Origin of the sequence: Salinivibrio sp. ML198 (assembly GCF_001996015.1) — a bacterium.
In the GTDB taxonomy this organism is placed as follows: domain Bacteria; phylum Pseudomonadota; class Gammaproteobacteria; order Enterobacterales; family Vibrionaceae; genus Salinivibrio; species Salinivibrio siamensis.
The window spans coordinates 57,672-115,342 of the sequence record NZ_MUEZ01000011.1; the positions used below are offsets into that span (position 1 = coordinate 57,672).

The following is a 57,671-nucleotide window of genomic DNA, read 5'->3' on the forward strand; positions in this document are numbered from 1 at the left end:
ATACGGTTCTAACCCTAAGCTTGCGGAAGGCGTCTAGTAAGGTGGTGTGATTTGTTTGCATGGGAACTGCTGGTACGATAATCAACTAACTTGAGTCAATGTGTCGCTCATGCCGACTCACTCGTGTTTACCAGCATTCCTTTTTACCTTAGGTGCCACATGATCACACTCGAGCCCTACCAATTAGTTGACGCCAGTTTCTCTCCTTGGCGTCCTATTTATTTAGACGTTGCCCAAGCCTTGTCTGACCATATCTCGACACCTAGTATTGAGGTACTGCATTTTGGTTCAACATCAGCCAAAGTCGGTGGCAAAGGGATCATTGATTTATCTATTCTTTATTTCTCAGGAGAGCGAGAAAACGCAATTACCCATCTTTACGCGCTAGGCTTTCAAGATCAGCACAGTAAGCAGCCGTTTCCCGAACACCGCCCTCGTAAAGACGCCTCCGTAACCTATCAAGGTGAACGGTTTTTGATTCATGCTCACGTGATTGAAAAAGACAGTGATGAACATCATCGTCAAATTGCATACAAACAGTATTTGCTCGATAACCCTGATGTGCGCGCCGAGTACGAAGAAAAAAAGCGCAACATTTTAAAAGCAGGCGTTCACGAACAAGACAGCTACGTAAAACATAAAGCACCGTTCGTGAAAGCGGTTCTCAACGACATCGGCGAGTGAATATACGCTCAACGTCCTTCTCTTACCCTTTTTCACACGTCACTAGACTTTAGTCGTATAGATCGATTGTCACTCAAGTGCACCCGTTATGGTTGGTCTATAGTACTAAAGTAGGCACGAGGTGGTAAACCTTGAGGCGTTTGCTTTTCTAAAGGGCGAAGAGGGGCCGTGAGTGAGTGACTTCCAACAGGGAATATTAGTTGTTGATGATCAGCAAGTGGTTCGGCACACACTGGCGCTATGTCTTCAAAACCTTGGTTTCACGAGAATTTATCAGGCCGAAAATGGTCGGGAAGCGAGAAAGATCCTGAGCTCACATTCGATCCGGTGCGTGTTCTGCGATCTCAATATGCCGGTCGAAGATGGGTTTGAGGTACTCAAGTTTTTGGATGCGCAAGCCTACCCAGGCGCCATAATATTAATGAGTGGCGAGGAGGAGGAAGTGCTGGCCTCAACCGCCAATTTGGCGCGTCTTTATCAACTGAATATCATCGAATGTGTGGCCAAACCGCTTTCATTTGCAACAGTGAAACGACTGCTGAGCGCCAGTGAGCGTGAACTAGACATAGAGGCTAACCACGCGCCGCACTCACTACCGCCGCTCACTGCCAAGTTACTCAAAGGATACATAGATAAAGGAGGGCTAAGCGCGTTTTTCCAGCCGCAAATTTCCTTGTCCTCTGGTCGCCTCAAGGGGTTTGAGGTCTTGGCTCGCCTATTTAAACCTGATGATAGCATGGTTTTTCCCGACCAGTTTATCCCCACCGCAGAAAAACATCTTGAGAGCATCACTGACCTCACCAAACGCATCATTGAATGTGCTTACAGCGATATCAATCAGTATGGAAAAGGTATCGGCAATTTATCATTTGCCTTCAATATATCCGCCAAAGTGTTGGAGTCGGCAAACTTTCCACAGTGGTTACAAGCAACAACCGCCAAGTATCAATTGCGTCCAGAACAAGTGATCTGCGAGCTAACAGAGACGGCTTTTACCACTGATCAGGCGACCATTGATACCCAAATGCTGCGCTTAAAAATGATGAAGTTTAAATTGTCTATCGATGATTTTGGCACGGGTTACTCGTCCATTGCCCAACTGCATTCGATTCCTTTTGATGAGCTCAAAGTTGACAAGCGCTTTGTGCTTGATTGTTTATCGAATACAAAATCTGCGGCTGTGGTTGAACAAAGTATTCAACTCGCAAAAGCAATCGGGGTAAACGTGGTGGCGGAGGGGATCGAGAATCAAGAGGTGTGTGACTTTGTTAAAGCACTGGGATGTGACATTGGGCAAGGCTACTTTTACGCCAAGCCAGAGCCACTGAGTGTATTTGATTGGCGTGCAGCCAGTATTCAGCGTGGGAATCGTGAATGAAGTTTTCTGTGAAGCTACCTATTATTTTGCTGATGCTGGGCGGTTTAATGCTGGCATCCGTTACTGTGGTCTCTTGGAAAGGCCGCGAACTGCTTCAAGAAAGCACATTAACTAACATAGAGCGAGAAGCCGCACTACTGATTCGATTGATTGAAAGGAATCTTTTTGAAAGGTATCACGATGCACGCGCGTTTCCTTTGTCTCTAGGGAGTATTGAATCAGATAGTCTGAGTAACCGCCAAGTAAATGACAATACGGTAAGAAACCTTAACGAGTTAATCGCTAATTACAAAGTCTACCGTCGCATTGCGATAGTAAGTATGGAGGGCGAATTACTGGCGATAAATAATCAAAATAAGCATGGCAAATCGCTCGCGCCTCTTGACCTTTCCAAGTCACAAATTATGAACAGTGTTTGGTTTAATGAGATCCTTAACGGCCAAACCCTCGCCCCCGAACAACCGAACAGTACGTATGTCACCGGGCCAGAGCGTTTTATTTTCGGATCCAATGCTTCCTCTTACGACATGATTTTTGCGTCTGTGATCCGTAATACCGCGAATCGGCCTGTCGGTATATGGGTCAATGTGGTCGATTTTTCTACGGTCGAATCCATTGTGGCCGAAAGTTACGACTTACTCGCCAAACGCGGGCTCGTCAGTGCGGAATTAACCCTCTTAGACCGCCAGGGCCGTATTATCGTTGATTATGATCCTGTAGGACAAAATGAATCAACGTATCAAAGGGACTTTCAAGTTCTGGGTAAATTAAACTTGGCGACGAATGGTGTCGAAGGGGCGAGATTAGCCGTTGCTGGATTAACGGGGTCAAACATCTCAACACACTATCGAAAACAAGTGGATCAGGTCACGGGGTTTGCCCACACCGAAGGGGCGTATGATTACCCAGGATTGGGTTGGTCAGCGATGATACGCGTCGAAGTTGGAGAGGCGCTGCTTGCGCCCAATACCCTGTATAAAAATTCTTTTATCATGACTGCCACGCTGCTGTCGTTGATTGTACTGCTGGCCTTTTATGTATCACGGCAAGTTTTCAAACCTTTAGGGCAGCTGAGTACCGCTGTGCGAAAATTGGCGCGGGGCGAGCATAACTTTTCCCTACCGCAGCGAGACCGAGGCGATGAAGTTGGGGTCATGGCCAGTGAGCTGCTCAAACTGCGTGATATGGTGAGCGAGCGAGAAAGCTTAATCAGAGAAACGGAAGAGCAGCGCTTCCAGTTGGATATTCAAAGTCGCGCTATCGAAGCGACGGCAACAGGCATCATTGTCTCTGATGTTAGGCTTGCAGATTATCCCATTATTTATGCCAATAAAGCGTTTGAGACCTTAACCGGGTATAGCTCGAAAGAAGTGGTGGGCAAAAACTGTCGTTTTTTGCAGGCCGATGATCGTGATCAGCCAGAGTTTGATCGCCTCCGCTATGCCCTTAAAAATGCCTTATCTTGCTCCGTCGTCGTGCGCAATTATAAAAAAGACGGCACGCTTTTTTATAATAATCTACGCCTCGATCCCATCTTTGATGAAGTGGGCTCGTTAACCCATTATATTGGGATGCAGTCGGACATTACCGACCTCAAACAGGCAGAAGATGAGGCGAAACTTAAACTCGAACAAGAAATACAGCGCCGAACGCAAGACTTACAAGAATCCGAAGGGCGTTTGAGGACGGTGTTTGACACTGCACTTGATGGCATGGTGGTGATCGATACGCGAGGTAATATCCTTGAAGTTAACCGCTCATTGGAGCTTATATTTGGACGAATCCGTGAAGAGCTGGTGGGAGAAAATGTCTCTATTTTGATGCCAGATAAGTATAAAGCTGACCATGATGGATTTATAAGTCAGTATCAGTTAACAGGGAGTAAAAAGCTGATTGGCACACCACGAAAACTACAGGGTTTGCATAAATCCGGGCGTGAATTCCCCATAGAGGTATCCGTTGGCGAAACTTGGTTTGGCGATACCCAGGGGTTTGTCGGTGTGATTAAAGATATCACCGTAGAGGAGGACGTTAAGCAGCGAGAACAACGTCTTCAAGATGCGCTAAAAGAAAGAGAAGTCATCTATAGAACTGCTTTTGATCAGGCGGCAGTGGGTATATGTCGTGTTGACCTAGAGGGAAACTTTATTGAGGTCAATGACAGAATGAGTGAATTGCTCGGATATAACCAAGAAGCGCTGTTGCAATTAAGCTATCAAGACATCACTCATCCAGACCACTTATCAGCAAGTATCAAACACGTCACTCAACTTTCCTCGGGTGAGAGCCGATCGTTTTCGATGGATAAACAATATATTAAGCAAGATGGAGAGGCGCGGTGGGCCACGGTATCGGTTGCGACAGTGCTCGATGAAAATGGTGCGACCAAGTACTTCATTGCTGCGCTGGAAGATATTAGTCAGCGCAAAGCGATAGAAGGCGAGCTGCTCTCAGCAAAAAGGGCGCGAGATGAGTTGCTTCGCGGCATGCAGCTAGCATCTGATGCAGGCGGGATTTGTAATTGGTCAATGGATGTAACCACGGGGGAGCTTAAGTGGGACGCTAACATGTATCGCCTATATGGGATTGCACCTGAAGCGCCAGTGAATTACGAGGTCTGGCAGACATGCCTTCACCCCGATGACCGTCAACATGCGATCAAAGAAGTCGAAACAGCACTAAACGACAGCAATGTCTTTAATGCTGAGTTTCGCGTGATCCACCCTCAGACTCAGAGGGTCAGTTGGATTAAAGCCGCGGGCAATGTGGTGAAAGATGAGCAGTCGGGACGAGAAATGCTCTTTGGCATCAATTTAGACATTACACATGAGCGACAGACACAAGCCAAGCTAGAGAAAGAATCGGTCATGGCGAGAAAAGCCAACGAGGCAAAATCTCGCTTTTTAGCCACTATGAGCCATGAAATTAGAACGCCCATGAATGGTGTGATTGGCATGGTGGACTTATTAAAAGAAACGCCTCTGGAGCCAGAGCAAGCCAAAATGGTGTCGACGATTCGAGATTCTTCGTTCTCTTTACTTGAAATAATCAACGATATTCTCGACTTTTCCAAAATCGAATCAGGACAGATGGAGCTCGATCCGACCGATGTTAACGTGCTCGACTTAATTGAGAAAACCTTAGACGCACTATGGATTAGTGCTGACCAAAAGGGCGTCGAACTCTTTTTCTCACATGACTACGCTACCCCTGACTTTATCTTGGTTGACCCGGTGCGAGTACGCCAAATTCTTCTTAACTTACTGGGGAACGCCATTAAGTTCACCAGCAAAGAAAAAGAGGGAGGCCATGTCTTTGTCAAAACAGCATATTGTCATGACAGTCAGATGCTTACATTGAGCATCCAAGATACTGGCGTCGGCATGACGCACGAGCAGATGGATAAACTGTTCAAACCCTTTACACAAGCGGATAGTTCCACCACTCGGCGATACGGCGGAACGGGCCTAGGATTGAGTATTTCCAAGTCATTTGTCGATATGATGGGTGGCGATATTGCGGTTGAGAGTGAGTTTGGTAAAGGCAGTGAGTTTATAGTGCGAGTACCTGCGCCTAGCAGCGTCAAAACTCATGAAACCAACCGGCGTTATCCGTTTTCCGCGTTTTCCTTCGTTGTATTTATCGACCATGAGCCGCTCAAAAATACCTGTTTAGCATTACTTGAAAGCTTATGTCCTGGCGAGATTTTGGATGCAAAGGCGACGGTGCCGGCTAACTGGAATCCGGATACTATGATTGCGGTGACCACAGATGCAAGTATTTTGGAAAGACATCAAGGTATGCGGTGCCTGTTGTTGGGGAATGATTTTGGTGGAAACGATGCTTATCGGCATCCAGGGCCGTATCGGTTAAACCGGTCCCCCCTTAAACCCAGTGAGTTTGTGCTCGGCGCTGCAGTGATGTGCGGGCTTGAAAGCCCGGATGTTGATTGGAATGAAGCGGTACATAGCAATGCCTTTGCCTATGGCAGTCAGTTAGATGCACAAGTGTGTGGCACCATTTTATGTGCAGAAGATCAGCCAACTAACCAGCTTGTCCTCGCTAAGCAGCTAAAACAGCTTGGTTATTCATTTGAAATGACATCAGACGGCAAAGAAGCACTTGAGAAATGGCATCAAGGGGAGTACGCGATGCTCTTAACAGACTGTCATATGCCTGAAATGGATGGGTTTGAATTAGCGGCTGAGATAAGGCGGCTAGAGGCAGAAGAAAATCGCGAGCGTACCTTAATCATTGCCATCACCGCGAATGCACTTTTGGGAGAAGCGGATCACTGCCTGCAAGCGGGGATGGATGATTATATTTCCAAACCTGTTGAGCTTGAGACACTCAAGCGCGTGTTGGCATTACGTCTTAGAGGAAGAGCGTTAAGAGAGGGCGAGCCCACGCTGACTCAGACCAGCGAAGAAGTCTCTCATACCGAAGCACTCATCGATGACCGTCAGCTCGAGAAAGTCATTGGCAGCTCAGACCAAGAAATGAAGCGCGCTATACTGTCTATGTTTTGGGACGGCCTATCGGCGGATGTCAATGCGCTCGAGCAGGCCATTGTCGGCGCCGACGATGAAAAAATAAGAGCCATTGCACATGGGGCAAAAGGTGCATCTGCATCAAGTGGGGCGATGCGTTTGAGCGAGTTATTCCGAGTTATCGAAAAAAGCAGTCACGATCTCGAACAAGTAAAAGCCGTGTTTACCGAAATAAGTGCAATGATGACCGCAATCGAAACCGATCTGCGGGAAGAAAAAATCATTCAATGAATGTAAGAGGCACGATGTGATACATATCAACACGCAAGACCAAATTCCTTTTGAGCATTTTGAAAAAGCAAGTCGCGATACACTCAAGTATTTGAATAAAAAGTTTGGCTACGGTACGTGGATGATGACCCGTAAGCATGAAGATCAATGGGTCATCTTACAGGTAGAAGGGAGCAAATACGGTATTGATGAATTGACCACACTCACGTGGAGCGATTCAATGTGCAGTCGTATGGTGCAGGGTGAAGGACCGCGCTGGGCGCCTGACGTTGACAGTGTCCCCGCGTATGTGAACGCGCCAATTTATCAAGCGGAGAATATTAAGTCGTATATTGGGATCCCTGTTTGCTATTCGGATGGTAACTTATTTGGCACCTTGTGCGCGATAGACACCGAACCGGTCGATCGCATTCCGCCTGACGGGTTGGAAACCATCGAGCTTGTCTCTAAATTACTCTCAACGCTATTACAGCTTGAGCTGCAAAACATCGACTTATCGCGAAAACAAATGAGTTTTTTACCCTCACAATTAAAAGATCATGAAACCGGTTTTCTTAATCGATTAGGTTGGTCTTTATATTTAGAAAAAGAAGAAAGCAATATCCGTTCGGTGGGTACGCCCGTGTATGTGGTGGCTATTGATGTTTCTCAGAGCAACCAGTCAACGCATTTGAAAGATACCGCAATGACCACTCTGTTTGTGTCCATTCTCAATGGTGTTTTACATGACGATGGCTATATCGCTCGATTAGGGGAAGATATCTACACCATGCTCTGTGCCAATAAAACCGAAGAGCAAATGGCGGTGATGGTTGAACGTCTTGCGAAAGAATTGAGTGAGGCTCAGATCCCTGTCGCCATTGGCTTCAAAAAACACGACTACGGTGATAACTTAGACGCAACAGTGATTGCTGCCATCAAAAGTGTCAGGCGATCATTAACATAGTGTGTTCATGCCAGTGACGTTGGTCGAGCAGGAACACCCACTAGCACAGGAAACGTCATGTCACGTAAGCTAACACGCACTAAGCCTCGACCCTCCAAGCCTTGTATGGTGTGCCAATTTGTCAAAAGTGATATGAGCCGAGCAGTGCAGAGAGTGAAGCGGACCATTACGCGTACTGCCGTGCCATATGTTTCACCGGCGCATTATACTGTCCCCGATAGCCAAGCCTGTCAGCAGGCGTTAGCACTGGTTAAACAATTTAGTCCTGAATTTTTAGTCAACCACTCCTTACGTAGCTACGCGTTTGGTCTGGCGATGAACCACAAAATAAAACAAGGTGTTGATAAAGAAGTCTTTTTTGTTGGCGCAATCTTACATGATATTGGCTTGACCGACTATGTTGCCCAACAAGACACCTTCGAAGTCGAAGGCGCCATTGCTGCACAAGCGTTTGCATTGGAACAAGGATTGTCGGCGGAGCAGGCCGATCTGATTCATGAAATGGTCGCATTGCATAATTCGGTAGGTGTAGCGCATCAATGCGATCCAGAAATCGCATTGCTGCATTTCGGTGCGGGGGCCGATGTGGCTGGGCTTTGGATTGAAGATATTCATAAAAAGACGCTGCATGAGGTGCTTGAGAGCTATCACGATCAAGGGTGTCAGGCCGGAATGATTCAGCTGATTCAAGATCAAGTCACGCGCAAGCCGCATAGCTACATGTCGACCATGGTGGACTTAGGGTTCCTCAAAAAGGTGGCGAAACACCAATTTTCCCATAACCCACCATAAGCTGTTATATGCGACGTCAGGTTGTTGAGTCTGTCTGCTTTTCAACCATCTGAATCAAAAAGAATAAAAGGGCTATTGACCTCGGGTTAAATTTCATTAAAGTACACCCACGTTCGCAGCGCAGTCTGTGGACTATGGTGCTACCACGCATAACTGCGTTGCCCTGGTGGTGGAATTGGTAGACACAAGGGATTTAAAATCCCTCGGCGTTCGCGCTGTGCCGGTTCAAGTCCGGCCCGGGGCACCATAGCACTCTCGTTATCCCTATCTATCTTCTATCACAAGTAAACGATTCTTATTCTGTCTAGCCTCAAGCACAGAGAGCCTAGCGTCTTCTGATATGCAATAAGTCGCTAATAATAATGCATGATCGCTGATAGTCCAAGGGCGCTGACAAGCGGTAATAGCGCTTTGTGTCTTTGCCGCGCTCCGGTAGGATAGCGTGAGGAGGGCGGCATGAATCTAACCCAAATTGATGCGTTTTGTGCAGTCGCAGAGACTGGCTCGGTGTCTGAAGCTGCACGTCAGCTGGATGTGAATCGTTCACGGTTGAGCATGGCGATTAAAGCGCTAGAACAATCACTCAACGCCGAATTGTTCGATCGCACCGGTAACCGTCTAACACTGTCGGAAATCGGCAAAGCTGTGTACAAAGATTTCGAGAGTATATCGGTCACCGCGGCTCGCATTCGTCGCACGTGCGATCAAGCGAACGCGGGCTTTAATGCCGAAGTATGGATCGCGCGTGATGATGCGATCCCCGATCAGCTTTGGCAGGACTGGGCGCATCAGCTCAATAAGCGCTTTACGGCGACGTCCTTCAACCTAGTCTTGGCCTCGAGCGGTGATTTGGCCAATTTGGTTGAAACCCAACAAGTCGACTTTGCGTTTGGAGTGGACTACGAGCGCATTGACGATCCGCGCATCAACTATCAGCCGTTGGGTAAAATTCGCATGATGTCGGTGTGCAACAGCGAGCACCCGTTGAGTCGACTGCGTCGGGTCAGTGATGATCAACTGCGTAATGCCATGCAAGCGGTAATGGTCTATCTCAATGAAAAAGACAATCCCGAGCTGCAGCCTTTCTCACGCCGTTATATAGGCTTTTCGAGCTTTGAATATATGCTCAATACCATCTTACAAGAAGAAGCGTGGGGCGTGTTGCCTGAGCCGCTGATCCGGCAATACTTACGAGAACAGCGCTTAGCGGTGATCAAACACACCTATGGCTTAACCCAAGAAGACTACTGCCTATTCACCGCCTCAGGGATGGCCGAGCATCCTGGGATCCAATGGCTGAGTGATAGCATTACCAATTACTTGTTTGATTTCTAAATGTGCGCCTCGATGATTGTTTTTCAATGTCTTGCAATACATGTTAAGCAAAACTTAACCCAGGTTAAAAAGTTTAAGATTTTCTGAACAATCACTGAGCGCTACAATGCCGTCACTGAATTTCACCGAGCATCATTATGACCGCATACACGCGTTATCTTCCTTTTTCATTGGCTGTGTTAGCCTGTTTAACCCCTTGGGTGAGCTCGCCGATTGCATTGGTATTGGGTTTTTTGCTGACCTCCCTAGGCTGGGTGCCAAGTGCAATTCCGCTCACGAAAATCACCAAAAAGTTACTGGCTTATTCGATTGTGGGTCTGGGGTTTGGTATCCCGCTGCAAGAGGCGCTCGCCGTGACAGGCGATGGGATAGGGCTGATTATTGCCACCATTGCAGGCACGCTGATTTTTGGCACATTACTGGGCAAACTTATGGGGCTGGATAAAAAGACTGGTCACCTGATTGCCTCAGGCACTGCCATTTGTGGCGGCAGTGCAATCGCAGCTGTCTCGCCCGCTATCAATGCGGATGATAAACAAATTGGTCTCGCGTTAGGCACGGTGTTTGTGTTGAATTCATTGGCGCTGTTTGTGTTTCCTATGGTTGGGCATGCGCTGGGCTTAGATCAGCACACGTTTGGAACCTGGGCGGCGATCGCGATTCATGATACATCATCGGTGGTGGGCGCGGCGTCCGCTTATGGTGAGCAAGCACTAACCACTGCGACCACCCTCAAACTTGCGCGCGCATTATGGATTGTGCCTGTGGCGTTTGTCAGCGCACTCATGTTTCGCAGCCACGCTAAAAAAATCACGATTCCTTACTTTATCGTTTTTTATTGTCTAGCGATTGGCATCAGTGATGTCTTTGTCCAAGCGCAACCCATCTATGAGGTGATTTTCGCCATCTCAAAGCAAGTATTAGTGGTGTGTTTATTCTTAATCGGCTGCAGTATGTCTGTCACCCAGCTACGCACGGCAGGCCCCAAACCCTTATTGTTTGGTGTCGCGCTGTGGGTGATTATCTCCTGTACATCGCTTGCTTGGCTGCTGCTAGCTGCCTAGTCTCCGTCGTTGCCTCAGGTTCACTCATGCGGCGTGTCCTGAGGCAAACGTAATACCGCGACCAACAGAAACGCACTGAGTGCCGCACCAAACTGCCACCATCCTGTGCTGGTCATCGCGAGGAAAAGCTGCAAGCTAATTGCCGCGAGTAACACGCCTTTTCTCATCTTGTTAGTCCATAAAGAATCTAAATTTAGATTTAGTATGCGTAAAAGTTATATGCAAGCAAAATGCGATTTAGCGCTATCTCATAACTAAAATTTGTTTAGAACACTCACTGTCAGAAATATTGACAGTGATTTTTATGCATAAACTATTGAAATAAAACGCCTTTCATTTTCCCCTTAGCAGGATGGTGAAAATGTCAGCAAGTTCGTGTTTGTAAAGCGGCGCAGTAGCACCAAGAATATGTGCGTGTTTTCTACTTTTGGTGTTTTATGTCTTCTCAAAACGTGATCAATGAAAAGTCAGTATTAGTGTTTTCGGCCCTTCTCGCATTGGGGTTTGCCATCGCCGGCCTTGCCGTTGGATGGATTGCTGGCTCTTTAGTGATTATGTTCGACGGTATCTACTCGTTGATTAGTCTAGTGTTAACTTTGTTGTCACTGGGCGCGTCGTGGTATATCCACTCGCGTTACGCAAGGCCGATCACACGTGCGCTGCTGACACCGCTTGTTGTCGCCATTAAAGGCGCCGTGATTATGCTGTTGGTGAGTTATTCTCTGTATGAAGCGGTCTCCTCCTTGGTCGAAGGCGGACGTGCGGTTAACCCGTCATTGGCGGTGCTGTTTGGTATTGTCAACGTGGTGGGTTGTGGTTACGGATGGTGGATGATTGCACGCAAAAACCAAGCAGGGCAAAGCCAGTTGGTGGAGGCGGAATCGCGCCAGTGGCAAATGGACACCTTATTAAGTCTGGCGGTCACCTTAGGCTTTTTAGGTGCTTGGTTAGTGGCGCATTCACCTTGGTCGGATTATGCGGTTTATGCAGATCCTATGATGATGGTGTTGATGTCGTTCTACTTCATCAAAGTGCCATTCGTCATGGTGCGTAACGCGTTAAAAGAACTCGCGCCTGTTACAGTAAAGTGGTATCGCACCCGCTCAATGGCGTAATCAGAACACGACGCAACACGGACCTAGCCAAACGATACTATATCCTTGCAGGGGTCGGCATATACTGAGGCGGCGTTTAGCCGCCTTATTTATCGCACCTTATGCACTATAACTTTTTATGTTGGTGTTCATATCAACCTAGATACTGTGGGCGATTTCAACGTAGTGTGAAGAAATATATTTTGCTCTCTATGCTCGTCTGTTGAGGTGTTGGCAGCAGAACGTCGTGATGGCGCTTACACTGAAAAGTAACCATAGCGCTGCGGTAGAGAAAGAATGTTGCATATAGCAAAAGCGGAGTTAAATGATCTAGATACCCTCACCGTGTTATTTGACCAATACCAGCGCTGGCTTGCGATTCGTCCGCCGCTCAGTCAAACAAGGACGTTTACTGAGCAACGGTTGCGCGAGCAAGATACTTGTATATTGACCGCTTCTTACCAATCCTCCATGGTGGGATTTGTCCACCTAACGCCTTTGTATTCACTAGCGAGGGCGCGCCGTGGCTTAATTATTAACGATTTGTACGTGCAGCCGGATTCACGGCGACAAGGTATCGCACGGGCATTAATCTCGCACGCTCTCAAGGAGGCTCGTGCCCGCCAAGCCGCTTGCTTATTGCTACAAACCCATCAAAGCAACCATGCCGCTCATCATCTTTTTGAATCTTTTGGTTTTATTTGCGACGTTAGCCAGTATTATTTTCTGGACGTGACCGATTAACGGGTGACGAAAGGAGTAGCGAATGGCGTACGATTTTGTGGTCGTAGGGGGCGGTATCGTCGGCGTGGCCACCGCTTGGCAGTTGCAGCAGCGATATCCAAAAAAATGTCAGACTATCAGTACGCCTCACAACGATTAATCGGCGAATATTGTGACTGTCTTGTCCAGATGATTTAATGGTGGGGAGATTAAATATCAAGGAAGACAAGATGTTACTGCCACCTCCTCTTAAAAAAGGCGAGACAGTTGGCTTTTTCTCGCCATCATCTCCTGCCACCGTATTTGCGCCCCAACGATTTGAACGCGCGATGGACTATGTCAAAGCACAAGGCTTTGATCTGAAGCCGGGGGTATTGACCGGACAATCGGATCACTATCGCTCAGGCTCGATCAAGGCGCGTGCGGAAGAGCTCAACCAGCTGATCCGTGATCCGAATGTGCGCTGCATCATGTCGACGATTGGTGGAATGAACAGCAATGCTTTACTTCCCTATATCGATTATGCCGCCTTGGCTGATGATCCTAAGATTATCGTGGGTTATTCGGACCTCACTGCTTTACTGCTCGGTATCTATGCCAAAACGGGATTAATCACGTTTTATGGGCCAGCATTAGTGGCGTCTTTAGGGGAGTTTCCGCCACTGGTTGATGAAACCTTTGATGCGTTTCGAGCCGTAACAACTGAGAATGTAACGCTGCCGATGACCTATAAGATGCCTGCCCAATGGACGGATGTCATGATTGATTGGGGCGAACAGACAGAGGCAAAACCGACCTATGAGAATGCATGGCAATTTATGGGTAAAGGTCAGGTAAATGGGCGCATTATCGGTGGCAACCTCAATACGCTGAATGGGATCTGGGGAACGCCTTATATGCCAGCGATTGAAACAGACGATATTCTGCTGATTGAGGACTCTTTGCTTGATATTGCCACGGTTGAGCGCTCACTCGCACACCTAAAACTGGCTGGGGTGTTTGATACGGTAGGCGCGGTGTTACTTGGTAAACACGAGCTTTTTGATAACAAAGGAACGGGACGTTCAACCTATGACGTTCTTGAAGAAATACTCGATGGCCAGCCGCTCGCTGTGGTTGATGGTTTTGACAGTTGCCATACGCATCCGATGTTAACCATACCTTTGGGGGCTCAAGCCTGTATTGATTTTGATGCCCAGACGGTCTCACTCACGCAACCTTGGTTGGCGGGTGAGCACGCTGGGCAATGAGCTTGGATTAGTAGGCCACACCGATACGTTGGCGACGGTGGGCGCCACTTTCCCTATGTGAAGCAAGGGGAATTGATACCCTTGCTGACCGATTATCGCTTACCGCCCAGCGCACTGTGGGCGGTCTATTTATCGCGTAGTTATCAACAGCCTGTCGTGCGCCACTTTATCGATCACTTAGCAAGCTGCTGGCAGCATGATATTCAAGCTCCCATTGATGGGTCAGATGCAGCGCATCAATAAAGGCATCGTCATGGCTGACCAATATATAGGCACCTTGATAATGATTAAGCGCGTCGACCAGTGCGTGTTTGGCTGAGATGTCGAGGTGATTGTCCGGCTCATCCAACAGTAACAGTGGCTGGGCGTGCTGGTGGGCTACCGCTAACATTGCCACTTTCATCTTTTCGCCACCGCTTAAACTATCAATCGTTTGATAAACGCGATCGCCACGTAACCCTAAGCTAGCAAGGCAGGTTCGAGCATCCGACTCTGACAAGTCGCTATGATGGCGCAAACACGATAGCAGTGTTTGTTTGGGATCCAGTAGTGAGAAGTGTTGATCTAGATACACACAGTCACCGACAACGTCGATTGAGCCGCTGACAGGCGCGTGATGACCCATTAATGTCCGCAGTAACGTGGATTTTCCTGCACCGTTTCTCCCTGTTAGTAGCCAATGCTCCCCCGCGTAGACAGACCAATCAAGCGGTTCAGTGTGTCCGAATGGTAACTGACACTGGGTGGCTTTCATAAGCCGTCGCCGTTTCATTGGCTCTGAGTGATGCATATACAGCGTTGGGTTGTTTTCCGGAAGCTGCGTATCCAACGCGTCGAGTTGCTTTTGGTAACGCTTAAGTTGCTGAGAAAATTGTGTTTTCGCTCGAGACTTAGCGTCTTGCGCACTTTCTTTTTGTCCATCCAGAATCGACTTTTCCTGACTGGATTTTTTACGTAATTGTTTACCTTTTGATTCGCGCTTCTGTGCCTTTTCAGCGCTTTGTTGCTGTTGACGTAATACCTGTTTGTGCTGTTTATTGAGGTGCGTTCGTTTCGCGATGAGTGCTTCCTGTTCTTGCTTTTGCGCGCGAACGAACTCGTCATAGTTGCCCGTGTGTTTTGCGACACCTTGTGGTGTTAATGCATAGATAGCTCGCATATGGCGAAGTAACTGTTGGTCGTGACTCACCGTGATCACTAACCCAGGATAGGTTTCGATCCAGCTTACGAGCTTATGTCGTGCGGTTCGGTCAAGATGATTACTTGGTTCATCGAGCAATACGATATGCGCTTGAGAGTGAAAAACGCGATATAAACTCAGCAGCGTCAATTGGCCACCGCTAAGCACATGCAAAGGCGCTGATAAAGCGGCATCAATACCCAACTGGGTCAGTATTGCCTGATAGCGTTCAGCGATATCCCAGTCATCATTTACGCGCTCGTAATACGTTGGGTCGACGCTTCCAGCCTCAATGGCCGACAACGCATGAAGCTGTTCGCTGATGCCAAGTACTTCAGCCAATGTTTGTGTCTTTGGGGCGGTAATATGCTGTGATAGGTAAGCAATATCGCCATCGCGTTGTACATGGCCTGAATAATGAATTCCTTGCGTGGATGGCAACGTATGGCCTGCCAACAGCGCGAGGAGGAGTGATTTTCCGGTGCCATTGTCACCCACAAGGCCAATGGGGCCGTGCTCAAAGGTGATAGAGATAGGCTCAAATAAGACTCGCCCATCGGGCAGTGTCACGCTGAGATCATGTGTAATAAGGTAAGGCATAAGGCCTCCTTTATGTAAAGCAACACAAAGGGGCGGCGGTATGTGCTACACAGAAAACCTGCGTAGAGACAGTTTGGCAATAGAGAAAACGTAAGCCCAGTGACCATGAATACCGACTAACCCCAAGATACCGAATATAAAAACGGTGTAATGAGTGTTAGTTGTTCATTGGCACAGACTCCGCTAAAGAAAGGAAACAGAACTATATAATAGGCGACTGGGCGTCTGCAACCCCAGCCGCTCGTGCACTACAACGCGAGTTTAGTGAGGTAGTGATGGCTTAACGTCAGTGAGCGTGCCAGCGGCTTGGGCAGGGTGTCGATTTCGAGGCTATCAAGCAGGTTTTTCACATGCAGCCCAAGTTCGGTATCACCACTGATACTGAGTTGGCGCTGGAAAAACAGCGTATCCGGATCGCAATAGTGGGTCGCCATTTTTAAAAACGCTAACCAATCTCCCTCGATACTGGCGTCTTCTTCCCCAGACAAGCGGACCAATAATTGGTTGTCTTCGTTCAGCGACACGAACCAATTCGCGTTGAGATCGCGCAATCCAATGCGAATGGTACGGCCAGCAAGAAAGTCGAACTCGTCCTCTGCCAGAGGCACCGCAAAAGCGGTATTCATGACTTTGGTCAGCATCTGAGCTTGCAGCCCATGTGGTAACTGAGTGATGGCTTTTAGCCCCGGTGTAATCAGGTTGGGTTGAGGCAACGGCAGGGCAAGGGGTTGTTGGGTGATTGGGTTAACGAGCATTTGGCTTTCCTTTGGTGCCAACGGTTGAATGCCACTAGAGTAGCGAGGTTGAATGCTACGCCATTGGATCCGAGTCAAAAATGAGAGGAGTTTTTGTGCCAACAGCGTCATTTATCGCGATTTTTGTCATCATGGAGAAGTGAGCTTGATACACATCAACCCCCCACATTGGCAACGCCCTTATCTTAGCCGGACAATCATAAAATGGAATGCAATGTTATGGAGCTCCTTTGTCCGGCGGGCAATATTCCGGCGGTTAAAAAAGCGATCGAACATGGCGCCGATGCGGTGTATGTCGGCTTAAAAGATGACACTAATGCGCGCCATTTTGCGGGGCTGAACTTTATCGACAGCAAATTGCAGCGTGCCAGTCAGTATGTACATGACCATGGCAAAGACTTGCACGTTGCCATTAATACCTTTGCCCATCCTGATGGTTGGCGTCGCTGGCAATATGCGATTGATAGCGCCGCCGGTAATGGTGCCGATGCGCTGATCCTTGCCGATATGGCCTGTTTAGATTACGCCGCCAGTACCTACCCCGATTTGGATATACACCTTTCTGTTCAAGCATCCGCCACTAACGCTGGGGCGATCCGCTTTTATCAGCAGCAATATGGCGTTAAGCGAGTAGTATTGCCGCGGGTGCTGTCTATTCATCAGGTTAAACAACTAGCACGCGATACCGATGTCGACTTAGAGGTATTTGCCTTTGGCAGCTTGTGCATTATGGCCGAAGGGCGCTGCTATTTATCGTCTTATCTTACCGGCCAATCGCCCAATACCGTGGGCGCTTGCTCACCGGCGGCATTCGTGCGCTGGCAAGATACTGAGCAAGGGCTGGAGTCGCGCTTAAACGGGGTCTTGATTGATCGGTACCAAGCTGATGAAAAAGCGGGGTATCCCACCCTTTGCAAAGGTCGTTTTTGTGTCGACGGTAATCGCTATCACGCACTGGAAGAACCCACCAGTTTGAACACCTTAAGTGTCCTGCCTGAGCTTTATCGCGCCGGGATCAAATCGGTCAAAATCGAAGGTCGTCAGCGCAGCCCGGCGTATGTGGAGCAAGTTGCACGGGTATGGCGTCAAGCGATTGATCGCTGTATCGCAAACCCCGAGGCGTTTGATATTGCGCCGGATTGGGCGCACTCGCTCGATAGTCTTTCTGAAGGGGTGCAAACCAGTTTGGGTGCTTACCATCGCAAGTGGCAATAAGGAATTATGATGCAATTTTCTCTCGGGCCGATCCTGTATTACTGGCCCAAGTCTGAGGTTGAAGCCTTTTATCAAGCAGCGGCTGATAGCCAAGCCGATGTGATCTATCTCGGTGAAACTGTCTGTGCCAAGCGGCGAGAGCTGAAAACCAAAGACTGGATCGGGCTTGCACGTGAGCTGGCCGAGTCTGGTAAACAAGTGGTGCTCTCGACCATGGCGCTGATTGAAGCGCCCTCAGAGCTGAGCATGCTAAAACGCTACTGTGACAATGATGATATTCGCATTGAAGCGAATGACGTGAGCGCGGTGCAGTTTTTAAGTGAGCGTCGGCAGCCCTTTGTGGTGGGGGCCGCCATCAATTGCTATAACCCGCAAACATTAAAGCAATTTGTTGACCTTGGCATGACGCGCTGGGTGATGCCGGTGGAACTTTCGCGCGACTGGCTGGTGAATATGTTAAACGGCTGCGATGCACTGGGTATTCGCGACCGGTTTGAGGTGGAGGTGACTGGCTATGGTTACTTACCACTGGCTTATTCAGCACGCTGTTTTACCGCGCGCTCAGAAAACCGCGCCAAAGATGACTGCGAACTGTGCTGTATCAACTATCCCAATGGGCGGTTAACGGAATCCCAAGAGGGTCAGGCCGTATTTGTGCTGAACGGCATTCAAACCCAGTCCGGGCAGTGCACCAATCTCATTAACGATTTACCGTCGATGCAAGGGCTGGTGGATGTGGTGCGGTTAAGTCCACTGTCGCTTGACACCTTGCACTGGGTAGACAAATTCCGTGCTAACCAAGCAGGCAATAACCCGCAACCGCTCAACCACGATTGCAACGGCTATTGGCACCACTTGGCAGGCATGACACAAGTTCTAGGCTAAACGCATAACAAAAACAGCCTGCGTAGTCGGGTAGAGAGGTGAGGGTATGTTGTATTTAGAGTTCTTGTTCTTACTGCTAATGCTGTATATCGGCTCCCGATACGGGGGCATTGGGCTGGGCGTGGTCTCAGGGATTGGCTTGGTCATTGAAGTGTTTATCTTCCAGATGCCGCCAACGTCACCGCCTGTGACCGTGATGCTGATTATTCTTGCGGTCGTCACCTGTGCCTCTATTTTGGAAGCGGCAGGTGGCCTTAAGTATATGCTGCAAGTGGCCGAGCGATTATTGCGTAAAAATCCAAAACGCGTCACCTTGATTGCGCCGTTTGTCACCTATGCCATGACCTTTATGCTTGGGACCGGTCACGCGGTGTATTCCATTATGCCGATTATCGGTGATGTCGCGCTGAAAAATGGTATTCGTCCGGAGCGCCCAATGGCGGCGGCGTCGGTTGCCTCTCAAATCGCGATTACAGCCTCGCCGATCTCTGCAGCCGTGGTCTATTACCTTGCCCAGCTTGCCGATATTCAACATGACATTACTTTAGTCTCGATTTTGTTGGTGACTATCCCCGCCACCTTGTTTGGTACCTTGCTGATGTCTCTGTACAGCTTGCGCCGTGGCAAAGAGCTGGATGACGATCCGGATTACCAAGCGCGCTTGCAAGACCCCGAATGGCGTGAGCGAATCGAAAATACTACAGCGACCTCGTTAGATGAGGTATTACCCCGTTCCGCGCGCAATGCGGTGTTATTGTTCATCAGTGCCATCGTTACCATTGTGATTATCGCGATGTGGCCAGAGATCCGCACAGTGGCAGGGGAGAGTAAGGCCATCAGCATGTCGGTGGTTATTCAAATGATGATGCTCTGCTTTGGCGGGATTATCTTACTGGCGACCAAAACAGATCCGCGTAATGTGCCGAATGGCGTGGTGTTTAAATCTGGGATGGTGGCGGCCATTGCTATCTTCGGGATTGCTTGGATGTCAGACACTTACTTCCAATACGCGATGCCGCAATTTAAGTCGGGAATTGTGGAGATGGTCACTCAATATCCGTGGTCTTTTGCACTTGCCTTGTTTATCGTGTCAGTGGTTGTTAATTCGCAAGCCGCGACCGCACGGATGATGTTGCCGGTGGGTCTTGGGTTAGGGCTCGATCCTGCGCTGCTTATCGGTATTATGCCGGCCGTGTATGGGTACTTCTTTATTCCCAACTATCCTTCAGATATTGCGACCGTGAATTTCGATGCATCCGGCACCACCAAAATTGGTAAATGGTATTTCAACCATTCATTTATGGCGGTCGGCTTAATTGGCGTGGTGAGCGCTTGTGCGCTCGGTTATGTATTAGGGCAGATTTTTATCGCCTAATACACAAAAGGATTTAAAGGACACAAGGATGCAAGTGAGATGTGCCTCGGTTGAGGACTTGGATGCCATCTTCGCCCTGAATGTACAAATTGGTGACATGCACCATCAACATGCGCCGCATCTGTTTGCAACGCCTGGCCCAAGCGGTCGGGCGTTTTTGCAGCAAGCGCTGCAAGAAGCGGATAAGTACTTTTGGGTGGCAGAGCATCAAAACAAAGTGATTGGCTTTTTGTCGGCAAGGCTGGAGTCGTTTGAACACATTCCTCATCTGGTCGACGATCCCATGTGTCATGTGAATACCATTGTGGTTGACCGTGATGCGCGAGGAACCGGTGCAGGTAAAGCGTTAATGGCGGCCTGTACCCAATGGGCGAAAGACAATCATGCCACTGTGATTAAACTAGAAGTGATGACGTTTAATCAGGATGCGCAGGCGTTTTACCACGCGCTGGGGTTTACCCCAGACTCTATCACCATGATGCAAACATTGAATTGCGAGCCGGAGGAGCCAGCACAATGATTGATAAAGACACCGTGATGCGGGTGGCACGACCCACCGACAATTTGGCCGACATTACCAACATGTATTGCGATGGGCTGGGGTTTGAGCTATTGGCGACGTTTTCTGGCCATAATGATTTTGATGGCGCCATTATTGGTCACCCACATCATAACTATCACCTTGAATTTACCCATCATCGCGGCACCCATGTCGGTCCAGCCCCGTCACAGGAAAACCTGTTGGTCTTTTACTTGCCGGATCACGCTGCATGGCAGACTGCGTGTCAACAAATTGAAGCCGCTGGGTTTAAACCTGTGCCGAGTTACAATAGCTACTGGGATAAAGACGGGCGTACCTTTGAAGATCTGGACGGTTATCGTGTGGTACTACAAAACCGTGAGTGGGCGTATTAAAAACGGCAAGCCAACAATCGACTTGCCGTGTTGTCTACAGATGGGCCAATACTCCCCCGTTGAATAAAGGGAGCAGAGGATGATTACTTAATCGCGTCCGCTTCTTGTTTTTGACGTGCGCGATGTGCCGGACCAAAGCAGAACTGAATTTGGTCCGCGCTCGGTGAAGCGGGTGTTGTGGTGCCATCCAGCCAGTCATCCCAGCTTTTCACAAATTTATCGGCGAGCTTCTCCGCCGCACTTTCATTCCACAGCCCACCTTTAAAGGTCAGTTCCATCACATTCACAGTGATCTCAGTTTTGTACTGATCTTTAGGCGCACCTTTACCTGAGCTGTGACTGCGCTCCATCATCATAAAGGTTTGCTGAATACCGACGACAATGTCCGTCCCAGTCGCGTTCATGGTGTTTTGGACAAACAAGGTTTTGGTGTTTTGGGTATTCACTCGGCTAGTACACGCCTTGGCAAGGTTCACAATACTGTTTTTAATCAGCGGAACATCTTGCTCAGTGATCCCGTCATAGAGGCCAACGACTTTATCAATCAGAGAGTTGTAGTTCTCTTCTTCGTAATGCACCGTGGTGCGCTCTGATTGGGTGACATTAAAAAAGGGCACTTTAAGAATGGAGCTCACAAACTCCTGAAACCCTTCGGCATTCTTGTCATTATCTGGGTCCAGCGGATTCCAGCCGGTGCGGCTTTGAGCTAAGCCTAAAATGCTCGATACCGCATTACCGGTAGACTCGGTGAGCAAGCGAACAATTTCACTGTGATTGCCAGCGCTAATGGCATCATCCAATTTCTTACCTTGCGCTGATTCCGTTTGCGCATTTTTACCGGCACCGATGGTATTCTGACCAGATACTGAGCTGTCGCCATCGCGTGGTACCGCAAAGAGCGCGCTGTGCTGCAGTTGCTGTTGGTTAGAGACCAAACTTTGGTGGCTATTCAACCAAGTATCAAATTGAGATGTCAGGTTTTGTGCATCTGAAGCGTTCATAATTGTGTTCCTAATTGCGACAATGTGAATCGTGATTGAATGAGCTTCAATCGCTTAGGGCAACAACAAAATTCTGCCTGCAAAACTAGGCTAGCTTGCTTTGTTTTATTTTCCATCAGTCGATGAAGACAATTCTCTGTGGGGGATGGAGTTTAATCGCTACACACTGAAATATAATGCCTTTTTCTTGACGTCGATTTGACGAAGTCATGCTGCCATTGTGTTTTGGTGGCCATACAAGGTGTTAGGAAAAGGAGTGTCTATTTATCAATGCATTAGCGGTGTGGCATTAAGCGTATGCTGACTGGTAACTCTGGTGTCAGCAATCACAGTAATTGGCAAAACAGATTAGCGCGGATGTCTAATGCCTATTAACGTTGTATTAGTCGGGACAATCATGCAACTTCGCCTGATTGCCTATTAACGCAATGCGCAAGCTGATTCTCTGTGAAGAAAGCTTGTCGAACAATAAGAGCAAGGAGAAAGCAATGTCTCAACAAGGCTCAACGTCAGGTGGCCAGTGCCCTGTCATGCACGGCAGCAAAACCTCGGAAGCGATGGCACACAAAACCTGGTGGCCAAACGCGCTAAACCTCGACATTCTTCATCAACACGACAGTAAAACCTCCCCCTTTGATGATGATTTTGATTATCACGCCGCGCTTAAAACTCTCGATATCGATGCATTGAAAAAGGATGTGAAAGCGTTACTGACCGAGAGTCAGTCTTGGTGGCCCGCCGACTGGGGACATTATGGCGGCTTGATGATCCGCATGGCATGGCACTCCGCGGGGAGCTATCGTATTGCCGACGGCCGCGGTGGCGGTGCGACCGGTAACCAGCGTTTTGCGCCTTTAAACTCATGGCCGGATAACGCCAATCTCGATAAAGCCCGCCGCCTGTTGTGGCCGATTAAGAAAAAATATGGCAACAAAATAAGCTGGGCAGATTTAATTTTGCTGGCGGGGACGATGGCGTATGAATCGATGGGCTTAAAACCCTATGGATTTGCATTTGGCCGCGAGGATATTTGGCACCCTGAGAAAGATACCTACTGGGGCGCAGAGAAAGAATGGCTGGCGCCAAGTGATGCTGAAAACAGCCGCTACTCTGGTGAACGCGATCTGGAAAACCCATTGGCAGCGGTGATGATGGGGCTGATTTATGTCAACCCAGAAGGGGTGGATGGCAATCCCGATCCGCTTAAAACCGCGCAAGACATGCGTGTCACCTTCGAGCGTATGGCGATGAACGATGAAGAAACGGTTGCACTCACCGCAGGTGGCCATACTGTTGGTAAGTGTCATGGCAATGGCGATGCGGAACAGCTCGGCCCCGAGCCGGAAGGTGCAGCGATTGAAGAGCAAGGCTTAGGGTGGAACAACCATCAAGCGCGTGGCATTGGTCGCGATACGGTCACCAGTGGCATTGAAGGGGCGTGGACCACCCATCCCACGCAATGGGATAACGGCTACTTTTATCTGTTGTTTAACTACGAGTGGGAATTGAAGAAAAGCCCAGCGGGTGCGTGGCAGTGGGAACCCATCGACATCAAAGAAGAAGATAAACCTGTCGATGTGGAAGACCCCTCTATTCGTCGTAATCCCATCATGACGGATGCTGATATGGCACTCAAAATGGACCCAACCTATTGCAGCATTGCGGAGCGTTTTTATCAACATCCCGAGCAGTTAGCGGATGCCTTTGCTAAAGCCTGGTTCAAACTTACGCACCGCGACATGGGGCCTAAATCGCGTTACATCGGCCCAGATGTGCCAAGTGAAGACTTGATTTGGCAAGACCCTGTACCGGCAGGACGCACCGATTATGACGTCGCGTCGGTAAAAGCGGATATTGCCAACAGTGGCCTGACACTGGCAGAGAAAGTGACGACCGCATGGGATAGTGCGCGGACTTATCGGCAATCTGATAAACGAGGAGGGGCGAACGGCGCGCGGATCTGCCTAGCGCCGCAAAAAGATTGGCAAGGGAACGAGCCGGAGCGTTTGGCGAAGGTCGTCAACGTGCTGAGCAATATCGCCCAGAAGCATCAAATTAGTTTGGCCGACACCATCGTGCTGGCAGGCAATCAAGGCATCGAAGAAGCCGCGAAAGCGGCTGGCTTCCCCGTCGACGTTCCCTTTGCTCCTGGCCGTGGTGATGCCACGCTTGAGCAGACTGATGTGGCTTCGTTTGAGGTGCTAGAACCGGTTGCAGATGGATTCCGCAACTGGCTGAAAAAAGACTACACCGTTCAGCCTGAAGAGTTACTGCTCGATCGTGCCCAATTGATGGGACTCACGGCCCCTGAAATGACAGTATTGCTGGGTGGTATGCGCGTACTGGGTGCCAATTATGGCGGTGCGTCGGAAGGCGTGCTGACTGACCGAGTGGGGCAGCTAAGTCATGACTTTTTTGTCAATCTGACAGACATGGCGTATCAATGGCAACCCGTCGGCCGCAATCGCTATGAAATCATTGCGCGCGACTCTGGTGCGGTGAAGTGGACGGCAAGTCGCGTTGATTTAGTGTTCGGTTCAAACTCTATTTTACGCGCTTATGCTGAGTTTTACGCGCAAGATGACAACCAAGCCAAGTTTGTACACGATTTCGTGGCGGCGTGGGTGAAAGTGATGAACGCTGACCGCTTTGATCTTCACCACTAGCCGATGACTTAACCAAGACAAACTGTGATCGCCAAGCCGCCTTTTATTGAGAGGCGGCTTTTTATTTGTCTTAAATCAAGCTCGGGTTTGGTTCTTGTCGTGCTACAGGCAGGGGTTTAGTACAGTGAGCTGAGTAAATTCCATCCAATTCTTTTATCTTTATCATCTGGCGGAGTGAATTATGCTAGAACTGCTCATTGGGCTAGTGGTAACGGTGGCTGTGGGCTACTTCATTGTCAAAGGTTATCGTGCTGCAAGCACCTTGCTAACCGCAGGGATTTTATTACTGATTATCACAGGGTTAATCGGGCACAGTGTCCTACCGGCTAAATTAACGTCGACGGGCAACTTGTTTACCGACTCGCTTGAATACGTAAAATACATGCTGCAATACCGTGGTGGTGGCCTCGGGATGCAAATTATGTTGTTGTGTGGCTTTGCGGCCTATATGTCGCACATTGGTGCCAACAATGTGGTGGTGAAACAGTTCTCTAAGCCGCTATCGGTGATCAAGTCACCTTATGTGCTGCTCGTAGCGGCCTACATCGTGGCATGTTTGATGTCGCTGGCAGTCAGCTCTGCAACTGGGTTAGGTGTCCTTCTGATGGCGACCTTGTTCCCGATGATGACCGCGATGGGCATTTCTCGTCCTGCTGCCACCGCAGTGTGTGCGTCACCTGCTGCCATTATTTTGTCACCCACGTCGGGCGATGTGGTGATTGCGGCGGAAAAATCCGGGTTGCCTCTCCATGTGTTTGCGGTTGAAACCGTATTGCCAGTCTCTATTTGTGCAATCATCGTGATGGCCGCCGCAGCATATTTTTGGAACAAATACCTGGATAAAAAAGAAAACACGCCGATGGAGCGTGTAGATGTCTCTGAGATAGAAACCCACGCGCCTGCTTATTACGCAGTGTTACCGTTTTTACCCATTATTGGGGTGTTCCTGTTCAATGGGCAAACCATCAAGGGGCTGTATCTTGATATTTATACCATCGTGGTCTTGTCGATCTTCTTGGGGGCATTGGTGGACTTTGCGACCAAGAAATTTGATGGTAGAAGAACGCTAGAAGATCTCGATGCCTGCTATGAAGGCATGGCGGATGCCTTTAAAGGCGTCGTGATGCTGTTGGTGGCTGCCGGCGTATTTGCCCAAGGCTTGATGTCGATTGGTGCGATAGACAACTTATTGGGCCTAGCGGAAAGCGCTGGCGCCGGTGGTATCGCGCTGATGATGTTGCTAACCTTGCTCACTGTGGCGGCAGCGATTGCGACCGGATCGGGCAATGCGCCTTTCTATGCGTTTGTTGAACTCGCGCCCTCGTTAGCCGCGAAGATGGGGCTTAACCCAGCGTTTTTGATTATCCCCATGTTGCAAGCGTCTAATTTAGGCCGCACGGTTTCGCCTGTGTCGGGAGTAATTGTGGCGACATCAGGGATGGCAAAACTCAGCCCGTTTGAAGTGGTTAAACGCACCTCGGTGCCAGTTATCTGTGGGTTAATTACTGTGATTATTGGCACGCTTGTATTGGTGCCGATGATGGCGTAACGTCGCAAGGCATGGAAAGCCCGCGTGCAAGTGCGCGCGGGCTTTTTTAATCCTATCGCACTATAGGCCAACACAGTTTTGGATGAAAACAACATGACTGCCCCGACCAAAATCACCTTTTTCTCCACCTTAACGCCCATGGTGGCCGCCGGTGTTAAAACCATCACTATTCGTGATGAATCCGAAAGTCACTATCAACCCGGTTCGCGCGTCGCGGTACATCAGCTAGAAACCGATCATTATGTGTGTGACATTGTGATCGACAGCGTTGCTCCGCTTGCTTTCGAGGACATTAATGCTCGCCATGCGGAACAAGAGGGAATGTCGTTGACTGAGCTGAAGGCGCTGATTTTGCAAATCTACCCAGAACGCCCGCCGTTGTTTGTGATTGATTTTCATCTGGCTTAACAGCTCGCGCGCTCGCAGCGCGTGGACTGACAGTGCGCCATGAAAAAAGCGCCCGGTAACACGGACGCATCGCGACGCTTGGTGATTTCTCAGACGATTTTGGGTTGACCATCCGAGGCGGTGGCGCCGCCATCAACGGGGAGGTTAACACCGGAAATAAATGATGCATCGTCACTGACAAGAAATGCGACCGCAGACGCGACTTCTTCAGGCTCTGCCGGACGACCTAGTGCGATACGTTCATTGAACTTTTCCCGCACCGATTCGGGCCAGCCATTGGTCATGTTGGTCTTGACCAAGCTAGGACAGACGGCATTAATGCGCACGCCTTGAAGGCCGTGATCGAGTGCCATGGCACGTGTCAAGTTCACAACGGCGCCTTTGGCGGCACAGTAAAAAGCCGCGCCCCAATCACCGCCTAGGCCTGATACTGATGCCGTGTTTACCATTGAACCTTTGGTTTTAATTAACTCAGGCATGGCGTATTTGGCGCAAAAAACCACACCATCAATATCTACTCCTGATACTTTCTCCCAGTCAGCCAGAGTGCCGTCAATGACCGAACCAGGCGTATGCACCCCTGCGTTATTGATCAGCATATCTAGCTGCCCAAAGTGGGATACCACTTCTTGAATCATGGCTTCTACCGCTTTTGGATCTGACACATCGACAGAGAGCTTCAAGACGCGATCAGCATCGTATTTTGCTGCAGTGTCATTTAATGCCGCTTGGTTCCAGTCTGCAATGGCCACTTTGGCACCTTCTTGATAGAGGCGGTCGGTAATGGCTGCGCCAATGCCGTTGGCTGCGCCAGTAATCAATGCGACTTTTTGGTTAATACCTTTCATTGTGTTCTCCTTTTTATCTGATTGATCAAGCAAATACCGGATCCATACTGCCGGCCTCACGCGGGGCCATTAGCTTGTAGTTGTCACTGTAATCGACGGGGATCGCGATCACGGCGGGTCCTTCGGTGTCCATGGCTTGCTTCAATTGACTGGCAAGATCTTCTTGGCGTGTGACCGCAAAACCTTTGGCACCAAACGCCTCGGCGTAGGCTTTAAAGTCAATCGGGCCGAATTTCACACCGGAAAAGCGCTGATATTTTTTGACCTCTTGCATCTCTACCATGTTGTAGGCGTTGTCCACCCAAATAATGTGTAGCAAGTTGCATTTGAGGCGCACAGCAGTTTCAAGCTCCATGCTTGATTGCATAAACCCACCGTCACCGGAAACGGACACCACTTTGCGATCGGGATTGAGCAAGCTAGCACCAATTCCCCAAGGAAGGGCGACGCCCATGGTTTGTTGGCCGTTCGAGACCAACAATTGACGGGAACGGAAGCAGTTGAGGTAACGAGCAATCCAAATGTGGAAACTACCCATGTCCAAGCACAAGGTTGTGTCTGGGGTGATCACATCCTGCATCACTTTGATTAGGTGTAACGGATGCAAAGCAAACTCTTGGTGTGAATGGCTATAAGCACGAATCGCTTGACGTTGGTGGGCGACTTCTTCGAGCACATCGACGGTGGTAGATGGCATCAGCCAGTGATGATCGAGCTGCTCGGTGAGTGCTTTCAGGGTTGGCTCAATTTGGCCAACGAGCTCAACGCTGGGGCGATAGTAATGCTCGATTTCCGCAGGCTCGACATCAATATGCACGATGTCTGTGTGTTGGGTATTCCAAAGCTCAGGATCGTATTCAATCGGGCTAAAGCCAATGGTGATGATAAGGTCTGCATTTGCGAGCAATAGATCACCGGGCTGGTTGTTGAACAAACCCACCCGACCCGCAAAGCGCTGGTAGTAGCTGATATCAACAGTACCTGCCGCCTGATAGGTGCCGAGAACGGGTAATTGGGTACGATTGAGCAGAGTACGAATAGCGGCGGCATTCTCGGGGCGGCTGGCTTGTAAGCCTAGGAGAAACACAGGATTTTTCGCTGCTTTGATTTTATTGGCTGCCTCGCTGATGGCTCGCGTATCTGCCATGCCGGGCTGGGCGGGGAAGGTCGGTGCGAGGATATCACTTTCAACGGGTTCGTTGAGAATGTCCATGGGCAGACTGACAAAGGCAGCGCCGGGGCGGCCGCTTTCTGCTGAGCGGAAGGCATTGGCAAGGATCTCAGACGCAGCAGTGCTGGCTTGAACCTCGGCGCTGTATTTGGTGACGGAGCGGAATACGCTCACTGTATCAAGGCTTTGGTGGGTTTGTTTTTGTTGATCGGCCCGTTTTACCGCGCCCCCTAATGCGACCAAGGGATCGCCTTCTGAGGTTGCGGTTGCCAGACCGGTGACCAAGTTGGCACAGCCTGGGCCAGAGGTCACCATAGTCACACCCGCCTTACCGGTTAGACGGCCGACGACGCCTGCCATAAAGGCGCCATTCGCCTCGTGACGAATGGGGATCATCTTGATGTTGGTGTCTTCAACGGCGTCAAAGAGACGGTCGATTTTGGCGCCAGGAATACCAAAAATGTATTCTACACCTTGTTGTTCTAGGTGATTTGCGATCAGTTGTGCGCCATTGTCCCACTGTGTTTTTGTAGTCATGTTGGGCTCCTCGTGAGGTTGTCTCCCAATGGGAGGTGATATTATTTTTCTGCTTGTTCGATAGCGGCGTGTATGTTGTCCGAGGTTAAGTTCGCGTCGAGGAAGCTGGCATTGGTCGGAAGATCAATCACCAGTTTAGAGACCCGCCCAATTTGCAAGGTACCACAAGCCAATTCGTAGTCTTGGACATGGCCACCGCCTTGGCGTGTGTCAGTGATAAAGTGCTCGTGATAGCCAGCGACATTGATCCCTTGGGTGTATTGTGGGCTGCGGAAGCCAGCAATCACGCCATTGACATGGTCAAAGCGAAACTCAGGTTGTGCAGCGATGGCCTCAAGCATGGGTTTGTACGGCGGCGTTTGTTTGGGCACAGTGCGAGTGCGAACATGCTCAAAGGCACCATCGATACGAACCGCACAAAAAATATTGTCGCTTGGCACCAAGCTATCGATGACATCATGCAGCTCTTGGCGCGACATGGGGTGATCAAAAGTCTGGCTGATCTCTGGCTTGAAGAAGGTCATGACCGCAAAGGGGGTCTTTTGGTCCGGGTCGGCATGACGCGCCGAGCCATCACCGCGCAGCTGGAATATGGTTTTATCAAAGGCGATGAGCTCACCGTCGAGTTGGTTGAATGTGCCGAGGCCGAAGTCGCCATGTTTGAGGAGATCGGCCATGGTGGTGTCGCCCTCGTAGATGCCATCAATCAAGGCACTCATCAGGGAGGTTTGATAGATTTCGCCTTCACCCGTGTGTTGGTGATGCTCAACGTAGGCGGCCGCAATGTGCTCGGCACAGTGGCAGGTTTGGGTGCTCATAAAGCGTCCTCGTTAACCGTATTTAACGACCGTTCTGATAATCAAACGGTTCGTTGCGTGAAACCTATAGTTATGATGCGAGCTGACGTGAATAGCATCCAATACAAAAAAGGTTGGCTTTGATATCGAAAAGATATGGCACATAAAAAACGTGGTAAGATACTGAATATCAGAGACTTCTCAGAGGTAGAGTCATGGAGCTAAGGTATTTACGGTATTTTGTAACGGTGGCAGAGTGCCGACACTTCACCCGCGCAGCCGAAAAATTGGGCATTGCGCAACCACCACTGAGTCAACAAATTAAAAAGCTAGAGCAAGAGGTGGGCGTGCCTTTGTTTGAGCGTTTGTCGCGTGGGGTGGCGCTAACGCCGGCCGGTCAGGTGCTTTATGATGATGCGGTGAAAATCTTGGCGCAGTTGGATCACGCCGTGCAGCGGGTCAAACAAGTGGCGCGAGGAGAGCGGAATCAACTACGGCTTGGGTTTGCCAGCTCCACGGTGGTGAGCCAAGCCGTGTTAGAACTGGTTCGGCGATTACAGCAAGCCCATCCAGAGATTGATTTTCAACCAATAGAGCTGCCCATGCCTTCTTTGGTGGAAACCTTGCGTCAGCAGGATGTCGATCTCGCCTTTCTACGCTTACCATGTTATGCCAGTGAACACGTGGCGCACACGCCGCTGTTTCCTGACCCGTTTAAGCTAGTGGTGCCCGCTAATCATGCCTTTGCCAAGCAGCAAAGCGTGACGTTGTCACAATTGGGCGATGATCCGATTATTCTGTTTCCACGTGATATTGGCCCAGGGTTACATGATGCTTTGGTGGACGCATTAAAAGGAGCAGGACTGGCGCCCTCGAATGCCTCGTTGGCACCGCAATTACATTCAGCAACGGCAATGGTGTCAGCGGGGTTTGGTATTGCCTTGGTACCTGAATCATTGACCACACAGCTGAGCGATCATGTCGCTGTCGTCGCGGTTGAAGATATGCCGTTAGTCAGCCACGTCGTACTCGCGTGGCAGCGCACCAATACCGCTCAGGGTGTGCGTCGGTGTATTCATACCGCACGTGAACAAAGTGAACGGTTAGCGTCAGAGGCCTTCATGGGCGACTAAGATTGCTGAGCTGCACGTTGCAGAAATTCCAACTGCATTCGCTCTTGCTCACTCATTTGATAGGGCTCGTCGGATAACTGTCCGGTGTCAAAAACACCGAGTGAATAATGATCCTGTGGGCTGATGCCAAATTGTGCCCGCTCACCGGGATAGCCCGACATACGCTCAATCACCACGTCTTTCAGTTGCCATTCATCGCCATAGCCACGCATCGAGGCTCGAAAAGCGCGTAGCTCTAGCGTTTGCTCGCCCTCACTGAGGCGTGTCTTATTGGTTAATACCGCAACGGGTTGATCGTCAGCAGTAAATAGATTAGCACGTACCCGATAAATACCGCCTTTGTCGATATCCAAAACGAGCGGGATAACCATATCCGGCCCGCGGCCGAAAACTGGCTTCACCCCTTTCACTTCCGCAATGGGCTGATAAAGACGAAAGTCGGCGGTGAGCACATCGTCGCCCCCATCAAAACTGAGGGCTGCTTTAAGGCGAAGCTCGACAGGCCAATCGGCTTCGGGCTCAATGTTCCACTGTGTATCTGTGACATCGAGGTGGGTCAATTCCCGATTAGCCTCGACATCAATGACCGACAAAGTCGCGTGATTAAAAGAGGCAGGGGTGACCAGTGAGGCTTGGATATTTTCTGGATAAAAGTAACGGTATTGGTTGAGCTTTAATGCCGCTTTCACTGAGCCATCGAGAATTGGCATTGGGGTCGAGATATGTTGATTCCAGTGTAAATACGGGCTTTGTTTTGATGGAATGGGGATCGAGTAGTCGGGATGCTGGATTTGCTCTGCATAATCGGCGGCAATGTAGCTCAGTGTCGGCGCCATCGAGGTTTTCATCACATCGGGCTCGGCAGGTTGAGCTTGTGCTTTGTGGCGCGTGGTATCAGAAAGGGAGGAGGCGGCTTCACGCATACTCGGGGGCGAAGGTGTGTGGCCACGTTCGGTCGTCGTTTGATGTGTCAGCGTGTCTGGTGCATCTAGCCATAAATACGCTGTCGTTCCCATTGATACGACCAAGGTTACTGCGAGCAGCAGTCTAGTCATAGTAATCCCTAATTAATGTGTTACAGCCACGGTAGCACAGGAAAGAAAAGCGAATAAATCCAACCTGCTGCCCTTATCTCGATGAAAGGGCAGCTTTGTTAATCACGTCACAGCCTGTCCGAAATCATTGTGGGAGGGCATGAACCAGCTCCGACAAGGTGTCACGGTCTGAATCACGGACATAACGGTACTTCTTACCAAACCAGCCATCTTCGTCAATGGTCTCGACAGCGATACGAGACTGATCGCCGAGCTTAAGCTCAGGATCGGTGGCTGTTACTTTGCCTTTATGCCAAGGATTAAAGATAGTCAGATGGCTATACTTATCGCCCATCAATAGCGGGTAGTGTGAGGGCATAAAGCGTCGAACCCCTTTGTGGACATAATCTAATTGGCCATCAAACTCAATGGCGGTTGAACAACTATCAAATGCATCGACATCGGCGGCACCACAGGCCGAGTGGGCGGCGACCACGCCATCGTCGCTGCCTGGTATAAAGGGTGATGTCGCCCCTAAGAAGTCAGAGCCATTGCCCACGAAACGAATACGCGGTACACGGTTATCAGGCCACATGGCGAGTTGGCGCGCGTTTGCCACTTTCAAGTCGTTCAGTACGCCGATATTGTCTTTGCTGGGGAGTTGTCCCATCCACAGTGACACGGCTTTTTTCATCGCATGATTTAGCCAACCACCACCTTCAGCAACATTCACCGCGATGTTGGCCAGTTCAACGCCGCCGCCTGCGCCTGCAAAGTCAAAGGTGCCGACAATGTTGAGTGGCTCGAGCCCTGCGTTATTCAGCCAGTTTGCTTGGTTGTCTAACAGGTAGCGTGCCACCAAGTCGCCGGTAGAGTGGGTCACTAAAATGCAGCCGGACAGACAGGTTTTTTGCTCGGAAAGCGTTTTTAATGCAGGCCATAGATAGTCTGATGCAATCTTTCCTTCGATCCGCTCGTGAGCGGGCCAATCGACACGGGCATCAGCATGCTGTAACCAGTAGTTTTGCCAGTAGTCTGAACCATCTACGGCTACTTGATCACGATCTGGTCGGCTTTGTAGTTGATCGGGTTGAAAGCCATGGATTAAAACGACTTTGTAGGGTCCTATGGCTGCAAAACTTGCAGCAGAGAACAATGCAGAGAGGATGAAGAGTGTTTTATAAATATATTTCATTATTGTTGCCAACCTGTTTTGAGTAAACACTCAGTATTTATAGCTGATTATAAACTCATTGCCATAGTAATAAATGGGTCAGCAAAAGAAAATTTAAACGAAAAAAGAAGAAAGCACCCTATCCATACCCTTGTTTTGTATAGTAAATGACCGTATTTTGTGTGAAGAGACATCAGCTGAACCCAGTATTAGCCATATATTGTGAGGGGTTAATATTTTTATGAATAAACGGGTTAATCACATCATTTCTTGAAATGTGATCTTGTTTCTAAATAAAACGATGTTTATCGCACTAAATAACTGATTGTTTTATTATTAAAAGAAAAAACTATGATTTATTTCGACAATGTCGCAAGGAAACTCCACAACGATCACAAGTCAACTCGAATTGGATTTCGCGAGACGCTTGTCCTTGAGTGCCTTCTGCAGCACGCACCGCAAGCCGTCAGTAAGCAGACGCTGATCTGTTATAGCTGGGGGAGTGAGTACATTGGTCAGACGTCGCTGGCTAAATCAGTCAGTGCTTTGCGGCGCGCCTTGATCGCAATAGGTGCAGACGCTTCATTGGTGGTCACGGTCCCTAAGTATGGCTACCGATTAACACAAGGCATGATCGCTCATCATACCGCTGAGCCCGCATGTAGTGGGGTAGATGACGTTACGCCATTACCTCAACCTTCCCTCCCTCAAACAGGGCGATCCTCACACCCTAAGCCATCAAGTCCGGCTCAGCGTAAAGTGCCTCTCTACCGGCAGTGTTTGTTGATTGCGATAACACTATTGCTGTGCGTGGCAACAAGCGTGTTTGTGGTTGGAAAAATGAATGGATGGCGGTGGAGTGATTGGGTTCAGCGAGGAGGGTTAAATCAAAAGCGTGTTGGGGCGCTTTACGTGTTTTACCCGCCCGGTAGTGAGCTCGGCTTTTCTATAGAGCAATTTTTAACTCATAGCCAGTGTAACTGCCTTGTTTATATTGAAAAAAGACACAAGTACTCCACCTTTCTTTTTGTTTCAAAGCAGACCCATCGGAGCACTTTTATTCGATACTCTCCGCTCAATATTATTCATGCGACACAAAAAATAGATGAATTTCTTCAGCAGGAAAAATAATACGCTAGATTCATAAGCAACAACTAAATTTATTCTCATGCCCAAACATGATGTTCTGATAGGCTAAAAATAGAGCCTTAACTCTATTTTCATCACCAGCTTCCTCCCTTATTTTATTGAATGAAAATCACATTGAATATTTGGTGTTTTTTTGAATGCCTAGCGGTAACTTTATGAAGTTTAGGAGGAATTAATTTCAACGCTTTTCATTATTTTTTATTGAACCGTTATGAAAGGGTAAGGGCTGCGACGACCATGACAGTCGCACTATGACTCTTATTTAAGGTTCAATAAGGAATACGTCAAATGGCTAATACAATACGTGTAACGGCGCTCACTGTGTCCAGCCTATCAGTACTGGTTTATGCTGGGCTCGCGCAGGCAAATATTTATCCTGATCAAATTGTGCTCGATAACTTAGGTGATGACCAATGTCGCGCGAATTACCGCCCCCTTACTGCCGATGAAGCAAGCACACATCGTCATTTTCTGATGGATCGCATGGGACAGTGGCAGATTTCCGGCCTAGCAGGTGATTGGGCCATTATGGGCAGTGGATACAACGGTGAAATCAAGCAATACGGCCAGACGGCCGATACTTGGTGTTATCCAGAAAACGATGAGGGCGAAATTCCTCATTATGCTGCCAAAAGCATCCCTGAGGGCACAGAACTTGATATCCAGTATGCACTCGTGAATAACCGCAGTGAGTTTGTTAAACCACTGAGCTATCTCGCGCATTATCTCGGTTATGCATGGGTAGGTGGCAACCACAGTGACTATGTCGGTGAAGATATGGACGTCTGGCGCTCAGGTGATAAGTGGCATATTCGCGGTAATAATGACGGGGGCTGTGATGGCTATCGTTGTAGTGATAAGACCACTATCACGGTCGATAATTTTGCTTATACCCTCAATGATAGCGATTTCTGGCACGGTGATGTGGTCGAGTCTGATCGCCAGTTAGTTAAAACTGTTTCAGCGGTAGCACGGAATAATACCGATATTGATCAACAGGTTGTGGTCGATCTTAAAGTCGATGAATCCACCAGTTGGGAAAAAACCAACACCTATGGCTTTTCACAAAAAGTGGAAACTGAAAACAGTTTTGATTGGCCGCTGGTGGGTGAGACCAAGTTAACCATTTCTTTTGAGGCAAACCAAAGTTTTGCCAGCAGCAATGGCGGCGCGAGCAGCGAGCAAGTGACCTTGCAAGCACGTCCTTTCGTTCCAGCACACTCAGAGATCCCCATCCGTGTTGAGTTATATCGCTCAAGCATTTCGTATCCTTATCGCTTCGGCGCAGACATCAGTTATGACGTTAACTTTAACGGTTTCTTGCGCTGGGGCGGCAATGCATGGCACTCCCATCCAGACAATCGCCCTACACATGACCATACCTTCACCATGGGCCGCAGTAGCCAGCCGTCTGCCGATATTGCCTATCAGTGGCATCATCGTTATATCCCAGGTGAAGTAAAATGGTGGGACTGGAGTTGGGCCATTGAGAAATACGGCCTACAGAGTATGCAATGGGCAACAGGCAAAAGCTTACGTCCTTTCTACTCCCACGTATCTGGCGATTTCTATGCAGAGTCACAATACGCGGGCACTATCGAAGTCGGACAAGCGAAGTCGCAAACCTCTCGTCAAACGCGCAGTAAGCGGTCTGCGACGCCCATGGCAAGTCATGATAGCGCAAATGGGGTGGAGCTCATTTCCAACTTTGATTCGGATGAGTTGGCCGCACTCGGATTTGAAAATGCTGAACTGACGATTAAACCTGCTCAGTAAGCCGAAAATGCAGGCAATCAGCAAACGTGCCGCACCCAAGAGGTGCGGCTTTTTTTCAGGTGGCGGGTGGGGGAACGTCTCACTTCAAAATCTTGTTCTACAGTTGTAGAAGGTTGAACTCGGCGTCAAGGAGCCATAATGAAACTCTATTTACAAATCCTGGCCTTCTATTTGATGAGCGTTGCACCCACTTGGGCTGCCGATGTACTGCTGGTTCAGAGTTATCATAAAGAATACGGCTGGGATGAAAGCTATATCCGTGGGCTTGAAAGTACGCTTGGCGATGATGTGACGCTACATACTTTTGAAATGGATACTAAGCGCTTACCCAGGTCTCAGTTTGACGCGCAAGCAGATAAAGCGTTGGCGCTTTATCAAAAGATTAGCCCCGAGGTCGTTGTTCTTGGAGATGATAATGCGTTGAGCCATATGCTGCCGAGACTGAGAAACGAAGATATCGATATAGTGTTTTTAGGTATTAACTCCAATCCACGTCGATTAATGGCGAAATACGCCGGTACGGCGCGAGTCACTGGTGTGTTGGAGCGTCCCTTGTTTGCTCGCAGTATGAAAGAGATGAGCGAATTATTAGGGAAAGATCAAATGAAGGTAAAAATCCTCTTTGATGCGGGCACCACGGCGACGATTGCAACCGATCACATCGCCAACCAATATGAAGATTTGAAACAACAGCTGGGTATCGATGTGACCATCGAAAATCACCGCTTGTTTTCGTCTTGGAAAAACTCAGTAGAGCAATCCGATGATTACGACGCGATTGTGGTTGGTTTATACCAAATTATCCGCAATGAGTCGGACAAAGTGGTTGATGCCAATAAAGTGCTCTCATGGACTAATGAAAACAGTGAGACACCTTTGTTTGGCTTTTGGGACTTTTCGGTCGGGAAAGGCCAAACTGCTGGCGGGGTCGTGCTATTTGGCGAATCCCAGGGTATACAAGCGGGCAAATACGTCAACCGCGTGTTGGCGGGTGAAGAAGCCTCGGAAATTTCGGTTATTCATGGCAAAAAAGGGAGAGCCATTTATAGCGCCACAGAATTTGAGCGCTGGGGGCTGACTCCTCCGACACATTGGCGAAATATCGACTAGTTTGTCTGTCTCACTTGCCATTGAGCGTTTTTATATAGTGAGCGGGTGTGCCACCGTAAAGACTGTCAGGTGGCACATCTTGTTTCACCACGGCGTTTGCTGCAATGACACTGCGCGCGCCGATCGTCACGCCTTGGCAGATCACCACATTGCCGCCAATCCACACATCGTCTTCCACCACGATGGGTTTGCACCAGGTCTCCCACGATCGGCGGCTTTGATAATCGAGAGAGTGAGTGGGAGTGTAAAACTGGGTATTGGGGCCAATCAGCACATGGTCACCGATAGTGATCGGAGCGCCATCGAGCATAGTGACATTCATATTGATTAAGCTATTGCTGCCAACCCGAATGGTCTCACCAAATTCACAATGGAACGGCGGTTGGATCACCGAACCTTCGCCGATAGCACTTAATAACTCGCGCAGCAGTTGCTGCCTTGTCGTCGTCTCTATTGTTTGATTGAATGCCAGTAAGGTTCGTGTGGCATGGTCTCGCCTGATATCAATGGATCCATCACTGTCATCGAAGACAAGTCCTTGGCACATTTTTTCCCATTCGGTCATGGTTTCTCCTTATTATTCGTGAACAGTGATACAAGACCAGTCATGACGGCATTATCTCAGTTTGTGGGAGCGTGAAAACAGAAATCATTCCTTAAGCGTTTTTCCTCTTTCTATTATTTTCCTCCTCCTATGGAAATCGAACAAAAAAGCGCCACTCGGCAGTGGCGCTTGGTAGAATTTTTTTAGTGCTTAGTGCTTAGTGCTTAGCGATCAGCGAAAGTAAACACGCACATCGGTTTGGCTTCGGCTTCCATCACCCGTGAGCAGCAGGTGCAGACGTTGCTGATCACGTAAATCGACCTCGATATACTGGTTGCTGCCCGGCACGTCTGAAACGGCTTGATTTTGTGCTTGCGTTGGCCAGTAATCCTCGGCGGCGAATACGCTCAGATCGCCCGCGTCACCATCCGCCATGACCCACACTTGTGCTTTGGTTGCGCCTTCAGGCACATCGGCATACAGGTAACGACGTTGATAAACGCTGATGCTATTGGGACTCGCGACGTTAAGCTGAGCCGGGCGCAAGTCATCGGTGCCAGCCGGTGTTTCAGGCTCTGGCGTTGGCTCGGGATCGACTTGGCCTTCCGCATTTACCGCGACGGTGACATCAGTAAAGTCTCCACGTCCGGTGACACTTAAGGTATAGCGGCCTGGTTCTACATCATTAAGCGTCACGGTCTCATGACTGGTTTGGTTCCACTCAGTGGCATCAAAATCGTAATAGTGCGCTTGACGACCTTTCGCCACGTAGAGATCCGCGTTTCCTTGCCCCGCAATGCTAAATGTAAGCGCATTGGCAGGCTGAGCAATATCAATCTGATACAGGTGCTCACTGTACGCTTGTCCACTGATGGTGACCGTTTGTCCCAATGATAGCGTTGTTACCTCTGGCTGCTCTGGCTCGGGATCAGGGTCTGGACGTGGTGGTTCACCGCCACCGGTGTTATCCAAGGTGTTCAGCCACTGCGCAAAGGCCTGGTCATAACGATGGCCATAGTCTTTGACTAAATTTGCCCACTGCTCGAATTTCCCGGAGCGCCCGGCTTCAAGCAAGGTTTCTACAGCATCTGGATGCTGTTCAAACAAGAAGCGTACCGCCAAATAGCCCCAGCGATATACGCGGTTCACATCATGCTGGTAGGTGGTGGCAAAGACTTCACTGAGTGAATAGCCGCCTTCTTTACCCAAGCGTATGGCGTCGGCATAGTCATCGCCATGGGCCATATACTCCGCAAAGCCTTCAAGCCACCACACTGTATGACCGTGGCGAAGCACGTCGTTGAAATCGCCGTACATATTAAAGCGCCCATCCAGATAGTGAACGTACTCGTGCTCAAGGTTCCAAATGGAAAGCGATTGGCCATTATCATTACGGTACGCGATAAAACGGGCTTGGTTATCTGGATCGGCAGGGTTACCTTCTAAGTATTGGCCGCCATTGTCCGTCGAGTTACCAAACAAAAATGAGGAATAGGTTTTGTAGTCGGACGGGTTATCAAATACCACGACTTCAACACTGTCGTTTAGATCATCGGCGACGGCCTGATAGCCTGAGTTCACGGTTTGATGGAAGGCGACTTCTTTTTGATGCAGGCTTTCGCATGCTTGTTGCGATTGGGCCTGTGTCATGCTTTGTGAGCGAATGATCGCCGGGCCTTCACATTGGTGGCGATAAGGTACCACTTTGGCTTCCAGTGTCGCTTTGGCGTCAGACAGACCTAATTCGGTCATTTTATCGGGGGCGTAAGCATCCACCATTTCTACCATGCCTACCCAAACCGCGTCGTTTTTGCCGCCCAGTGGGAAACGGGGTAACAGGTCGCGATAATGACTCATCACACGATCTCGCACGCTGGCTTGTGGCGCCATCAATAGCCGCCCCATTTCACGGACGGTATTCGACACCAATAGTGCACCGTGCTCGCTGTTGGACAGTTGTGGGTTATCCAACACGAATTGATAGAGACGGTCAATCAATGAGAGATCGGCAGCAAGCTCGTCATAAAAGGCCTGACGTGATTGGTGGCCTGCCATGGCACGGAAAAGGTTATTCAGTGCATCCGCGTAACGGCGTTCATGTAAGCGATCTTGCCTGAGGTTTTCAAGTAGTTGAATTTGTAGGTCCAAAGTTTGCGGTAAACGCTTGATGCTATCGGCCATCAGCGTTAAGCCATGCAAGGCATCGGTTTGGGCGCTACCTTTTGCCGTTGCGTAGGGTGAGCGCAAAAAAGTATTGATGGCATCCGCAAGGCGGTCGTCTAGTGCGTCCGAAAAGTCGGCGTTCGCTTTATCACTATAAAAGCGAACATAGTAGGCGGCGCGCACATACTCGGCTAAGTTAGCAATTTGGCGGGCTTGGCTGTCATCCCCTTGATAATTGGCAATGGTCTGCGCGAGGCGCTGCGTCACTTTGTTTACAAAGGTTTCTTGGTAGACGTTGTGATATCGAATAGACGTGGTGTCGTACCAGCTGGTAAAGCAACTGCGTTCAGCACTCATAATGGCTTGGAGCGGCATGTTACTGGCCGCTAAATCGGCAATGTCACATTGAGCATCAGCCCATGCACTGGTGCTACTAAAGGCAGCAAGCGCAATGAGTGCCGATAGAGTTTTGGGTCGGGAAGGAAATAGTGTATACATTTCAAGCTCCTAGATATGATTAGGCGGAGCCGTTATAACGATTTTCCCGACACTATTGGTTTAATCAGCCTAAAAATTAGGGCTTGGTTCCGTTTTCTTTTTAAAGTCTGCTAGTGACGTATCACTGCGGGTCTTTTTCTCGCAGGTGTAGTTTGGCGATCCGTTTCGTCACTGTATACACGCGCTTTAGCGATTCGGTCCACTCCATCTCGATACTAAAAAGTTGCAAGCGGTTGGTGTCATGCTCTACCAAGCGCTCGGCTTGATGGGCAAGCACTTTATCCAATAGCGCGTTAAGCGCACGTTTGGTATGCAGTACTTGTTTCGCGCGTTTATTATCACCACGTCGAATGGCATTCACGCTATCTAGCAGCGCATGTGTGACTTTTTCTTGAATATTATCAAGGATTTCACGCATTTCATCACTGATATCGATCTCAGCATGCAGTGATTTATCCATGATGGGCACCAAGGTGTCTTCAATCAGATCAGCAATGCTCTCAAGCTGATCGGTCATGCTAATTAGGGTGATCTGTCGGTCACTCTGTGCTTGCGTGAGAGGCTCTTTACGCAATCGACCGAGATAAAAAAGCACATGTCCGTGCAAAATATCGACTTGATGCTCAAGCTCATCGATTTTCTCTAACGCATGATTAGCCGCTTCTCGCTCTTGCTGGGAAGCTAATTTAGAAGTGAGAGGCGGGAGTGCATTCATCATATTGCAAACTCGGCGTCCGATGCGTCCAATCTCGAGCTGGGCTTGATCCATGGCAATATCGGGTGTCATCAGCAGTTCTTTGGAGAGATATTTCGGCGAAACAATCGGTTGTTCACTTGGTGCAGGCTTACGAGTTTTAGGGACAATCTTCTTTGCAAGCCAAACAAACCCGCCGATAAACGGCAACATGACAAGTGTATTGACGACGTTGAATAGGGTGTTGGCATTGGCAATTTGACGAGGAAGTTCAGCCCCTAAGCGTTCAACGCCCGTGAGATCAGGATGGCTCGGCGACAGTGCGACGCTCCAATCACTCAAAACACTGATCAATGGAAGCCATATCAACACCCCGATAATATTAAACAGAATATGCACACTGGCGGTTTGTTTGGCCTCCCGCGATTTACCGATAGCGGCGAGGAGGGCGGTCACACAGGTGCCGACGTTGGCGCCCATTGCGAGTGCGATCCCGCTTTCAAGCGAGATAAAGCCTTGCCCCGCAAGGACGATGACAATCCCGGTTGTCGCAGATGAAGACTGCACTAATGCGGTAAACAAGGCCGCAAGTAAAATGGCAAAAAAAGGATTGTGCATTTTCGCCATGGCATCAATAAATGGCTGATAATCGCGCAGAGGCGACATTGCCTCACTCATCACATTCATCCCTGTGAAGATCAACCCCAATCCGAATAGCATTTTACCGTATTGCTTGGTTTTATCGGCTTTGGCTGTAAATTCAATTAAAAAGCCGATAGCGACCATCAGATAGGCAGCTTGAGTGATTTTAAAGGCCACAATCTGGGCGGTAATGGTTGTCCCGATATTGGCCCCCATGATCACCCCAGTTGCTTGCGCGAGCGACATTAACCCTGCGGAAATGAAACCGATGAGCAATACGGTGGTGACAGAAGAGGATTGAATGGTGGCTGTGACTCCCGCGCCCGTTAAAACACCGGCGACACGGTTGGTGGTGAGTTTGGCGAGTAAGGATTTGAGTCGGCTTCCAGCGGCGTTTTTCAGCGCATTAGACATTTTTTCCATGCCATATAAGAACAGCGCTAAGCCACCGAGCAGCCCCATCAACATGGTGAGGGTGTGGAGCGAAGACGCGTTCGTGTTCGCTGCCCATGCAAGGGTGGGGAGTAGAAATAAGAGGATGGCCAAACAGCGCCATTGCCATGTATTACTCAACGCGGTTAGTCGCATTTATCGCCTCTACATTGCTAGATTATCACCAGTAATCATTAACATAGATGCAATAAAACCGTAATGCGAGCGGCGCGATGACGTTGCACGAAGCATTGACGGGAATAATCGCTAGGGGATCACACTCTTGGCGTAACGTGAGGAGGTGTTAACTCAAATAAAGCGGCCGGGAGAAGTCGGCCGCAGAGAAGTTAGCCTTGGCAGCTGCCTTGATACTGCCAAACCCATTGGTTAGTGAAAGGGTCTATGCCCCAGTTATCTTGCGTGGCCTGGAATAGATGCCCTTGATACTGAACGGTGACGCCTGCTGGATAATAGTTGTATCCACCCCAAGTCGGCATATTGGTACAGCGGTTGGTCTCAACCCCGCGATCGTCAAGGCGTGCTAACACGTTGGTCGCATAATCACGCGCCCCCACGACAGTGACGTACAGATCCATGCCCTGAATTTGGCTAAAGCCACAGTACTCTTCGTTGCCCGCATTCGTTGAGGCGCAGTCGTTATCATTGACGGTTGCAGGGCGACCTACCGCGGCATATAAATCTACTTCGCCGTGACCACGATAGGTTTGCAGCCAAACAGTGCCGCGAGGCGCATTGTGTACCACGAACTGGTAACCAGCGCCCGCGCGCCCTTGGATTTGCACGGGCTGATCGAGTGTCAGTGGCAAGATTTCTGGATCAGGTTGTGGCTCTGGGTCTGGCGTAGGGTTGCCTCCCGTTCCTTGGCAACCTTGGGTTTGAATGCCCACTTCTGCAAAGGCTTGGCTTACTGCTCCGGCTGGGTAGTTTAATGCTTTGGCCGCTTCGCAAATGCCTTCCGCGCCTTGCTGGAAGCTGGAGTTTGGGCGCCAATAAAGCTGGTTTGCTGTCGCAAATGCCTTAAAGGCCTTTTTGATATTCCATTGATCGCTGGTGGCGAGATGATAGAAAGCTTTGTTAAAGATGCCAGAGCTAAAGTGCACATCAATACCAGAGTAATAGCGGTTCACATGACCAATTGAGCGTCCATCTTGGCTTGGGTTGATGAAATAACGCATAGCTTCGCTATGTTTCATCACGTCTTCACCCATTTTCCAGTTAAACTCACCAAATACGTACTGTCCCAGAGCCGCTGCGGCGACATCCGAGAAAGACTCATTCATCCCACCGGACATGCCTCGGTACTCAAGCCCTGAGTTTTGCTCGGTAAAGCCATGGCTCACCTCGTGAGCAATGACATCCCAAGTGGTTAGGGGATACATGCTGCGATTACCGTCGCCAAAGGTCATTTGCCTGCCATCCCAAAAAGCATTGCCATAACCTTGGCCGTAGTGGACGCGCATGGTGAGCTTTTGTCGAATCGGACGTATACCGAGCCAGTCTTGGTACATATCAAATACTTTCTGGCCAAAAAACTGCGCATCATTCATCGGCGCATACGCACCGTTGACTTGACGGTAGGTGTTTTGTGGGCAATTGAACTGATGAACTTCTCCGCCCCATTCGCGGTTATTCATGTTTAATGTCACCACATTCGGGCTATCCATTTGGCAGTCGCGGTTGACTTGAAAGCTACCTAGTTCGGTTTTGGGACCAAAGTTAAATCGACCGCTCTTTTGGTTACCGCCGGGCCCTCCCGCTTCTAGGTGCGCGATGCCCTCCCAGCTATCGAGGATCTCGCCAGACTTAGCATCAACAATTTTCATCGGACGCGAAGGGTGACCGTTGTCGCTGGCAAGGTAGTCAACTTTGTAGACTAGGCGCGCTGTTTGTTGTTTATCCAGCCAGACCAAGAGTTCTGTGTTCGCATCGGCTTGGTGAAAATGCCGATTGCCTTGGCTTGTTTGACCTTGTGCAATTGCAATGGCCTGCTGCTGATTAATCATCGGTAGCGTACCACCGATATCTTGCTCGATATCAGTGACAACGTCACCTTTTACGCTGGGCGCGAAGCCGCGTGCGGTGGTGTTTTCGACCACCGAATAACCGTAAACGGGAACGCCATGATGCAGCTGCTGCTTGCGCACCAAGGCTTTATTACCCACTTGTAGGCGTGATTTTTCACGAAAGCTTAGTGCTGGCGATGATGCCGTCATTGCGCGTGACTGATCATGGTTTAATGCCGCGCTCAAATCTAAGCTTGAGGCATCGACCACATTGGCAGCCTGAGCAGGTATCGCTAATGGAAGGGTTAAAGCGAGTAGCGTTTTACGCATAGTTTCCTCTTCATACTACAACGAGTTAAAAATCGTTGGTTACTATCCATAGTGTGCGTCTAGCGGGGTTTTTTTAGCGGTGAGAATGAGGATTTGGTTCAAAAAATGTCTAGAAAAATGGAACTGATATTAGGTTTTTACGTTTTATGCACAAAATAAAAGACAGCGCTAGGGATTGTTAAAAAAATGATTCAAGCGTTGCACTTTCGCGACTATGCTAGCTAAGGGATTCGATATCGGGAGTAATACTGTGAGTCACTCATATTGGCGGCTTTTTCAGCGGATGGTGTTATTGGCCTTGTGCTTAATGGTGACGCCTGTAATGGCCAACCAACGGGCTTGGCAGTCGCCCGATTATATTGTCGACGCGTTTTATCGTATTGCGTTTAAAAGTGAGTATGTGCAAGGTGAGCAAGGCGTCCGCAAGTGGGAAGGCCCGATCCGTTATCATGTGGCGCACCCAATCAACGAGAGCCAGCTGCATGATGATCTTGTCACATATCACGTTTCACACCTCGAAACGCTAACTGGCATCGACTTTATCCCCACCGACATTCCGCAGCGCGCCAACCTCACCATCATGTTTACTAATCACGACCGCTTTTTAGATGATGCGCGCAAGCAATTTGCCAATGCGGATGTCTCCCCGTTACAAGATGCCGTTTGTGCTGCCAATTTTAGAGTCAATAAGCATGGTGCGATTCGTTATGCAGCGGTCGTTATTCCCGTTGATTTGGCGCGATCCAAGGGGAAGCTCGTGGCCTGTGTGGTGGAAGAGTTGACCCAAGTGATGGGACTGCCTAATGACGATGACCGGGTTTTTCCATCGATTTTTAATGACCGCACGCCACAGCAGCTTTTGACTGGGCTGGATGGCTTACTGCTAAGATTGTTGTATCTCGACGAGATAGAAGCAGGGCAAGATTGGCAAACGGCGCAAGCTATCATTCGGCCTGTCGTTGAAAAGTGGGCTCGTGATGGCACCATCGAGAATGCACACCGAAGTGTAAAAACCGGTGAGCTTTATCGTTTACTCGGCTGGTAGCCCACCTATAGAGCGAGCTATTTATCCATTGGTTTGCTCAATAACACAAATTGTTTAAAGTGATTTAGACATTTCGCCAACTTCGACAACACTTAAAGTACTGGACAACAGATTGTCATGACGATTAAGGGAGGCGACATGGAGTCGATCACCGTTAAAGATTATATGAATAAACGCCCGGTAACCTTTTCACCGGATATGCCGCTTTCCAGTGCACTGGAAAAACTGCTCCGCAGTCAGCAGACCGGTGGACCTGTGGTGGATGCTAATAAGCGTTTGGTTGGTTTTATTTCTGAGCAAGATATGTTGCAACAGCTATTGCGCGACAGCTATCACTGTCAAGATTCACACGCCGTGGCTGATTGCATGACCAGTAATGCCTTAGCGGTTGAATCTGAGGATAGCATTATCAAATTGGCTGAAATGATGGCGCCGACCAAACCTAAACTGTACCCCGTGGTCGACGAGGGCAAGTTGGTGGGTATTATCACCCGGCGGGATGTCTTGAGAGCCATCAGTATGCAAATGGGTGAATGTCTTACCCATCCTGTTTGAGGTTTGTTAATTGCGCACCTTACAATCGGGGTAAGGTGCGCCCATTTTAGTATTGATACCCGCGTCGCTTCTCTTGCTCTCTCCTCCTACCTTACGACTATCTCGCCGCGCTTTATCGCTGCCCAAGTACAAAAACCGAACGAATTGTGGTTGTTTTTCATTCAGTCTTATGTGCTGGTAAGTCAATTTTAATCCTGCCTATTTAAGTAGTTACTTGCTATGTGACGATATATAGTTCGATTGTTGGTGCTTGTTTTGCGTTTTTCTGCTATTGTGCCGCCCGTTGGTAGCGGGCAGTTATCGCGAGGTTGAGGCGTAAAAGAGCCCAAGCGCGGCAGCAAAACGATAAGCAGGATGCTGGAGTATCGTGAAGTGTGGCTAACCCGTATTGACGTTAATGTGAACGTAAATGAGGTAAAACAAAGGTCAAATTAAACAATCAGGGAGGATGAGGTAAGAGAAACAAAGAGGTTATATGTATCAACTCAATTCAATTGGTGCGCTAGAATCATTCCTGATTGCCATCGGTGTCCTTTTTTTAGGCCATTTTGTTAATTCAAAAATTCCCGCATTGCGCAAGTTTAATATCCCAGAACCGATTGTGGGCGGGTTAATTATTGCGTGTGTTATATCTGTATTACATTACAACGGTATCGATTTTAAGTTTAGTCTGCCACTAAAAGATACGTTCATGTTGATGTTTTTTGCTACCGTTGGTCTGGCAGCAAATTATAAACAATTGGTAAAAGGTGGTTTAAAGGTATTTTGGTTTCTTGCCATCGCATCTGTGTACATCATTATACAAAACGCCATTGGTGTCAGTTTTGCGTCGATGCTTGGCTTGGATCCTCTGATGGGGTTGGTAGCTGGCTCTATTACCCTGTCCGGCGGGCATGGTACTGGCGCGGCTTGGGCACAGATATTAACCGATGAGTATGGTATTCAAAGTACCCTCGAAATTGCCATGGCGTCGGCAACACTCGGCCTCGTGATTGGCGGTATCATTGGTAGCCCAGTTGCTCAGCGTTTGATTAATAAACATCAGCTTGAGTCTGAATATGGGCGTGGCACCACAACACACGAAAAATATCCCGAGCTTGTGACTTACAATGAAAATGAAGAAGATAAAGTGACAGCGAAGAAAGTCATTGAAGTCTTATTTATTTTACTACTTTGTATTACGGGGGCTCGCCATTTATCTGAGTGGGTAAACGGGTTTAATATTGAATGGCTCATGGTGCCTGACTTTGTTTATGCTTTATTCTTGGGTGTGATTGTTACGAATACGCTAGAGGTCTTTAAACTTAGAAAGCTAGAGTCAGAAACCGTGGATATGGTAGGGACTGTCTCTCTATCTTTATTTTTAGCGATGGCGCTGATGACGCTCAAGCTGTGGAACATTCTCGACTTAGCGGTACCATTTTTAATTATTTTGGCGATTCAATCGGTGGTTATCGGTTTATTCAGTTATTACGTCACGTTTAAGCTGATGGGGAGCAATTATACAGGGGCCGTTATTGCTGGCGGGCATTGTGGTTTTGGCCTTGGCGCCACCCCGACCGCGGTAATGAATATGGGCTCAATTGTGAATCGCTTCGGCCCCGCGCCCCAAGCCTTTATGGTGGTGCCGATTGTGGGGGCTTTCTTTATCGATATTGTTAACCTCCTAATATTACAGGGCTATATTTTTATTATCCAATAGGCGGATTGCGCTCAGCCATCATGGCTGGGCGCATCTTTTTCCTGCTGTTGTGCGGCGTTTGGCAAAACAAATGAGAGTTGTTTCGATAAGCGCTTGACTCTGGAGTGGGCTCCAACCCTTATACTGACCACAAGATAATGACACAACGACCAAAGAAGGAGTCGATTATGTGTAAGCATTGTGGACATCACCACTGTCATCAGCCACATCACCAAACGGTTTCTCAGTCTGCGCAGACGGTAACGAATAGCTGCCAAGCATCGAGCTGCTGTGCAAGTCACCAAGACGGAGAGGGCAGTGCGGGCGATGACGATCCCGACAGGCCTCACACCTCGTGTAACGATACCTGCGAGAATGCATCTTCGGCGTCATCCCCGTCATGGTCCTCTATGACCCATGAGTGGGGGGTGACTGGTATGGATTGTCCAAGCTGTGCTGGCAAACTTGAAAAGGCGATTCATGCCACGCCGGGTGTAGAGAGCGCACAAGTGCTGTTTGCGACTGAAAAGCTACGCGTCGCTTTGACTCACGAAGCGCCAACAACCGATACTCGCTCTGCGATTCAGCAAGCCGCGAAAAAAGCCGGTTTTCCGCTGGTTCCCTTGAATCAAACCGCCACTACGCCTTCTGGCTGGCTGAAATGGCGTGATGACGCTCTGCTGTTTGGCCTAATGGGCATTATGTTGGTGGCTTGGGGACTAGATTACTGGTCCGCTTCTTTATCCGATTGGTTGTTTACTGCTGCGACTGTAGTTGGACTGGCACCCATTGTGCTTAAAGCGGCTCGGCTTGCCCGCCAAGGATCGCCATTTTCGATAGAAACCTTAATGAGCATTGCAGCCATCGGGGCCCTGTATCTGGGAGAAACCACGGAAGCGGCGATGGTACTTGTGCTGTTTCTTATTGGCGAGCGGCTAGAGGGATATGCCTCTACACGTGCCCGTGATGGTATCCAGTCACTCATGGCGTTAGTGCCAGAAACCGTGACGCGGATTGATCGTCATGGTTCGCGTGAGACAGTCGCGGCCAGTGATCTAGAGCCGGGTGATCGGATTGAAATCAGTGCCGGTGAGCGGCTCCCCGCGGATGGGCAACTGATGGAAGGTGCCGCCAGTTTCGACCAAAGTGCGCTGACAGGTGAACCTATTCCCGTCGATATCGACGCGGGTGATACCGTGATGGCGGGCAGCTTGGCAACTGATAAAACCGTACAGCTGACCGTGACATCCGCACAGGGCGAAAATGCCATTGACCGTATTTTGCGTCTCATCGAGCAGGCCGAGTCGAAAAAAGCGCCGATTGAGCGATTTATCGACAAATTCAGTCGTTGGTACACGCCGGCAATGATTGGGCTCGCCGCGCTGGTTGTGGTGATTCCACCCCTGTTCTTTGCAGCCAGCTGGCAAGAATGGTTATACCGAGGGTTAGCGCTATTGTTGATCGCGTGCCCATGTGCGCTCGTGATTTCGACACCTGCGGCGATTACTTCGGGGCTTGCCACCGCGGCACGCCGTGGTGCTTTGATCAAAGGTGGAGCAGCGTTAGAGACACTCGCCAGTATCAATGCCGTCTCATTGGATAAGACAGGTACCTTGACCGAAGGTAAACCCATGGTGACCGATGTGCGCGCATGGCACGGTGATAAGAGCGCTCTGCTTCAAGCGGCGACGGCGATAGAGCGTGGCAGCCACCACCCCTTGGCGAAATCCTTGGTGTTGTATAGCGCCGAGCGTGGTCTATCGGTACCGGATGCCTCGCATATTCAAGCGAATGCTGGTCGCGGCGTGCAAGGCATGGTCGAAGGACAGTTAGTCAGGTTGGTTGCATTGGATAAAGTGGCAGAGTCGACGTTAAACCACGCGCAATATCAAGAGGCCCAATCGGTGGCCGAGCGCGGGGTGACGGTTGCGGTTGTGCTCATTGACGAGCAACCACAAGGGATGATCGGCTGGCGAGATACACTGCGACATGATGCGCGAGAAGCCATCGAGCAATTGCGCGCTATGGGTATCCAGCCTGTGATGTTGACCGGCGATAACCCGACCTCAGCCGCTGAAATTGCCCGCGAACTGGATATTGATTACCGCGCGGGGCTACTGCCGGAGAACAAGGTTGAGGCGGTAGAAGCGCTGGCGGAGCAATATCGTATCGCCATGGTTGGCGATGGCATTAATGACGCACCGGCCATGAAAGCGTCTCACGTGGGTGTTGCGATGGGAAGTGGTACCGATGTGGCGTTAGAAACGGCTGAGGCGGCATTGAGTCATAACCGGCTGGTCGAGTTACCAAGAGTACTGCAACTGGCGCGAGCGACCCAAGCGAATGTACGGCAAAACATCACGATCGCATTAGGGCTTAAAGGGGTGTTTTTGGTGACAAGTGTACTCGGTATCACAGGACTTTGGGTCGCGGTGCTGGCTGATAGCGGGGCCACGGCGTTAGTCACGCTGAATGCGCTACGCTTACTTCGTGACCCGCGCTAAAAACCAGGGCAAAGGCTGTCTGCTTTTGCCTTTATAAAGTGATAACGATCTCTAAATTCTGAAATCTGTAATATTCAATATGGTAATAGGTCGATGGTGGTCACACAAAAGGCGTAAAATTTGGGTATCCTAACCACATAACCAATAACGCGTTGATGCCTGCTCACGTAGGCATCACATTGATTCTAATGCGGATGATACCATCCAGCGAGGAGACGAATGATGTCTGATACCCCTGTATTTCACCTTGGCGTAACAAAAGCGGATCTTCAAGGCGCAACCACGGCGATTATTCCTGGCGACCCTGCGCGCGTAGAAAAAATTGCTAACTTGATGGAAAAACCCACGTTTCTCGCCTCACAGCGTGAGTATACCTTGTACCTCGGTTGGCTTGATGGCAAACCTGTGGTGGTTTGCTCAACGGGTATCGGTGGCCCATCGACCTCTATTGCGGTTGAGGAGTTGGCACAACTTGGCGTTGGCACCTTCTTGCGTGTGGGCACGACGGGGGCGATTCAGCCTGACATTAATGTCGGTGACATGATTGTGACCACCGGCTCTGTACGCCTTGACGGTGCGAGCACGCACTTTGCACCAATGGAGTTTCCTGCGGTGGCCGATTTTGACGTCGCCACGGCCATGAAGGCCGCCGTTGATGAAGATGGTGCGACGGTTCACACTGGCGTGACGGCATCCAGTGATACCTTCTACCCAGGTCAAGAGCGTTACGATACCTTTAGCGGCCGTGTTGTGCGTCGTTTCCAAGGTTCAATGCAAGAATGGCAGGACATGGGTGTGCTGAACTTTGAGATGGAATCAGCCACATTGCTGACCATGTGTGCGAGCTCCGGCCTGCGAGCGGGTTGTGTGGCGGGCGTGATTATCAACCGCACACAAAAAGAGACCCCAGATCATGCAACCTTGAAAGAGACGGAAGCGCGCTCGATTAAAGTCGTGGTAGAGGCTGCACGTAAGCTTCTGTCATAAGCGAGACTTCGTTATCCTACCCAAACGCGGTGCCCTCGGGCACCGCGTTTTTTTATTGCCGACCGTTTAGCGAACCTGTCCTATTGCTTCGCGCAAGCGTCTAGCTCGTTCTTACCTCAATCGTCCCGCCCGCTGCGATAAACCAGTCATAAAGATGAGTACGCAGGTTGGCGAGTTGATCAGGGCCAATCAAGGCTAAGCCTAAATCGGTGGCACGGGTAATATCGTGATGCCTTAATGGACGGAAGCTCACCAACATCGCGCGCGCCTGAAGCCCTCCGAGCAAATCACGCAAGGACTCCAGCTTGTATAGGGTATCGTCGCCGTCGCTCGACATGCCTTTGGTTTTGCATTCAATAATATGCAGCTTGTTATTCACCACCATGGCGACATCTAATTCATTGCGCACCTCGCGCTCACCAATTTGGCGATATACCTGTAAAGAGAGGGCACTGTCTTGGATGGTGGGAAGCTCCTGTTGGATGGAAGTGACAGTGTGGTGCACGTAGCTTTCTAGCCACTCCCCGTTGGCAAAACGTCGCGCTTCTTCACAGCTAAATGTCAGCACCCCTTGCTCATAACTGGCTAAGCCGGCATCCGAGAGGTCATCGAGAAGAATACCAAGCTCGCGATAACCTTGCTGCTTCTCACTAAGCGCGACGTCTAAACGTTGCTCTTTACGACACGTGGTTGCGAGGTAGTTCAAAGTGGCCAAGCCTGGACCTAGCTCATAGGCATTGCTGGCCCACTTTTCTCCTAACCGGTAAATGTCATTGGTTAAACAACCTGAGACTTGGTCATCTTGATGCTCACAGCGCGCGCCGAAAACCGTTAAATACTCAGTGAGACTAATATGGTCTTCCACTTGTTGCTGGGGGAGGCCGTCAGGGTACAGCCAACAAAGCTCGTCGCTATAGGGCTCAATTACATAGCTGGGCCACTGATAGGTACGAAAGACTTCATAAGCGGAGAGTAATTGGTGGCGCAGGCCACAGCTCGCATTAAAAAGGATGTCTTCAGAAGCGTTGCTGAGCTGTTCTGCCAGTTGTTTCACTTGGCTTTTTACTTCACGAATATTGATGTCGTCCGAGATTTCAAAAAACTCGGTTTCAATCCCCTTGGGTGCCAGCACACGTGTTAAACGCTCAAACTCCAGATCTTGCTCCAGTGTGCCAATGAGTATCAGCTTACTCACAGGCAATTGCTGATGTAAAACAGGGGTGACGAGACGGACGGGGTCAGAGTCGATGATTCCTACATGAATAGCCATAATTGCTCCAGGCGGGCTACGAGGCGGCATTAGGCCGCTTAATTATCAGTATAGTTGCCAGCCTCAACAGGTGGCGTAACTATTAATATCCGGCCTCGCGGTCAGGCTTTCAACCATTCGCTGCGTAAATAAGTGTAATTTTACACAGCGCTGACGTGATATCCGTCCTGTTAACTCCGCAATAACCGTGCCTTTCACGTGACAGTGCCGAGCTAACCCTGTGTAACCGCTTTTCTTCCTTTTAGGCGCGACTTTGCTTAAGTGCTTGCTGGCGTAGTGTTTCTGTCAAACTATTGAGCTCAGGCAACATGCGTCGAATTAAGTGTAGCTGTTGCAGCACCATGCTTAGCGGCGCGTTATCAACAGGCGCGTACGAAGGTGATTGCGATGCGGTAGCGTCATTGGCGTGGTGCTCATCAATGCTCACAGGCTCGCCTGCGGGTGTCTTGGTGCCAGTGGATGGTACTTGGGTGGGTAACTCTGCTGGCAATGCTTGACCCAAACGCTCAGTCAGTGTGTTAAGTGATTGATGAATCTCACGATGGAGTTGCGCCATTTTTTGGTGATTAACTTCATCATCCATGCGACTACGGTGCGCGCCGAGGGCCGAAATATAGCTCAACATTGCGTTGTTTAAACACAAGAACCGGAAGGTCTCTTCGATATTGGTGCGATAGCGTCCAGGCTCCACCAGCATGTTACTGATAGCGGTGGTGAGCTCGGCATCGGCATTGTGGGCGTGACGTCGAGCGATACGATAAGCCAGGTTGTCGCGCTTACCGACGCGGTATTGCGCAATCACATGAGCAAGATAGTCTCGATTGGCTTGCAAGGCTTCGGTCATGATCCCGCGCAAACGGTGTGCTTGCCAGTCGGGTAACACGTAACGGACGGCCGCGACGGCAATCAAGCTACCAATGACGGTATCGCCAAGGCGGGGAAGAATAACAGCGAAGCCTTGGCCGAATTGGCTAAAGCACATTAATACCAACAGCGTAATAAACAAGGTTGCGAGGGTGTATTGCACGGTGCGAAACGCGAAAAAGAGCACACCGGTGATCACCATCAACGCTAGTTGACTGCTGGGATCTGGAAAGAGATAGAGCGCCGGTACGCCCAAGAGTAGACCGGCGACGGTGCCCAATACTCTCTCTTTAAGCTTACTGCGGGTGGCTGAATAGTTGGTTTGGCACACGAACTGAATGGTCATCAAAATCCAAAAACCGTGCTCTAGCGAAAGCCCTTGGATCAGGGCGTAGCCGGTCAGCAGTGATAAGGACAAACGCACCGCATGACGAAACCGCAATGATTTGACCGTGAGCTGTCGACGAATGCGGTAAGCCATTTCCCCCAACGAGTGTGCATCAGGATCGGCCAGTTCACTTTCTTGCAGATTGTCCGTGCTGGCTAAGTGGCTCAAGCTGGCGAGTTGTTGTTCTACTGTTTCCAAGTTTTTGTAGAGAAAATCGAGTTGCTGCAGCAGTGCGAGGCGAGTGCTGTCTTGTTCCTCTTGTGCGGATAAATAGGCCATCGATTGTTTGATTGCCATGAGCGCTTGCTGGCCTGTTTTCGGGTGCTGGTAGTGTGTACCGATTGACATGGCTTGAGCGACATCCCGGCAGGCTTGAGCTTGGGCGTTTAATAAGGCTTCAAAGCGAAAGAGGATATCGGAATGGAAAAAATGCGCCGCCAGATCTTGGTAACGATAATGGGATGAACTGACACGCTCGTGAATATCTTGGGCAATGAAATAGGTTTGTAGCAAGGTTTGATGCCGCTGTGTGAGTCGGCCACGCCGCGCGCGTGTCAGCAATGACGCTTTTACTTGGTTTAGCGCCGCCACCACTTGGGCATTTTGGTTAGCGGCGGCGATACGCGTCGGCTGCGGAACCAATTCAGCCACCGGATGAAATAAACGGGATTTGGTTTCCATGTACGTCGCCGTTTGACGAAAAACCGCCGCGAGCCGGTGCTGCACAGGGCGGTGAGGCCAAATGAGGATCCATACTAGCGATAGCAGCCCATACCAGAGTGCGCCTGACAGCAGCATCATAGGTTGCAACCACATATCACTGCCTTGTTCCATCCCCAGCATGGTATAAACCGCGAGAAGCAAAGAGGCAAAGGCAATGGTGCCATAGCGTTCACCGATCGCACCCAGCATGATAAAACCGAAACTCGATAGTGTGAGACCAATGGCAAATAACCAAGGCGTGTCGTAAAGCAGTTCGACAGAAAAGGCGGCGACCGTGAAGCAAACGAGTGTGACGCCGAGTGCTCGTATCCGCCCCCAAAAGTGGTCATCCACTTCTGCCAACGCCGAGGCAATCACGCCCAACACCAGCGGTGTGACAATATCCGTACGGTCTGCATACCCCGCATAAAGCGCGACCCCCATTAAGGCGATAAGGACGCGAATGCTGTCATTAATACGATGGTTCGCCCAATACTCACGCACGGCGAGCGGCAGGAAAGGTAAACGTGGCAGAGAAAGAGACATAAATAACGGTGATCGGCCAACAATGCTGGCAAGATAGCAGAAACGGGACCAGAAACTAAGCCTCAATCGGGTATTTTGTCATGGATTAAGAAAATGGTTGCGGCAGGTCAATTTCGCGTTGTCAGCGCAGTGCGTAGGCAGTGGCATCACGCTAGTAAATTGATTTATCGAGCATTGAGAAGTAGCATGCCAAGCATCTTTTTAGGGCACAACGCGTGCGCTATTCGCTGAATAACGTTGAGATATGAAACTTACAGCCAATCGCTGGGCACAATGGCTTGTTTACGGCGATCATTATAGCTTGCAGCTTGAAGATGATGGCTTACTGCTCGAATCTCGTCATCATCGACAATACATTCCTTTCTCGGCATGGGATGGGCAGCTAACGGTATCGCGTGGGTTGCTGTGGGGGACGATTTCGCTGACCGGTTATACCGATGAGGGCGAACCACTGCCATTCGAGGTCTTTGGCTTGCCATGGGATCACGCCCAACAAGCGGGACAAACGATTTACCGCCACTATCAAGCCTATATCGCCCGTTATCAAAAACGGCTAGCGATGATTCAGCCGAGTTTGTTGGCCGAGTTTGATGCACTGGTGAATGCGCCAGGTTATGCGCGTGTCGCCCAATTACGCAGCGCCCAACAAACGGTATTGAATAAGCTGGAAGGCGAGGGGATACCCGCCTCATTCTTAGCCAATTTGGACGAAAGCCTTGCCACCACGTTAGCGCCTGTGTTGCAGGCCGATTCAAGCTGGCTGAAAGCCCGCAATCAACAGTGGCAAGCGGCGATGCTTAACCAGTGGCAAACCTGGTTTGATCAGGTTGAGTCGTCGCCTTTGAATGCGGGACAGCGCGAGGCCGTGCTTACTGATGAATCTCATACCTTGGTGGTGGCTGGGCCCGGAAGCGGTAAAACCAGCGTGTTGGTAGCACGCGCCGCCTACTTGATTGAAAGCGGTCAAGCCAAGCCTGAGCAGCTTTTGTTGCTTGCCTTTGGTCGAGATGCCGCCACCGAGCTCAAAACTCGTATTAAGACCAAAACGGGCCATGAAGTGAATGTAACCACCTTCCATGGTTTTGCCCGCCAGCAACTTGCTGAACATGAAGGACAGGCGCCGATTATTTCTCCACTCGCCAGTGATGAGACGGCGAAATCGGCATGGCTGACCCAAACACTCGCCGAACACTGGCAACAGTCCTCTACCCGTAAAGCATGGGACAAATTACATCAGCAGCACGCACTGCCACTTGATGATAATGCTGAGCTCAGCGCCTGTGCCCATGAAAACCGGTTGCACACCTGGATTTGGTCGCGTCTTTCTCGAGTGATCCAAGCCAATACCACCAAGCGCGCCCTGACCGATAGATTGGCGAGCTTTGATGAGCAGAGTGCGTTAAAAAATGAACTGGCGGTGATTTGGCCGTTGTACCAAGCCTACAAACAGGCGCTAAAAGCGGAGCAGGCGGTTGATTTTGACGGGTTGATCGTAAAAGCCACCAAGTTGTTTCAGCAGCGAAAATTCGTCACGCCTATTCAGTTTGTGATGGTCGATGAGTATCAAGACATCTCCCCGGCACGGTTGGCGATGCTCGAGGCACTGTGCCACGGTAAAACGGACAGTGAAACCCAATCACCACGCGCCTCCTTGTATACCGTGGGGGATGATTGGCAAGCCATTTATCGCTTTGCCGGTGCCGACGTCAGTTTAACCACCGAGTTTGCACAGCGTTTCGGTGACAGTGAAATTTGCTGGCTGACCACCTGTTATCGCTACCCGTCTACCTTGGGAGATGTGGCACAACAATTCATTGGCCAAAACCCTAAACAGCTCAGCAAACAATTAGATTACGCGCGAGACAAGGCATCGACGAAAACACCCAAAGCGATCAAGGTGATCACTGACGATAAGCTAGAAAAGACACTGGCAAGCTTAGAGAAAAAGCATGCTAAGGCGGCGCAAGCTGTGAGTGTGATGATGATTGGTCGCACGCATGCCATCCGTCCTGACGCACTAGAAAGCTGGCAGAATGCGTATCCTTCATTGGCGCTTCGCTATACCACCGCACACGCCAGCAAGGGCCAAGAAGCCCACTATGTGTTTATCCTCGGCATGGATGATGGCGTATTTCCCGCCAAACCACGCTCGCTTTCACTCGATGAGGCGTTACTGGGAAAAAATGAAGAGCCGATTGAGCACGCAGAAGAACGACGACTGTTTTATGTCGCCCTGACACGCGCACAAAAACAAGTGTGGCTAGTACACCAAAAAGGCCATGCCTCACCGTTTGTAGAGGAGTTGAAAGGGTATCTCTAATTATTACTCATTACGAACAATCATACTTATATCTCGGTTTTTATTATTGACCCCATTTAGTATATGAAGCAAATTTTCTGGTAGGAAGGATCCTATGATTACGTTTAAAGAACTTGTTAATAAGTCATTAAGTGATATTGATATCAATAAAGTGAAG

General features: G+C 49.6%; 44 protein-coding genes, 1 tRNA gene and 2 pseudogenes (2 of these 47 cut by a window edge). 32 read left to right on the top strand and 15 right to left on the bottom strand.

What is annotated here, in order from left to right; all coding sequences use genetic code 11:
* The 9 genes from BZG25_RS09385 to BZG25_RS09425 all read left to right on the top strand — a co-directional run.
* Window positions 1–37: the final stretch of a DUF805 domain-containing protein gene (locus BZG25_RS09385; RefSeq protein WP_077638957.1), read on the top strand. The gene continues 317 nt to the left of window position 1, outside the view; only the last 37 of its 354 coding nucleotides appear in the window; its start codon lies beyond the left edge, outside the window; the stop codon is at window positions 35–37.
* Between the two features lie 122 nt (window positions 38–159).
* Window positions 160–684 (top strand): GrpB family protein, encoded by a 525-nt coding sequence (locus tag BZG25_RS09390; RefSeq protein ID WP_077638958.1) that lies wholly within the window; start codon window positions 160–162, stop codon window positions 682–684.
* Between the two features lie 172 nt (window positions 685–856).
* Window positions 857–2,062, top strand: coding sequence for an EAL domain-containing response regulator (locus tag BZG25_RS09395; RefSeq protein WP_241828687.1), 1,206 nt, complete (start codon window positions 857–859; stop codon window positions 2,060–2,062).
* A complete protein-coding gene (locus BZG25_RS09400) occupies window positions 2,059–6,843 on the top strand; it encodes a PAS domain S-box protein (RefSeq protein WP_077638959.1) in 4,785 nt (1,594 codons plus the stop codon). Before BZG25_RS09395 ends, BZG25_RS09400 begins: the two co-directional genes overlap by 4 nt.
* A 16-nt stretch (window positions 6,844–6,859) precedes the next feature.
* On the top strand, window positions 6,860–7,789 hold the full coding sequence (locus BZG25_RS09405) for a GAF domain-containing protein (protein ID WP_077638960.1): 930 nt from the start codon (window positions 6,860–6,862) through the stop codon (window positions 7,787–7,789).
* A gap of 153 nt (window positions 7,790–7,942) precedes the next feature.
* Window positions 7,943–8,581 carry an HD domain-containing protein gene (locus BZG25_RS09410; RefSeq protein ID WP_198535219.1) on the top strand — a complete coding sequence of 213 codons (639 nt, stop codon included), beginning with the start codon at window positions 7,943–7,945 and terminating at the stop codon, window positions 8,579–8,581.
* Between the two features lie 160 nt (window positions 8,582–8,741).
* Window positions 8,742–8,828, top strand: a tRNA-Leu gene (locus tag BZG25_RS09415).
* Window positions 8,829–9,037: 209 nt separating this feature from the next.
* Complete coding sequence (locus BZG25_RS09420) at window positions 9,038–9,916, top strand: LysR family transcriptional regulator (RefSeq protein WP_077638961.1); 879 nt, start codon at window positions 9,038–9,040, stop codon at window positions 9,914–9,916.
* Window positions 9,917–10,053: 137 nt separating this feature from the next.
* On the top strand, window positions 10,054–10,980 hold the full coding sequence (locus tag BZG25_RS09425; RefSeq protein WP_077638962.1) for a YeiH family protein: 927 nt from the start codon (window positions 10,054–10,056) through the stop codon (window positions 10,978–10,980).
* A gap of 20 nt (window positions 10,981–11,000) precedes the next feature.
* On the opposite strand, the gene BZG25_RS15970 is transcribed toward BZG25_RS09425, so the two are convergent.
* Window positions 11,001–11,147 (bottom strand): hypothetical protein, encoded by a 147-nt coding sequence (locus BZG25_RS15970; RefSeq protein ID WP_157891195.1) that lies wholly within the window; start codon window positions 11,145–11,147, stop codon window positions 11,001–11,003.
* A gap of 270 nt (window positions 11,148–11,417) precedes the next feature.
* Here BZG25_RS15970 and BZG25_RS09430 point away from each other — a divergent pair.
* The 4 genes and pseudogenes from BZG25_RS09430 to BZG25_RS09440 all read left to right on the top strand — a co-directional run.
* Window positions 11,418–12,050: pseudogene (locus BZG25_RS09430) on the top strand (cation transporter); the annotation flags it as partial.
* A 321-nt stretch (window positions 12,051–12,371) separates the two neighbouring features.
* A complete protein-coding gene (locus tag BZG25_RS09435) occupies window positions 12,372–12,818 on the top strand; it encodes a GNAT family N-acetyltransferase (RefSeq protein ID WP_077638963.1) in 447 nt (148 codons plus the stop codon).
* A gap of 22 nt (window positions 12,819–12,840) precedes the next feature.
* Window positions 12,841–12,924, top strand: a pseudogene (locus tag BZG25_RS15895) (FAD-dependent oxidoreductase); the annotation flags it as partial.
* Between the two features lie 103 nt (window positions 12,925–13,027).
* The gene (locus BZG25_RS09440) at window positions 13,028–14,047 is read left to right on the top strand and encodes a S66 peptidase family protein (protein ID WP_077638964.1); all 1,020 of its coding nucleotides are present in this window, start codon (window positions 13,028–13,030) and stop codon (window positions 14,045–14,047) included.
* Between the two features lie 166 nt (window positions 14,048–14,213).
* Here BZG25_RS09440 and BZG25_RS09445 read toward each other — a convergent pair whose 3' ends face one another.
* Together BZG25_RS09445 and BZG25_RS09450 are read right to left on the bottom strand one after the other, a co-directional pair.
* Window positions 14,214–15,827 (bottom strand): ABC-F family ATP-binding cassette domain-containing protein, encoded by a 1,614-nt coding sequence (locus BZG25_RS09445; protein WP_077638965.1) that lies wholly within the window; start codon window positions 15,825–15,827, stop codon window positions 14,214–14,216.
* Between the two features lie 248 nt (window positions 15,828–16,075).
* Window positions 16,076–16,582, bottom strand: a complete 507-nt coding sequence (locus BZG25_RS09450) for an SCP2 domain-containing protein (RefSeq protein WP_069590181.1) — start codon at window positions 16,580–16,582, stop codon at window positions 16,076–16,078.
* Window positions 16,583–16,801: 219 nt separating this feature from the next.
* Here BZG25_RS09450 and BZG25_RS09455 point away from each other — a divergent pair, with 219 nt between their 5' ends.
* From BZG25_RS09455 to BZG25_RS09475, 5 genes are read left to right on the top strand one after another with little or no spacing between them, the layout of a single operon-like run.
* Window positions 16,802–17,797: a peptidase U32 family protein gene (locus tag BZG25_RS09455; protein WP_077638967.1), complete on the top strand. Its 996-nt coding sequence runs from the start codon at window positions 16,802–16,804 to the stop codon at window positions 17,795–17,797.
* Between the two features lie 9 nt (window positions 17,798–17,806).
* Window positions 17,807–18,682, top strand: a complete 876-nt coding sequence (locus BZG25_RS09460) for a U32 family peptidase (protein ID WP_077638968.1) — start codon at window positions 17,807–17,809, stop codon at window positions 18,680–18,682.
* 46 nt (window positions 18,683–18,728) lie between these two features.
* Entirely contained in the window at window positions 18,729–20,057 is a 1,329-nt protein-coding gene (locus BZG25_RS09465; protein ID WP_077638969.1) for an anaerobic C4-dicarboxylate transporter, read from the top strand.
* A 28-nt stretch (window positions 20,058–20,085) separates the two neighbouring features.
* Window positions 20,086–20,577 (top strand): GNAT family N-acetyltransferase, encoded by a 492-nt coding sequence (locus BZG25_RS09470; protein WP_077638970.1) that lies wholly within the window; start codon window positions 20,086–20,088, stop codon window positions 20,575–20,577.
* Window positions 20,574–20,972 carry a VOC family protein gene (locus BZG25_RS09475; RefSeq protein ID WP_077638971.1) on the top strand — a complete coding sequence of 133 codons (399 nt, stop codon included), beginning with the start codon at window positions 20,574–20,576 and terminating at the stop codon, window positions 20,970–20,972. Before BZG25_RS09470 ends, BZG25_RS09475 begins: the two co-directional genes overlap by 4 nt.
* A gap of 83 nt (window positions 20,973–21,055) precedes the next feature.
* Here the strand turns inward: BZG25_RS09475 and BZG25_RS09480 are convergent, their stop codons facing one another.
* Entirely contained in the window at window positions 21,056–21,973 is a 918-nt protein-coding gene (locus BZG25_RS09480; RefSeq protein WP_046073402.1) for a hypothetical protein, read from the bottom strand.
* A 488-nt stretch (window positions 21,974–22,461) separates the two neighbouring features.
* Between BZG25_RS09480 and katG the strand changes: the two genes are divergently transcribed.
* From katG to yqfB, 3 genes are all read left to right on the top strand, one after another.
* Window positions 22,462–24,639 carry a catalase/peroxidase HPI gene (gene katG, locus BZG25_RS09485; RefSeq protein ID WP_077638972.1) on the top strand — a complete coding sequence of 726 codons (2,178 nt, stop codon included), beginning with the start codon at window positions 22,462–22,464 and terminating at the stop codon, window positions 24,637–24,639.
* Window positions 24,640–24,820: 181 nt separating this feature from the next.
* Window positions 24,821–26,188, top strand: a complete 1,368-nt coding sequence (gene dcuC, locus BZG25_RS09490) for an anaerobic C4-dicarboxylate transporter DcuC (protein ID WP_077638973.1) — start codon at window positions 24,821–24,823, stop codon at window positions 26,186–26,188.
* 93 nt (window positions 26,189–26,281) lie between these two features.
* Entirely contained in the window at window positions 26,282–26,596 is a 315-nt protein-coding gene (yqfB, locus tag BZG25_RS09495; protein WP_077638974.1) for a N(4)-acetylcytidine aminohydrolase, read from the top strand.
* 89 nt (window positions 26,597–26,685) lie between these two features.
* Here the strand turns inward: yqfB and BZG25_RS09500 are convergent, their stop codons facing one another.
* The 3 genes from BZG25_RS09500 to budA are packed head-to-tail and all read right to left on the bottom strand — an operon-like array spanning window position 26,686 to window position 29,970.
* Window positions 26,686–27,444 (bottom strand): SDR family NAD(P)-dependent oxidoreductase, encoded by a 759-nt coding sequence (locus BZG25_RS09500; protein WP_077577925.1) that lies wholly within the window; start codon window positions 27,442–27,444, stop codon window positions 26,686–26,688.
* A 25-nt stretch (window positions 27,445–27,469) separates the two neighbouring features.
* A complete protein-coding gene (gene alsS, locus BZG25_RS09505) occupies window positions 27,470–29,152 on the bottom strand; it encodes an acetolactate synthase AlsS (protein WP_077577924.1) in 1,683 nt (560 codons plus the stop codon).
* A gap of 41 nt (window positions 29,153–29,193) precedes the next feature.
* Complete coding sequence (budA, locus tag BZG25_RS09510) at window positions 29,194–29,970, bottom strand: acetolactate decarboxylase (RefSeq protein ID WP_077638975.1); 777 nt, start codon at window positions 29,968–29,970, stop codon at window positions 29,194–29,196.
* 194 nt (window positions 29,971–30,164) lie between these two features.
* Between budA and BZG25_RS09515 the strand changes: the two genes are divergently transcribed.
* Window positions 30,165–31,082, top strand: coding sequence for a LysR family transcriptional regulator (locus BZG25_RS09515; protein WP_077577922.1), 918 nt, complete (start codon window positions 30,165–30,167; stop codon window positions 31,080–31,082).
* Here the strand turns inward: BZG25_RS09515 and BZG25_RS09520 are convergent.
* On the bottom strand, window positions 31,079–32,137 hold the full coding sequence (locus BZG25_RS09520; RefSeq protein ID WP_077577921.1) for a hypothetical protein: 1,059 nt from the start codon (window positions 32,135–32,137) through the stop codon (window positions 31,079–31,081). The two genes, BZG25_RS09515 and BZG25_RS09520, sit on opposite strands and share 4 nt — an antisense overlap.
* A gap of 124 nt (window positions 32,138–32,261) precedes the next feature.
* Window positions 32,262–33,311 carry a hypothetical protein gene (locus tag BZG25_RS09525; RefSeq protein WP_046073393.1) on the bottom strand — a complete coding sequence of 350 codons (1,050 nt, stop codon included), beginning with the start codon at window positions 33,309–33,311 and terminating at the stop codon, window positions 32,262–32,264.
* Window positions 33,312–33,641: 330 nt separating this feature from the next.
* Between BZG25_RS09525 and BZG25_RS09530 the strand changes: the two genes are divergently transcribed.
* From BZG25_RS09530 to BZG25_RS09540, 3 genes are all read left to right on the top strand, one after another.
* Window positions 33,642–34,421, top strand: a complete 780-nt coding sequence (locus tag BZG25_RS09530; RefSeq protein WP_077577920.1) for a transcriptional regulator — start codon at window positions 33,642–33,644, stop codon at window positions 34,419–34,421.
* A gap of 306 nt (window positions 34,422–34,727) precedes the next feature.
* On the top strand, window positions 34,728–36,215 hold the full coding sequence (locus tag BZG25_RS09535; protein WP_077577919.1) for an aerolysin family beta-barrel pore-forming toxin: 1,488 nt from the start codon (window positions 34,728–34,730) through the stop codon (window positions 36,213–36,215).
* A 138-nt stretch (window positions 36,216–36,353) separates the two neighbouring features.
* On the top strand, window positions 36,354–37,325 hold the full coding sequence (locus BZG25_RS09540) for an ABC transporter substrate-binding protein (protein ID WP_046073390.1): 972 nt from the start codon (window positions 36,354–36,356) through the stop codon (window positions 37,323–37,325).
* A gap of 10 nt (window positions 37,326–37,335) precedes the next feature.
* On the opposite strand, the gene BZG25_RS09545 is transcribed toward BZG25_RS09540, so the two are convergent.
* The 4 genes from BZG25_RS09545 to BZG25_RS09560 form a co-directional block, all read right to left on the bottom strand.
* Window positions 37,336–37,890 (bottom strand): sugar O-acetyltransferase, encoded by a 555-nt coding sequence (locus BZG25_RS09545; RefSeq protein ID WP_046073389.1) that lies wholly within the window; start codon window positions 37,888–37,890, stop codon window positions 37,336–37,338.
* A gap of 210 nt (window positions 37,891–38,100) precedes the next feature.
* Window positions 38,101–40,530, bottom strand: a complete 2,430-nt coding sequence (locus BZG25_RS09550) for a M9 family metallopeptidase (RefSeq protein WP_077577918.1) — start codon at window positions 40,528–40,530, stop codon at window positions 38,101–38,103.
* A 121-nt stretch (window positions 40,531–40,651) separates the two neighbouring features.
* On the bottom strand, window positions 40,652–42,334 hold the full coding sequence (locus BZG25_RS09555; RefSeq protein WP_077577982.1) for a Na/Pi cotransporter family protein: 1,683 nt from the start codon (window positions 42,332–42,334) through the stop codon (window positions 40,652–40,654).
* 311 nt (window positions 42,335–42,645) lie between these two features.
* Window positions 42,646–44,652: a M4 family metallopeptidase gene (locus BZG25_RS09560; RefSeq protein WP_077638976.1), complete on the bottom strand. Its 2,007-nt coding sequence runs from the start codon at window positions 44,650–44,652 to the stop codon at window positions 42,646–42,648.
* Window positions 44,653–44,902: 250 nt separating this feature from the next.
* On the opposite strand from BZG25_RS09560, the gene BZG25_RS09565 reads away from it, so the two are divergent.
* The 5 genes from BZG25_RS09565 to udp all read left to right on the top strand — a co-directional run bounded on the left by BZG25_RS09565 (window position 44,903) and on the right by udp (window position 51,424).
* The gene (locus BZG25_RS09565; protein ID WP_158010008.1) at window positions 44,903–45,697 is read left to right on the top strand and encodes a DUF2927 domain-containing protein; all 795 of its coding nucleotides are present in this window, start codon (window positions 44,903–44,905) and stop codon (window positions 45,695–45,697) included.
* Between the two features lie 138 nt (window positions 45,698–45,835).
* Window positions 45,836–46,252, top strand: a complete 417-nt coding sequence (locus BZG25_RS09570) for a CBS domain-containing protein (RefSeq protein ID WP_046073384.1) — start codon at window positions 45,836–45,838, stop codon at window positions 46,250–46,252.
* A gap of 475 nt (window positions 46,253–46,727) precedes the next feature.
* Window positions 46,728–47,954: a sodium/glutamate symporter gene (gltS, locus tag BZG25_RS09575; protein WP_077577915.1), complete on the top strand. Its 1,227-nt coding sequence runs from the start codon at window positions 46,728–46,730 to the stop codon at window positions 47,952–47,954.
* A gap of 167 nt (window positions 47,955–48,121) precedes the next feature.
* Window positions 48,122–50,437: a zinc/cadmium/mercury/lead-transporting ATPase gene (locus BZG25_RS09580; protein ID WP_241828690.1), complete on the top strand. Its 2,316-nt coding sequence runs from the start codon at window positions 48,122–48,124 to the stop codon at window positions 50,435–50,437.
* A 222-nt stretch (window positions 50,438–50,659) separates the two neighbouring features.
* Window positions 50,660–51,424 (top strand): uridine phosphorylase, encoded by a 765-nt coding sequence (gene udp, locus BZG25_RS09585; RefSeq protein WP_046073381.1) that lies wholly within the window; start codon window positions 50,660–50,662, stop codon window positions 51,422–51,424.
* Between the two features lie 100 nt (window positions 51,425–51,524).
* Here the strand turns inward: udp and BZG25_RS09590 are convergent, their stop codons facing one another.
* Together BZG25_RS09590 and yccS are read right to left on the bottom strand one after the other, a co-directional pair.
* Window positions 51,525–52,694, bottom strand: a complete 1,170-nt coding sequence (locus BZG25_RS09590) for a Card1-like endonuclease domain-containing protein (protein WP_046073380.1) — start codon at window positions 52,692–52,694, stop codon at window positions 51,525–51,527.
* A gap of 241 nt (window positions 52,695–52,935) precedes the next feature.
* Entirely contained in the window at window positions 52,936–55,194 is a 2,259-nt protein-coding gene (gene yccS, locus BZG25_RS09595) for a YccS family putative transporter (RefSeq protein WP_077638978.1), read from the bottom strand.
* Between the two features lie 244 nt (window positions 55,195–55,438).
* Between yccS and helD the strand changes: the two genes are divergently transcribed.
* Both helD and BZG25_RS09605 read left to right on the top strand, forming a co-directional pair.
* Window positions 55,439–57,514, top strand: a complete 2,076-nt coding sequence (gene helD, locus BZG25_RS09600; protein WP_077638979.1) for a DNA helicase IV — start codon at window positions 55,439–55,441, stop codon at window positions 57,512–57,514.
* Window positions 57,515–57,608: 94 nt separating this feature from the next.
* A protein-coding gene (locus BZG25_RS09605) for a GIY-YIG nuclease family protein (protein WP_077638980.1) crosses the window boundary here: on the top strand, window positions 57,609–57,671 show its 5' portion. It continues 753 nt past the right edge of the window; the window shows 63 of its 816 coding nt (coding positions 1–63); it begins with the start codon at window positions 57,609–57,611; the stop codon falls past the right edge of the window.

Excerpts from the sequence above, each read along its gene's own strand:
- budA (WP_077638975.1), bottom strand. The coding sequence starts at position 29,970 with ATGAGCACCCAAACCTGCCACTGTGCCGAGCACATTGCGGCCGCCTAC.
- BZG25_RS09460 (WP_077638968.1), top strand. The coding sequence starts at position 17,807 with ATGCAATTTTCTCTCGGGCCGATCCTGTATTACTGGCCCAAGTCTGAG.
- alsS (WP_077577924.1), bottom strand. The coding sequence starts at position 29,152 with ATGACTACAAAAACACAGTGGGACAATGGCGCACAACTGATCGCAAAT.
- BZG25_RS09570 (WP_046073384.1), top strand. The coding sequence starts at position 45,836 with ATGGAGTCGATCACCGTTAAAGATTATATGAATAAACGCCCGGTAACC.
- BZG25_RS09450 (WP_069590181.1), bottom strand. The coding sequence starts at position 16,582 with ATGCTCGTTAACCCAATCACCCAACAACCCCTTGCCCTGCCGTTGCCT.
- gltS (WP_077577915.1), top strand. The coding sequence starts at position 46,728 with ATGTATCAACTCAATTCAATTGGTGCGCTAGAATCATTCCTGATTGCC.
- helD (WP_077638979.1), top strand. The coding sequence starts at position 55,439 with ATGAAACTTACAGCCAATCGCTGGGCACAATGGCTTGTTTACGGCGAT.
- BZG25_RS09425 (WP_077638962.1), top strand. The coding sequence starts at position 10,054 with ATGACCGCATACACGCGTTATCTTCCTTTTTCATTGGCTGTGTTAGCC.
- yccS (WP_077638978.1), bottom strand. The coding sequence starts at position 55,194 with ATGTCTCTTTCTCTGCCACGTTTACCTTTCCTGCCGCTCGCCGTGCGT.
- BZG25_RS09470 (WP_077638970.1), top strand. The coding sequence starts at position 20,086 with ATGCAAGTGAGATGTGCCTCGGTTGAGGACTTGGATGCCATCTTCGCC.
- BZG25_RS09455 (WP_077638967.1), top strand. The coding sequence starts at position 16,802 with ATGGAGCTCCTTTGTCCGGCGGGCAATATTCCGGCGGTTAAAAAAGCG.
- BZG25_RS09590 (WP_046073380.1), bottom strand. The coding sequence starts at position 52,694 with ATGGCTATTCATGTAGGAATCATCGACTCTGACCCCGTCCGTCTCGTC.
- BZG25_RS09420 (WP_077638961.1), top strand. The coding sequence starts at position 9,038 with ATGAATCTAACCCAAATTGATGCGTTTTGTGCAGTCGCAGAGACTGGC.
- BZG25_RS15970 (WP_157891195.1), bottom strand. The coding sequence starts at position 11,147 with ATGAGAAAAGGCGTGTTACTCGCGGCAATTAGCTTGCAGCTTTTCCTC.
- BZG25_RS09480 (WP_046073402.1), bottom strand. The coding sequence starts at position 21,973 with ATGAACGCTTCAGATGCACAAAACCTGACATCTCAATTTGATACTTGG.
- BZG25_RS09435 (WP_077638963.1), top strand. The coding sequence starts at position 12,372 with ATGTTGCATATAGCAAAAGCGGAGTTAAATGATCTAGATACCCTCACC.
- BZG25_RS09400 (WP_077638959.1), top strand. The coding sequence starts at position 2,059 with ATGAAGTTTTCTGTGAAGCTACCTATTATTTTGCTGATGCTGGGCGGT.
- katG (WP_077638972.1), top strand. The coding sequence starts at position 22,462 with ATGTCTCAACAAGGCTCAACGTCAGGTGGCCAGTGCCCTGTCATGCAC.
- BZG25_RS09500 (WP_077577925.1), bottom strand. The coding sequence starts at position 27,444 with ATGAAAGGTATTAACCAAAAAGTCGCATTGATTACTGGCGCAGCCAAC.
- BZG25_RS09530 (WP_077577920.1), top strand. The coding sequence starts at position 33,642 with ATGATTTATTTCGACAATGTCGCAAGGAAACTCCACAACGATCACAAG.
- BZG25_RS09440 (WP_077638964.1), top strand. The coding sequence starts at position 13,028 with ATGTTACTGCCACCTCCTCTTAAAAAAGGCGAGACAGTTGGCTTTTTC.
- dcuC (WP_077638973.1), top strand. The coding sequence starts at position 24,821 with ATGCTAGAACTGCTCATTGGGCTAGTGGTAACGGTGGCTGTGGGCTAC.
- BZG25_RS09545 (WP_046073389.1), bottom strand. The coding sequence starts at position 37,890 with ATGACCGAATGGGAAAAAATGTGCCAAGGACTTGTCTTCGATGACAGT.
- BZG25_RS09535 (WP_077577919.1), top strand. The coding sequence starts at position 34,728 with ATGGCTAATACAATACGTGTAACGGCGCTCACTGTGTCCAGCCTATCA.
- BZG25_RS09555 (WP_077577982.1), bottom strand. The coding sequence starts at position 42,334 with ATGTTGATGGGGCTGCTCGGTGGCTTAGCGCTGTTCTTATATGGCATG.
- BZG25_RS09445 (WP_077638965.1), bottom strand. The coding sequence starts at position 15,827 with ATGCCTTACCTTATTACACATGATCTCAGCGTGACACTGCCCGATGGG.
- BZG25_RS09520 (WP_077577921.1), bottom strand. The coding sequence starts at position 32,137 with ATGACTAGACTGCTGCTCGCAGTAACCTTGGTCGTATCAATGGGAACG.
- BZG25_RS09525 (WP_046073393.1), bottom strand. The coding sequence starts at position 33,311 with ATGAAATATATTTATAAAACACTCTTCATCCTCTCTGCATTGTTCTCT.
- yqfB (WP_077638974.1), top strand. The coding sequence starts at position 26,282 with ATGACTGCCCCGACCAAAATCACCTTTTTCTCCACCTTAACGCCCATG.
- BZG25_RS09465 (WP_077638969.1), top strand. The coding sequence starts at position 18,729 with ATGTTGTATTTAGAGTTCTTGTTCTTACTGCTAATGCTGTATATCGGC.
- BZG25_RS09390 (WP_077638958.1), top strand. The coding sequence starts at position 160 with ATGATCACACTCGAGCCCTACCAATTAGTTGACGCCAGTTTCTCTCCT.
- udp (WP_046073381.1), top strand. The coding sequence starts at position 50,660 with ATGTCTGATACCCCTGTATTTCACCTTGGCGTAACAAAAGCGGATCTT.
- BZG25_RS09515 (WP_077577922.1), top strand. The coding sequence starts at position 30,165 with ATGGAGCTAAGGTATTTACGGTATTTTGTAACGGTGGCAGAGTGCCGA.
- BZG25_RS09475 (WP_077638971.1), top strand. The coding sequence starts at position 20,574 with ATGATTGATAAAGACACCGTGATGCGGGTGGCACGACCCACCGACAAT.
- BZG25_RS09540 (WP_046073390.1), top strand. The coding sequence starts at position 36,354 with ATGAAACTCTATTTACAAATCCTGGCCTTCTATTTGATGAGCGTTGCA.
- BZG25_RS09580 (WP_241828690.1), top strand. The coding sequence starts at position 48,122 with ATGTGTAAGCATTGTGGACATCACCACTGTCATCAGCCACATCACCAA.
- BZG25_RS09560 (WP_077638976.1), bottom strand. The coding sequence starts at position 44,652 with ATGCGTAAAACGCTACTCGCTTTAACCCTTCCATTAGCGATACCTGCT.
- BZG25_RS09550 (WP_077577918.1), bottom strand. The coding sequence starts at position 40,530 with ATGTATACACTATTTCCTTCCCGACCCAAAACTCTATCGGCACTCATT.